Source organism: Psychroserpens sp. NJDZ02, from assembly GCF_004843725.1.
Classification (GTDB): domain Bacteria; phylum Bacteroidota; class Bacteroidia; order Flavobacteriales; family Flavobacteriaceae; genus Olleya.
In genome coordinates this window covers 1,045,247-1,102,917 of record NZ_CP039451.1, presented here as the reverse complement: position 1 = coordinate 1,102,917, position 57,671 = coordinate 1,045,247, and the positions used below count along the sequence as shown (strand labels likewise).

The 57,671-nt window shown below is 32.8% G+C and carries 57 protein-coding genes and 1 tRNA gene (2 of these 58 running past the window's edge); 21 read left to right on the top strand and 37 right to left on the bottom strand.

Going from position 1 to position 57,671, the window contains the following annotated elements:
• Both E9099_RS04950 and E9099_RS04945 read right to left on the bottom strand, forming a co-directional pair.
• Positions 1 to 7: the 5' end (the start) of a TolC family protein gene (locus E9099_RS04950; protein WP_136582596.1), read on the bottom strand. It extends 1,304 nt beyond the left edge of the window; only the first 7 of its 1,311 coding nucleotides appear in the window; the start codon lies at positions 5 to 7; the stop codon falls past the left edge of the window.
• A 3-nt stretch (positions 8 to 10) separates the two neighbouring features.
• The gene (locus tag E9099_RS04945; RefSeq protein ID WP_136582595.1) at positions 11 to 616 is read right to left on the bottom strand and encodes a TetR/AcrR family transcriptional regulator; all 606 of its coding nucleotides are present in this window, start codon (positions 614 to 616) and stop codon (positions 11 to 13) included.
• Between the two features lie 127 nt (positions 617 to 743).
• On the opposite strand from E9099_RS04945, the gene E9099_RS04940 reads away from it, so the two are divergent.
• The 4 genes from E9099_RS04940 to ric all read left to right on the top strand — a co-directional run bounded on the left by E9099_RS04940 (position 744) and on the right by ric (position 3,354).
• Positions 744 to 1,718 (top strand): polyprenyl synthetase family protein, encoded by a 975-nt coding sequence (locus tag E9099_RS04940; protein ID WP_136582594.1) that lies wholly within the window; start codon positions 744 to 746, stop codon positions 1,716 to 1,718.
• Between the two features lie 5 nt (positions 1,719 to 1,723).
• Positions 1,724 to 2,074: a hypothetical protein gene (locus E9099_RS04935; protein ID WP_136582593.1), complete on the top strand. Its 351-nt coding sequence runs from the start codon at positions 1,724 to 1,726 to the stop codon at positions 2,072 to 2,074.
• 62 nt (positions 2,075 to 2,136) lie between these two features.
• Positions 2,137 to 2,571 (top strand): RrF2 family transcriptional regulator, encoded by a 435-nt coding sequence (locus E9099_RS04930; RefSeq protein WP_136582592.1) that lies wholly within the window; start codon positions 2,137 to 2,139, stop codon positions 2,569 to 2,571.
• Positions 2,572 to 2,619: 48 nt separating this feature from the next.
• Positions 2,620 to 3,354: an iron-sulfur cluster repair di-iron protein gene (ric, locus tag E9099_RS04925; protein ID WP_136582591.1), complete on the top strand. Its 735-nt coding sequence runs from the start codon at positions 2,620 to 2,622 to the stop codon at positions 3,352 to 3,354.
• Between the two features lie 71 nt (positions 3,355 to 3,425).
• On the opposite strand, the gene E9099_RS04920 is transcribed toward ric, so the two are convergent.
• From E9099_RS04920 to E9099_RS04865, 12 genes are all read right to left on the bottom strand, one after another.
• Complete coding sequence (locus E9099_RS04920) at positions 3,426 to 5,423, bottom strand: TonB-dependent receptor (RefSeq protein ID WP_136582590.1); 1,998 nt, start codon at positions 5,421 to 5,423, stop codon at positions 3,426 to 3,428.
• A 68-nt stretch (positions 5,424 to 5,491) separates the two neighbouring features.
• Entirely contained in the window at positions 5,492 to 6,343 is an 852-nt protein-coding gene (locus tag E9099_RS04915) for a hypothetical protein (RefSeq protein WP_136582589.1), read from the bottom strand.
• Between the two features lie 111 nt (positions 6,344 to 6,454).
• A complete protein-coding gene (locus tag E9099_RS04910; protein ID WP_136582588.1) occupies positions 6,455 to 6,850 on the bottom strand; it encodes a hypothetical protein in 396 nt (131 codons plus the stop codon).
• Positions 6,851 to 6,932: 82 nt separating this feature from the next.
• Positions 6,933 to 7,715 (bottom strand): ABC transporter permease, encoded by a 783-nt coding sequence (locus tag E9099_RS04905; RefSeq protein WP_136582587.1) that lies wholly within the window; start codon positions 7,713 to 7,715, stop codon positions 6,933 to 6,935.
• Positions 7,708 to 8,415, bottom strand: a complete 708-nt coding sequence (locus E9099_RS04900) for an ABC transporter ATP-binding protein (protein ID WP_136582586.1) — start codon at positions 8,413 to 8,415, stop codon at positions 7,708 to 7,710. The genes E9099_RS04905 and E9099_RS04900 overlap by 8 nt, the downstream gene beginning before the upstream one ends.
• Positions 8,409 to 9,644: a nitrous oxide reductase family maturation protein NosD gene (locus E9099_RS04895; protein ID WP_240788954.1), complete on the bottom strand. Its 1,236-nt coding sequence runs from the start codon at positions 9,642 to 9,644 to the stop codon at positions 8,409 to 8,411. The genes E9099_RS04900 and E9099_RS04895 overlap by 7 nt, the downstream gene beginning before the upstream one ends.
• A 4-nt stretch (positions 9,645 to 9,648) precedes the next feature.
• A complete protein-coding gene (locus E9099_RS04890) occupies positions 9,649 to 10,086 on the bottom strand; it encodes a nitrous oxide reductase accessory protein NosL (RefSeq protein WP_136582585.1) in 438 nt (145 codons plus the stop codon).
• A gap of 29 nt (positions 10,087 to 10,115) precedes the next feature.
• The gene (locus tag E9099_RS04885; RefSeq protein WP_136582584.1) at positions 10,116 to 10,733 is read right to left on the bottom strand and encodes a hypothetical protein; all 618 of its coding nucleotides are present in this window, start codon (positions 10,731 to 10,733) and stop codon (positions 10,116 to 10,118) included.
• 152 nt (positions 10,734 to 10,885) lie between these two features.
• Positions 10,886 to 12,856 carry a Sec-dependent nitrous-oxide reductase gene (nosZ, locus tag E9099_RS04880; RefSeq protein ID WP_136582583.1) on the bottom strand — a complete coding sequence of 657 codons (1,971 nt, stop codon included), beginning with the start codon at positions 12,854 to 12,856 and terminating at the stop codon, positions 10,886 to 10,888.
• Positions 12,857 to 12,885: 29 nt separating this feature from the next.
• On the bottom strand, positions 12,886 to 13,458 hold the full coding sequence (locus E9099_RS04875; RefSeq protein WP_136582582.1) for a fasciclin domain-containing protein: 573 nt from the start codon (positions 13,456 to 13,458) through the stop codon (positions 12,886 to 12,888).
• Between the two features lie 6 nt (positions 13,459 to 13,464).
• The gene (locus E9099_RS04870; protein WP_136582581.1) at positions 13,465 to 13,968 is read right to left on the bottom strand and encodes a c-type cytochrome; all 504 of its coding nucleotides are present in this window, start codon (positions 13,966 to 13,968) and stop codon (positions 13,465 to 13,467) included.
• A 168-nt stretch (positions 13,969 to 14,136) separates the two neighbouring features.
• Complete coding sequence (locus E9099_RS04865; protein WP_136582580.1) at positions 14,137 to 14,676, bottom strand: alpha-ketoglutarate decarboxylase; 540 nt, start codon at positions 14,674 to 14,676, stop codon at positions 14,137 to 14,139.
• Between the two features lie 116 nt (positions 14,677 to 14,792).
• On the opposite strand from E9099_RS04865, the gene E9099_RS04860 reads away from it, so the two are divergent.
• Genes E9099_RS04860 through odhB form a run of 3 tightly spaced genes read left to right on the top strand, consistent with a single transcriptional unit; the run spans position 14,793 to position 19,179 of the window.
• Positions 14,793 to 17,558 carry a 2-oxoglutarate dehydrogenase E1 component gene (locus tag E9099_RS04860; protein WP_136582579.1) on the top strand — a complete coding sequence of 922 codons (2,766 nt, stop codon included), beginning with the start codon at positions 14,793 to 14,795 and terminating at the stop codon, positions 17,556 to 17,558.
• A gap of 8 nt (positions 17,559 to 17,566) precedes the next feature.
• A complete protein-coding gene (locus E9099_RS04855; protein ID WP_136582578.1) occupies positions 17,567 to 17,932 on the top strand; it encodes a hypothetical protein in 366 nt (121 codons plus the stop codon).
• A gap of 35 nt (positions 17,933 to 17,967) precedes the next feature.
• Positions 17,968 to 19,179 carry a 2-oxoglutarate dehydrogenase complex dihydrolipoyllysine-residue succinyltransferase gene (odhB, locus tag E9099_RS04850; protein WP_136582577.1) on the top strand — a complete coding sequence of 404 codons (1,212 nt, stop codon included), beginning with the start codon at positions 17,968 to 17,970 and terminating at the stop codon, positions 19,177 to 19,179.
• Between the two features lie 1,106 nt (positions 19,180 to 20,285).
• On the opposite strand, the gene E9099_RS04845 is transcribed toward odhB, so the two are convergent.
• From E9099_RS04845 to E9099_RS04825, 5 genes are all read right to left on the bottom strand, one after another.
• Entirely contained in the window at positions 20,286 to 20,933 is a 648-nt protein-coding gene (locus E9099_RS04845) for a response regulator (RefSeq protein WP_136582576.1), read from the bottom strand.
• Between the two features lie 60 nt (positions 20,934 to 20,993).
• Positions 20,994 to 21,446 (bottom strand): TIGR02281 family clan AA aspartic protease, encoded by a 453-nt coding sequence (locus tag E9099_RS04840; protein ID WP_136582575.1) that lies wholly within the window; start codon positions 21,444 to 21,446, stop codon positions 20,994 to 20,996.
• Positions 21,430 to 24,018, bottom strand: a complete 2,589-nt coding sequence (locus E9099_RS04835) for a CHAT domain-containing protein (RefSeq protein ID WP_136582574.1) — start codon at positions 24,016 to 24,018, stop codon at positions 21,430 to 21,432. Before E9099_RS04835 ends, E9099_RS04840 begins: the two co-directional genes overlap by 17 nt.
• 53 nt (positions 24,019 to 24,071) lie before the next feature.
• Positions 24,072 to 26,030 (bottom strand): PKD domain-containing protein, encoded by a 1,959-nt coding sequence (locus E9099_RS04830; RefSeq protein ID WP_136582573.1) that lies wholly within the window; start codon positions 26,028 to 26,030, stop codon positions 24,072 to 24,074.
• Positions 26,031 to 26,199: 169 nt separating this feature from the next.
• Positions 26,200 to 27,237 carry a hypothetical protein gene (locus E9099_RS04825; protein ID WP_136582572.1) on the bottom strand — a complete coding sequence of 346 codons (1,038 nt, stop codon included), beginning with the start codon at positions 27,235 to 27,237 and terminating at the stop codon, positions 26,200 to 26,202.
• Between the two features lie 190 nt (positions 27,238 to 27,427).
• Here E9099_RS04825 and E9099_RS04820 point away from each other — a divergent pair, with 190 nt between their 5' ends.
• From E9099_RS04820 to E9099_RS04775, 10 genes are all read left to right on the top strand, one after another.
• Entirely contained in the window at positions 27,428 to 28,009 is a 582-nt protein-coding gene (locus E9099_RS04820) for an RNA polymerase sigma factor (protein WP_136582571.1), read from the top strand.
• Between the two features lie 4 nt (positions 28,010 to 28,013).
• Entirely contained in the window at positions 28,014 to 28,769 is a 756-nt protein-coding gene (locus tag E9099_RS04815) for a tetratricopeptide repeat protein (protein ID WP_136582570.1), read from the top strand.
• Between the two features lie 80 nt (positions 28,770 to 28,849).
• Positions 28,850 to 29,617, top strand: a complete 768-nt coding sequence (locus E9099_RS04810; protein WP_136582569.1) for a TatD family hydrolase — start codon at positions 28,850 to 28,852, stop codon at positions 29,615 to 29,617.
• A gap of 25 nt (positions 29,618 to 29,642) precedes the next feature.
• Complete coding sequence (locus E9099_RS04805) at positions 29,643 to 30,674, top strand: asparaginase (protein ID WP_136582568.1); 1,032 nt, start codon at positions 29,643 to 29,645, stop codon at positions 30,672 to 30,674.
• A gap of 71 nt (positions 30,675 to 30,745) precedes the next feature.
• Positions 30,746 to 30,833 (top strand) — tRNA-Ser (locus tag E9099_RS04800).
• Between the two features lie 208 nt (positions 30,834 to 31,041).
• Positions 31,042 to 31,824 (top strand): MotA/TolQ/ExbB proton channel family protein, encoded by a 783-nt coding sequence (locus tag E9099_RS04795; protein WP_136582567.1) that lies wholly within the window; start codon positions 31,042 to 31,044, stop codon positions 31,822 to 31,824.
• 34 nt (positions 31,825 to 31,858) lie between these two features.
• Positions 31,859 to 32,299 (top strand): hypothetical protein, encoded by a 441-nt coding sequence (locus E9099_RS04790; protein WP_136582566.1) that lies wholly within the window; start codon positions 31,859 to 31,861, stop codon positions 32,297 to 32,299.
• Positions 32,300 to 32,301: 2 nt separating this feature from the next.
• Entirely contained in the window at positions 32,302 to 32,910 is a 609-nt protein-coding gene (locus E9099_RS04785) for an ExbD/TolR family protein (RefSeq protein WP_136582565.1), read from the top strand.
• A gap of 11 nt (positions 32,911 to 32,921) precedes the next feature.
• Positions 32,922 to 33,392, top strand: a complete 471-nt coding sequence (locus tag E9099_RS04780; RefSeq protein ID WP_136582564.1) for an ExbD/TolR family protein — start codon at positions 32,922 to 32,924, stop codon at positions 33,390 to 33,392.
• Between the two features lie 216 nt (positions 33,393 to 33,608).
• On the top strand, positions 33,609 to 34,250 hold the full coding sequence (locus E9099_RS04775) for a porin family protein (RefSeq protein WP_240788953.1): 642 nt from the start codon (positions 33,609 to 33,611) through the stop codon (positions 34,248 to 34,250).
• Here the strand turns inward: E9099_RS04775 and E9099_RS04770 are convergent.
• From E9099_RS04770 to E9099_RS04685, 18 genes are all read right to left on the bottom strand, one after another.
• Positions 34,245 to 34,850: a hypothetical protein gene (locus E9099_RS04770; protein ID WP_136582562.1), complete on the bottom strand. Its 606-nt coding sequence runs from the start codon at positions 34,848 to 34,850 to the stop codon at positions 34,245 to 34,247. The two genes, E9099_RS04775 and E9099_RS04770, sit on opposite strands and share 6 nt — an antisense overlap.
• A gap of 70 nt (positions 34,851 to 34,920) precedes the next feature.
• Positions 34,921 to 36,381 carry an RNA polymerase factor sigma-54 gene (gene rpoN, locus E9099_RS04765; protein ID WP_136582561.1) on the bottom strand — a complete coding sequence of 487 codons (1,461 nt, stop codon included), beginning with the start codon at positions 36,379 to 36,381 and terminating at the stop codon, positions 34,921 to 34,923.
• A gap of 138 nt (positions 36,382 to 36,519) precedes the next feature.
• Positions 36,520 to 37,950: an asparagine--tRNA ligase gene (gene asnS / locus E9099_RS04760; protein WP_136582560.1), complete on the bottom strand. Its 1,431-nt coding sequence runs from the start codon at positions 37,948 to 37,950 to the stop codon at positions 36,520 to 36,522.
• Between the two features lie 36 nt (positions 37,951 to 37,986).
• Entirely contained in the window at positions 37,987 to 40,398 is a 2,412-nt protein-coding gene (locus E9099_RS04755; protein ID WP_136582559.1) for an efflux RND transporter permease subunit, read from the bottom strand.
• A 63-nt stretch (positions 40,399 to 40,461) separates the two neighbouring features.
• The gene (locus E9099_RS04750; protein ID WP_240788952.1) at positions 40,462 to 41,754 is read right to left on the bottom strand and encodes a DUF5686 family protein; all 1,293 of its coding nucleotides are present in this window, start codon (positions 41,752 to 41,754) and stop codon (positions 40,462 to 40,464) included.
• On the bottom strand, positions 41,741 to 42,478 hold the full coding sequence (locus E9099_RS04745) for a TlpA family protein disulfide reductase (RefSeq protein WP_136582558.1): 738 nt from the start codon (positions 42,476 to 42,478) through the stop codon (positions 41,741 to 41,743). The genes E9099_RS04750 and E9099_RS04745 overlap by 14 nt, the downstream gene beginning before the upstream one ends.
• 88 nt (positions 42,479 to 42,566) lie before the next feature.
• A complete protein-coding gene (gene frr, locus E9099_RS04740) occupies positions 42,567 to 43,124 on the bottom strand; it encodes a ribosome recycling factor (RefSeq protein WP_136582557.1) in 558 nt (185 codons plus the stop codon).
• A gap of 69 nt (positions 43,125 to 43,193) precedes the next feature.
• The gene (gene pyrH / locus E9099_RS04735; RefSeq protein WP_136582556.1) at positions 43,194 to 43,901 is read right to left on the bottom strand and encodes a UMP kinase; all 708 of its coding nucleotides are present in this window, start codon (positions 43,899 to 43,901) and stop codon (positions 43,194 to 43,196) included.
• Between the two features lie 172 nt (positions 43,902 to 44,073).
• Positions 44,074 to 45,033, bottom strand: a complete 960-nt coding sequence (gene tsf, locus E9099_RS04730) for a translation elongation factor Ts (RefSeq protein WP_136582555.1) — start codon at positions 45,031 to 45,033, stop codon at positions 44,074 to 44,076.
• Positions 45,034 to 45,120: 87 nt separating this feature from the next.
• Complete coding sequence (rpsB, locus tag E9099_RS04725) at positions 45,121 to 45,912, bottom strand: 30S ribosomal protein S2 (protein WP_136582554.1); 792 nt, start codon at positions 45,910 to 45,912, stop codon at positions 45,121 to 45,123.
• Positions 45,913 to 46,133: 221 nt separating this feature from the next.
• Positions 46,134 to 46,520, bottom strand: a complete 387-nt coding sequence (gene rpsI, locus E9099_RS04720) for a 30S ribosomal protein S9 (protein ID WP_101016636.1) — start codon at positions 46,518 to 46,520, stop codon at positions 46,134 to 46,136.
• On the bottom strand, positions 46,520 to 46,975 hold the full coding sequence (gene rplM, locus E9099_RS04715; RefSeq protein WP_136582553.1) for a 50S ribosomal protein L13: 456 nt from the start codon (positions 46,973 to 46,975) through the stop codon (positions 46,520 to 46,522). Before rplM ends, rpsI begins: the two co-directional genes overlap by 1 nt.
• Before the next feature lie 201 nt (positions 46,976 to 47,176).
• Positions 47,177 to 48,556: a glycosyltransferase 87 family protein gene (locus E9099_RS04710; RefSeq protein ID WP_136582552.1), complete on the bottom strand. Its 1,380-nt coding sequence runs from the start codon at positions 48,554 to 48,556 to the stop codon at positions 47,177 to 47,179.
• A gap of 167 nt (positions 48,557 to 48,723) precedes the next feature.
• Positions 48,724 to 50,214 (bottom strand): cellulose synthase family protein, encoded by a 1,491-nt coding sequence (locus E9099_RS04705; RefSeq protein ID WP_136582551.1) that lies wholly within the window; start codon positions 50,212 to 50,214, stop codon positions 48,724 to 48,726.
• Entirely contained in the window at positions 50,211 to 50,903 is a 693-nt protein-coding gene (locus E9099_RS04700; RefSeq protein WP_136582550.1) for a glycosyltransferase family 2 protein, read from the bottom strand. Before E9099_RS04700 ends, E9099_RS04705 begins: the two co-directional genes overlap by 4 nt.
• On the bottom strand, positions 50,900 to 51,679 hold the full coding sequence (locus E9099_RS19360) for a toxin-antitoxin system YwqK family antitoxin (protein ID WP_205961021.1): 780 nt from the start codon (positions 51,677 to 51,679) through the stop codon (positions 50,900 to 50,902). The genes E9099_RS04700 and E9099_RS19360 overlap by 4 nt, the downstream gene beginning before the upstream one ends.
• Positions 51,680 to 53,269, bottom strand: a complete 1,590-nt coding sequence (locus E9099_RS04690) for a 4Fe-4S binding protein (RefSeq protein ID WP_136582549.1) — start codon at positions 53,267 to 53,269, stop codon at positions 51,680 to 51,682.
• Between the two features lie 5 nt (positions 53,270 to 53,274).
• On the bottom strand, positions 53,275 to 54,579 hold the full coding sequence (locus E9099_RS04685) for an NAD(P)/FAD-dependent oxidoreductase (protein ID WP_136582548.1): 1,305 nt from the start codon (positions 54,577 to 54,579) through the stop codon (positions 53,275 to 53,277).
• Positions 54,580 to 54,775: 196 nt separating this feature from the next.
• Here E9099_RS04685 and E9099_RS04680 point away from each other — a divergent pair, with 196 nt between their 5' ends.
• The 4 genes from E9099_RS04680 to E9099_RS04665 all read left to right on the top strand — a co-directional run.
• Positions 54,776 to 55,495, top strand: a complete 720-nt coding sequence (locus E9099_RS04680) for a DUF547 domain-containing protein (protein ID WP_317130646.1) — start codon at positions 54,776 to 54,778, stop codon at positions 55,493 to 55,495.
• 40 nt (positions 55,496 to 55,535) lie between these two features.
• The gene (locus E9099_RS04675) at positions 55,536 to 56,402 is read left to right on the top strand and encodes a transporter (protein WP_136582547.1); all 867 of its coding nucleotides are present in this window, start codon (positions 55,536 to 55,538) and stop codon (positions 56,400 to 56,402) included.
• Between the two features lie 71 nt (positions 56,403 to 56,473).
• Positions 56,474 to 57,475 carry a glycoside hydrolase family 113 gene (locus tag E9099_RS04670; RefSeq protein ID WP_136582546.1) on the top strand — a complete coding sequence of 334 codons (1,002 nt, stop codon included), beginning with the start codon at positions 56,474 to 56,476 and terminating at the stop codon, positions 57,473 to 57,475.
• Positions 57,472 to 57,671, top strand: the start of a protein-coding gene (locus E9099_RS04665; protein WP_136582545.1) for a POTRA domain-containing protein. Its footprint extends 1,054 nt past the window's final position; the window shows 200 of its 1,254 coding nt (coding positions 1-200); it begins with the start codon at positions 57,472 to 57,474; the stop codon falls past the right edge of the window. Before E9099_RS04670 ends, E9099_RS04665 begins: the two co-directional genes overlap by 4 nt.

The following is a 57,671-nucleotide window of genomic DNA, read 5'->3' as shown; positions in this document are numbered from 1 at the left end:
TTCTCATTATCTAGGATTGATTGTTAGTAATAAATTGGGTTAATGTTTTTAGTCCGTCCTCACTACAAATGGCTCTTAAGTGATATTCTAAATAACTTTCTGTTAAATATTCCATTGTAAATAGTGTAGACGGAAAAATACTTTCGTCTTTTATGCCAGACATACCATTAAAGTACATTCTAGCAATAAAGTCGACATCAATGTTCTGTCTAAACAGACCTGTGTCAACTCCTTTTTGCATACTGTGTTTTACAGATATATGCATTTTTTCAAATTGTTTGGTTTGAAGGTTTTGATGGATTTGTGGATAGTATTTTTTTAGTTGAAACTGTGGTGATGCCTTTTCGTTTTTTAGATAAGTCATCACAAACATTTTTATGTCGTATAATTCTTCAATAGGATTGTGGGAGGCATTACAGATATGATCAATGCCGTCACAAATGTTATCAAACATATTTAGTGTAGCCGCTTCAACTAATTTTGTTTTATTATCAAAATTTTGATAAATAGTTTTTTTAGAGATCCCTAGCTCATTAGCAATATCATCCATGGTAACACTTTTAAAACCAAGTGTTAAAAATAGCTCTGCAGATTTATTTATAATTTTTTTTCTCATAATTTGCCACAAATATACAACAGGAAACTTTAAAAACAATTAAAGTTTCCAAAGTATTAATTATTTTTTAACACTGGAGTTTTACTAGAGTTTAGTTTGTTAGTACTATTTGCTTTATTTTTGCAGGATGCAAAATATTTTATCATATCAGTCTGCTTTTACAGATTATTTAAAAGGTTACTCGTCACCAAAAGAACCAGAGAATTTATATAGGCCTATCCATTATATATTAGGGTTAGGAGGTAAACGTTTACGTCCCGTATTAACGTTAATGACTGCAGATATTTTTGGTGTTGATTATAACAAAGCTTTAGATGCTGCTTTAAGTATAGAGGTGTTTCATAATTTTTCTTTGGTACATGATGATATTATGGATGCTGCACCTTTAAGAAGAGGACAGCAAACGGTACATGAAAAATGGGATCTTAACACTGGTATTTTGTCGGGAGACGCGATGTTGATTATGGCGTATCAGTTATTTGAAAACTATAACCCAAATACATTTCAGTCGTTAGCAAAGTTATTTAGTAAAACAGCATTAGAGGTTTGCGAAGGGCAACAATACGATGTCGATTTTGAAACTAGAGATGATGTTACTATCCCTGAGTATTTAAAAATGATTGAATACAAAACAGCTGTTTTGGTGGGAGCAGCCATGAAAATGGGAGCGATTGTAGCAGAAACTTCTGAAGAAAATCAAAATAGTATTTATCAGTTTGGTCGTTTATTAGGGATTGCTTTTCAGTTACAAGACGATTATTTAGATGCTTTTGGAGATCCAGAAACATTTGGTAAGCAGGTTGGGGGTGATATCATTGAAAATAAAAAAACCTATTTGTATTTAAAGGCGTTAGACTTTTTAGGTGCTAAAGATAAAATACAGTTAGAACAATTATTCTCTGTTCAATTAGATGATAATTCAGAAAAAATTGAGACTGTAAAGCAATTCTTTTTGTCGTCTGGTTCTGCTAATGCCACTCAGGAAGCTATTAAGGAGTATACTCAAAAAGCTTTTATGGTATTAGGAACGCTTAATATTACTGAAGAGAAAAAACATTTACTAAAAACTTTCGGAACTAATTTAATGACAAGAAGTGTTTAGTTAATATGGAAACGCCATCAAATTTTAATCAATTGATAGAAGAAGCAAATGGGCTTCAGCTTTATCAGAGTTTAGTCAAGCAGTTAAATAAAGATTTTTTGTATGCAAATATTGATTTAGACTTTGCTGAGGATATCTTGCCAGAAAGTTTAAAGTTATTATTGCACGAAACGGTGTATAAACTTATTCAGGAAAAATTTGCCGAATACCTAAACCTGTTATACATCATAGATGTATCGGAAGAGGTAATAAAGCAGTTAGATGGCAGTGATACGTTACAATTGGCAGAACAGGTTTCTTTTTTAATCTTAAAAAGAGAATGGCAAAAGGTTTGGTTTAGGAATGAGTATTCTTAATAGGATAGTTTAGTCCTATTTAAAAATAATTATTATCTTTGTGTAACTAATTAAAAATTATAATGTTTTCAAAAGCTTGCGAATACGGAATTAGAGCCTCGATTTTTATTGCTAAAAACTCGTTTGAAGGCAAACGCGTTAGCCCTAAGGAGATTGCAGTAGAAATTGATTCGCCTCAAGCTTTTACAGCTAAAATTTTACAAGCATTAGTTAGAAATAACATTGTTAACTCTGTAAAAGGAGCGCACGGTGGTTTTGAAATTGATAAAAAAGATATTCCTTTAATTAAGTTATCTCAAGTGGTTGAGGCTATAGACGGAGATGCTGTTTATAGTGGTTGTGGTTTGGGCTTAAGTACGTGTGACGAAAATCATCCTTGTCCGGTACATGATAAATTTAAGGTGATAAGAGATGGACTTAAAGTGATGTTAGAAACTACTAATTTAGAAGAATTGGCACTGGGTATAAAATCTGGAGTTTCGTTTTTGAAGACATAAAAAAAATTTAAATATAAATAGGATAAATTTATCCGAAATAAAATTAATATGGAAATACTACAAGATAATAGTCAAAAAGAGATTGGGCAATTTGTAGCCGAAGATTTTAGAACAGCAGCACTTTTTAATAAATATAAAATTGATTTTTGTTGTAGAGGAAATAGGACGGTAGAGGAGGTCTGTTCTAAAAATAATATTGATAGTAATTTATTGTTAAATGAATTGGATGCTATTATGCGAAGCAGTACCGGTCAAAATATAGATTATCAATCTTGGCCAATAGACCTGTTAGTGGATTATATCGAAAAGAAACATCACCGTTATGTTGAAGAAAAAACACCTGTACTACGTCAGTTTTTAGATAAATTATGCAAAGTACATGGAGCCAACCATCCAGAATTATTTAAAATAAACGACTTGTTTACTGCGTCTGCTGGCGAATTGGCATCACACATGAAAAAAGAAGAATTAATCTTGTTTCCGTTTATAAAAAAAATGGTTAAAACTAAATTAGAGCATGGTGTTTTGGATGCACCTGCTTTTGGAGCTATTGATAGCCCTATTGCTATGATGATGCATGAGCATGATAATGAAGGTGTCCGATTTAGAGAAATAGCTAAATTAACAGCAGATTATACGCCACCTGCAGATGCTTGTAATACCTATAAAGTAACGTATGCTATGTTAGATGAATTTGAAAAAGATTTACATCTACATATTCATTTAGAAAATAATATCTTATTTCCAAAAGCTAAAGCATTGGAAGCTCAGCTTGAGAACTAGTAGTCTACTGTAACACGGAAAAAGCCCATAACACGTAATGTTATGGGTTTTTTTAATGGTATTTGTTAAAATTAGAAGACTACAGATACATTCATGTAAAAATTGCGCCCTTGTCTTTGTATGTTATTCCAATCTGCGTAGGTAGAATATGTCGTGTCTAAAATGTTTTCTACACCATATTTTAGTATAAACTTGTTGGTGTCAAGGAAAAATACATGTCCTAAGTTTATGTTTAAAACAGAGTAAGACGGGGTTTCGTCTTCACCATAAAAATTACTATAATTGCTTTGATTTCCGTTACCTTCTAATTGTAAAGCTGCATTAAAAGTTTTAATGTTGTAGTTTAATTCAGCTAAATAAGAAAACGGTTTTATTAATGGTAAATTCTTGTTATTATTACCTTTTCCATAATTATAACCAACACTTGCATTTGCTGAGATGGTATTGCTGAATTTGTACGATGTATTGACATACACATCAAAAATAGAAGCGTTTGGTAACGTATTATAAACACGTACGCCATTGGCTCCAATAGTCATTGGATTTAATGTTGTGTCTATATCTCCAATGATATAATCCATTAAATAGAAGTAAGACGATTCTAATCCAATAGTGAAATTATTAAAAATATAATCAGCTTTAAAATTAGCTTCAATAGCTTTTTCGTTTTTTAAGGTTGGGTTTCCTATGTTATCATAATTATCAAAACTATTATATAAGAAAAAGCCATAGCCTTCGCTAACAGAAGGCGCTCTTTCTCCATAGCCTAAGCCAAATGAATAGTTTGATTTTTCTTTTTTTAAATTATAATTTGAAGAAAAGCTAGTTAGAAATCTACTTTTGATAGCGTCTATTTCTGGGTAAAAAATCTGTAGACTTTCTAATCCGACCGCTTTTGCTATTTTGTTGCGGTGATATCCTAACCTTAGTGATGCCGAAATTGTTTCTTGATCATTTAACGCATAGTTATCCTTTGCATAAATACCTGTGTATAATGTTCTAATATCGGGCCAAGTATACATAAACATGGCAGGTTGATTAGAGTCGTTTGGATACATGGTCATTTCGGCTAAAACCCGATTGTTAAACCCGTTAAAATTAAATGCTAATTGGTGTTTATTAACCTGTGCGGTTGCTTTGCTATAAAAACCATAGGTATCACTCCAGCCTGGCATATCCATTCTAATTGGGACATCGGGACGTTTTGAATCGTCCATTATGTGTGTAATAGTATTAAAATATAACTTAGTTTCTAAGGTTTTTATAAAGGTAGAGTCATTGCTGTAATTATGGGTTACAGATGTAATTAAAGCTTCAGCCAAAGACACATCCATTGGTAATGCAGGATAACCAACATCTGTTGCTTTATCGTAAATTATGTGAGCATCAAAAGACTGGTTTTCGGATAGTTTGTAGCCTGTTTGAAGTGAGATATTAAATTTTTCGAATTGAGAGTATAATATTTCCTCACTATTTCCAGCATTATAATTATCCGATTTACGGTAAATCCCGTCGGCATTAATATAAAAGTTGCTTCCAGAATATTCTAGATCTAATCCTCCAGTTTTATAGTTCCCGTTAGTTTCATAACCTACATCAGCACTAGTTTTTAGTCCAGATTCAAAGTATTTAGATTTTGGAATTTGTAAATCAATGTTTCCTCCAACACAATGTCCATTTTCTGTGCCTTCTTGTCCTGATCCAACACTAATTTTTTCTAAATTGGAGACGTCCACGTAAGATGTAATGGGGTCCATTTTATCTGTACAAGCACCAAATATTTGCATACCATCAATGGTAACACTTAAGCGATCACTTGTCATATTATTAATAGAAGGCTCCCAAGCATAATTACCACGTTTAATCATGGTTATTTTGTTTGATTTTTCTAGAAACGCATCAATACTGGATAATGTTTTTTCTTGACGGTAGTTACTTAGTTTTCGTCTCCCTAAAACAATAACCTCTTCTAATTTTGTAGTATCTTTTTTTGTAAAAATGGTGTCTTCTTGAGCAAATGTAAATCCGCTAAAAAATAAGCTGATACTAAATATTATAAACTTTTTCATTAGTATTTTATTTAAACAGACACATTACAAACTAATGTGTCTGCTGTAATTTTTGAAGTGGGTCTGAGTTAAAACTCTAGCTCTAGGTATAATGAGCTTTGTGTGTTGTCTTCGGTAACATCTTCACCTTTTAAAACCTCACCATTGGTGTTTAGTAGTTTTAAATTAAGTACCCAATAGCCAGTCATTGTTAATGCTAAATTAGCATTGTACATTTGTTCTGCACTGTTATAAGTTAAATCCGTGTTGTTAGGCGATGTGTGATTACCCATACCTGGCATTCTTGGATCTAGTGTTATTGTAAAGTCTTCTACCACTGGAAATGTCATCATGTTTTCCATTTTGAAAAGCCCAACTTTTAGATTATTAATCGCAATTTTAGGGTCGTTTGGCTCTACTAAAGCAACAATGTATTTGCTATCATCACTTCCCATAAAACTTGCAGAATTTTGATTGTCATTTTGCAGTACTGTAATCGCATCTGTAACAGTATAATCTATTCCGTTAATGGTGTAGTTTACTGTTAGAGACCATCCAGAGCCATCAAGATTAGTCATTTGGTAGATTATAAAACCATCGTAAACCGTATCTTTTCCTAACGTTTTGGTTATTGTAGATTTAGGTGAAGAATGTTCCATGGTTGGCATCTGCATCATTGGTATCCAAGATAAATTAGCATCTTCAAGATAGCTATTTGTAGCATTGTCAATAACTCTTAGGCTTATAGCGTTATAACCGGTTTTAAATTGACCAGTCGTATTAAATAACTCAATGGTATGAGTTGCATTAGTTAGATCCTGAATTTTTGTTAGTCCTGTAACTTCGTTTGTGATTCCTGAGTCATCGTCGTCATTGTCTGAAGAACAAGAGACGTTTAATAATGCGATAAAAAGGATTGGAAATATATATTTAAGTTTCATTTTTTTTTTTTTTTTTTTTTTCTTTTTAAAATTATGCTAAAAACTTCCTGCTAGCGTCATAAAATGAGTTAGAATGAGAGTAAAATCAAAGTGATTTTTAATCGAAAAAAATTAACTAAAATTTGGTGGAGGTGTGTCTATGTCTAGATACATTTTTGAGACTTTTAAATCAGAGAAATGAATACTCTGTTTTAATACGATTGGTTCTATTGGCTCTGTTTCCAAAGTAAAAATACTTGCAGGACAATACACATCTAGACTGATGCGCTTAGTCTCTTGTATTGGTGTGTCTGGGTTAGACTCAGGATTATTTTCTGTAAGCTCTTTACGTAATTGGCATTTTCCATTACACCCTTTTTGATCTTCTTTTTGGACGCAAAGTGTTTTTGCAATTTGGTCTTGATTTATCACAAAATCAGCAACAATAACCATAGTATTTATATTATTGGCTAATAATATAAATACTAAAACAAACGTGGTTGTTTTTGCTGTTATAGCTGAAATCATAGTACAAATTTAAAAATTGTTATGTGATTTAAACATGATTATTGTCATAGAACCATTTAAGTTTATGATGAGTATTTGAGGCTTAGAAATCTTTCTTTTTAGATTTATATATAATTCTAGAAACGGGTAATACAACCCAAACAGAAAGCATTACAAAGGATACTATTAATCCCACATTAGTCCCGAAAAATTGTTTAAAAACAGCTCCAGTATAGCCTAGTAAAGCAGAGATGTCTAGTTTTAAAAGTATCAAGGTTCTAGATAAATCTATTGGGTTTAGCATGGTGCCTATCAGTGATAATTTGTCTAGCGGATAATCTTCAAACATAATAAGTGTCATTAAAAATAAACCGTCATAAATGATAGCTAAAAACAACCATAATAGTATAGCATAACCAAACCCTTTTATTTTGTTCTCATTAGATAACGCAATATTAAAAGCTAACGCAGTAAAAATTAGGGTTAAAAATGTACCGGTAATTATTAATAATGAAAAATCCCAGATAGCACTACTTTGAAACAGTCCGTAAAACACAAACGGAATCCCTAAGCCTAAAATTAAACTCATAGATAAAGAGATTGCTACACCTAAGTATTGTCCTAGAAATATGGAGGAACGTTTTAAGGGTTGCGCTAATAATAGTTCTGTAAATTCTTTATTATTATAATAATACATAACACCAAAAATGGTCCCAATTAGTGGTACTAAAACAATAATAACATTCATTAATGTAATTACTGCTTTAGATAAATCGTTATTTAAAAACAACAATACAATACCTAGCAGTAAATAAAATGCAAAGTAGACGTAACTCCAACGACTACGCATTAAGTCGTAAAAACTGTATTTTAATATTTTAAGCATGATTATCGGTTAATATAGACGCAATTGCATGCTCAAAATCGGGCTGCTGTGTCTTGGTTTTTAATTCTGAAATTGAGCCTTTAAAGTATATTTTACCTTCTAGGATAAATACAATCTCATCTGATATTTCTTCAACAAAACTCATAATGTGTGAGGTGATAAGTATTGTTTTTCCTTTGGCTTTTTCGGATTTAATTAAATCTTTTAAGCGTATTAAGGATATTGGGTCTAAACCTGTAGTGGGTTCGTCTAAAATAATTAATGGACTATTAAACATAAATGTCAACACTAGGTTTACTTTTTGCTTTGTTCCACCAGATAAATTACCTAGTTTTTTGTCTAAAAAAGGTTCTAGTTTAAATAGGTCTATCAGACGTTGGTCTTCTGTAGTTGGTTTGCGTAAATCCTTAATCATTTTGATTAATTCTTTTACTTTTAAATTACTGGGGAAGTTTGCTATTTGTGGTAGATAGTCAATTTTATGCCTGTATTCTGGATTTTTTTTAATGTTTTCTCCAAGGACTGTAATGTCACCTTTGTTAGGGATTACCATGCCCAAAATGGCTTTAATTAATGTTGTTTTTCCTGAACCATTTGGTCCAAGTACAGCAAAAATTCCGCCTTCACTAATGCTTAAGTCTACGCCACTTAACACTTGGTTTTTTCCGAATTTTTTATGTAAATTTTGAATAGTTACCATGTTATTTTTTTTATTAGTGGGTTATTGTCTAGTAAATTGTCTGGCGTAAATACTGGCGACACTTTTTCTGAAAAATCAATAATATCTATAAACATACTACGCAGTAAAATGATTGTTTCTGGTGTACGGTTGACGATGTAAGAAAATAGTTTTACAGGTCTGTAAGGCACATCTCCAATACCATTTTTGTCTAAGTCGTAACCGGTGTAATTACTCCAATAATTTTTATCAAAAATATTATCGTTAACATTACTGTTGTAAGCAATGTCAAAGGAGTTGTATAAAAAATTGTTTTCCGTAAAGGTGTTTGTGTAGCAAGCTCCTTTTACTTTGATAGCCCATCCGTTATTTGAAAAATTATTGTGCTTGTAAACAATACGGTTGGAACCTTCTATGTTAATTCCGATGGTATTGTCTTCAAAAGTATTGCCTATAATTTCAGCATCATTTATTTCTTTTAAAAGCATTCCGTAAGAAGCTGTTCCCCAGTTTTCTTTAAAAAGATTATTGTACATTTTTATGCGCTTTGAAAACATAACAGCGACACCTGCACCATTATTTTCAAAGGTGTTGTCTTGGTAGATGTCATCGTTAGAAAACATAAAGTGTAAACCGTAACGTACATTTAGGGTGCTCGTGTTGTTTTTGATAAGGCAATCGTCAGAAAATTCTAAATAAATACCATCTCTAACATGCTCGACATAATTATGTTCAATTTGGATGTTTTTACTATACCATAATTGGATCCCGTTTCCGGAATTGTATTCTTCTACTGCATCACCAATAATTTTGTTATGGTATACTTTGCCATCTCTTGATTTTTCAATGTAAATACCAAAAAATAATTTTTCAAGAACTAAATTCTGAATCACGAAATTTTTGCTATTTCTTACTCTAATAGCAGCATAATCTTCCGTGTAACTTGTACCTACATTTATTATAAATAATCCATCAACTGTAACATTGTCTGCTTTTATAGTGATGATCTCACCTTTAGATTCTCCATCAATTACAGGGTAGTTTTTACCAATAATAGTCAGAGGTTTGTCTATAACAATAGCATGCTCTTTGTACGTCCCTTTTTTTATAATAATAGTATCAAAGTCTTTTGCTTGACTTATAGCTTTTTTTACATTGCTAATAGGACATGTTTTACATACTTCAATAGTTTGTGCAATAGCAGTGTTAACCATAAATATGGCCATCAAAATAAGGCTTGAATATTTCATGCGCCTAGTTTTTTAAATGCGCTAATACTTGTGTCCAAGAATATAACTCACCACCTTTTTCGGCTTTTATTTTTTCGGCTTCAGCCTTGTTTTTAAAAGCAGTCAGAAATGCGCCCATTGGGCTTGGAATACTTTTGCTAATTAAAAAAGTGGCTTGTGTCGCATCTGTAAAAGCTTCTGGTTCTGAGAAATGATTAGTTAAGTATAATTCAATTTCTGAAGTATCAAATTCATCAAAATAATTAACCATACACTCGGTTGCGTCAAATTTGTATGTTTTACCTTTTTTGGTAACAAACTCTGCAGCGTGTACTTTATCTACGATGGTCATTTTACAAAAGTGACAACCATCGCTGCCATATGCTATGGCTTTTGGAGAGACATTACAACTTGTAAAAATAAGAAGTAATAAGACTGGTAAATAGTGTTTTAGTGTTTTCATTGTTTTAGTGTTTTGAAAATATAAAATTACTATGTTGTTTTTTTGACACTTATTTTTCGGCCTAACCAAAAAGCAACAAGTGTTAAGGACATACCTACAAACATTAGATAGCCTCCTGTATGTGGTAAAGAAGTGACATCAAAGTTTAATAGTTTTTTAAAACCAATTAGTGGTGGTTTATATGACATTGGTGAGCCATCAGGATTGGTAACTTTTATAATAGCGTGTGGATCTAGATTACCACCGTAATCTACCAACCAATTATTAAAGTCATACATACCTAATATGCCTAGGACAGACATTAAAATAAACCAACCTAAAAAATACTTGTAGCTTACTTTGTCTAAAAATCCTAAAATACCAATTATAATACCTAGAAGTGCCATCCCGAATATAACCTTTGGAAACATAGAAAACTCCCACATTTCGTCTGCTTTTGGTATGGTCTTCATACCGATATAGTGATTTAATCCGTCAATGTTTTGTAAATCAAATTCTGATACGCCTTTAATACCATCAATATATATATTCATCCCTAATGGGTCTGGATATTGAGGTGCTCCAAGCATAATGTTCCATAACGGAAATTTAAAAAGCCCTAATAACAGTAATGAACCTATAATCATTATAATGCTAGCCTTTTTCATGATGTATTGTATTTAATGTAATAATCAGTGATGTTTCTGTATTAACAGAATAAAGTGTTTTTAAAAAGAAAGGCGAGAGCGAAAAATCAACTCTCGCCTTAATTAGAGAAATAAACACTAAAACAAAATTTCTCTAATTTTATTTATATTAGTTATTCGATATCTTCACCAAGTGACCACTTAATTGGTGTGTCTGAATTAGCTGCAGATACCCTTATGTAACCTTGCATTTCCTGGTGTAATGCAGAGCAGAAATCTGTACAGTAAAATGGCCATACACCAACTTGTTTAGGTTCCCAAACAGATGTTTTTGTTTGTCCTGGCATTACTAGTAACTCTGAATTGTTTTGTCCTATTACCGCAAATCCGTGTGGGACATCAAAATCTTGTTCTAAGTTAGTTACGTGGAAGTATACTTTATCTCCAACTTTTATTCCTTCAATATTGTCAGGTGAGAAGTGACTTCTAATAGTTGTTAAGTATATGTGTACCTCTTTACCTTCTCTAACAACCTTAGTGTCTGCATCAGATTTTGCAGCATATGGATGCTTATTATCTGCTAGTTTATAGATTTTTTGAGATTGCTCCTTTATAATACTTGCTTCCATTGCAGCAGCGTAATGTGGCTCTCCATGCGTTGGGAAATCTAATAATAGCTCCATTTTGTCTCCAGAGATATCATACAACTGTGCTGAGTGTTCCATCTCTGGACCCGTTGGTAGGTATCTGTCTTTAGTAATCTTATTCATGGCAAACATGTATTTACCTTGTGGTTTTCCAGAGTTTCCTCCAGGGATTGTTAAGTGACCAACAGAGTAATAAGTAGGTTTTCTGTCGATAACTTCCCATGTTCCTATTTTCCATTTTACAACTTCAGAAGAAATAAAGAATGTCGTATAAGCATATCCTTTTCCGTCAAACTCTGTGTGTAATGGTCCTAATCCTGGTTGTTCCACAACGCCTGCTAACACATCTTCAAAGTTTAATATTGGAATTCCGTAAGCTTCACCAGCAAATTTTTCTTTCTCAATAGCGTCTAACATTTTTGTAAAAGAATGCACTGTTAAGTTTGCAGATAATTTACCATTACCAACAATATACTCTCCAGAAGGATCTACATCACAACCGTGAGGTGATTTTGGTGTTGGAATAAAGTAAACAGCTCCAGGAACATCAATTGGATTTACAACACGGACCTCTTTTTTCATAGTAGATGTCGCTGTGTGTGTTTCTTCGTCATATACGTTATGTGCATAATTAGCAGGCATCATTGTTCCACCGCCATTATTTACATAGTCTTCAATCTTTTTCCAGTTTATGGCTGCAATAAAATCTTTATCATTTTGTGATGCATTAACCTCTAAAAGTGTGCTTGCTTCTTCAGTATTATACGTTGTAAAGAAGAACCAACCATGAGATTTGCCACGTCCAGGATGCGATAAATCGTAGTTGAAACCTGGCATTAGGATTTGGAATTTAATATCCATGTTACCTGTTTCTGGTGCTACGCTAATAAAAGATAAGGCCCCTTGAAAGTTTCCTTTGTAGTCCTTAATAGGCATATCACGTTGTGGAATTGGTACAGAAAAACGTGTTCCTGCAACAACATACTCTGTGTTTTCTGTTACAAAAGAAGAACTGTGGTTACCTGCACTATTGGGTACTTCAATAATTTCTTCGGTTTCAAATGTGGTAAGACTAAGTCTTGCAATACGAGGCGTGTTGTTTTCATTTATAAATAACCAACGACCATCTAATTCTCCTTTTGATTGAGAGATATCTGGATGGTGCGCATCTCCCCAAGGGATAAATCCGTGAGAGGTGTTTAACATTGGTTTTGTTTCTTCAGAATACCCATAACCAGAGGTTGGAAATTGAGAAAAGACAGGGATTTCTTTAAACATTCTACCAGAAGGTAAACCGTACACTGTTACGTTACCACTGTATCCACCTGATAAGAAGGCGTAATGCGAGTCGTACTCTCCAGGAGCAACATAGACGCGTTCGGCTACGTTACTAGCTAATGCACCAGATTTACCACCTGAGTTATTACCTTTGTTACAACTTGTAAATCCTATTAGGATAACTAGTATTGCAATACTTGACGTTATTATATTTTTCATTGTTTAAGCTGTTTTAGTTAGTGTTTTTATTATTCTGTTGGCGGTAATAAAACTTTATCTATGATGTGTACTATTCCGTTTCCGGCTTTTACACTACCTAGTATTTTAGCGCCTCCAATCATTGGTTCTCCGTCGACTACTTCTACTTTTACATAGTCATTATTAGCTTGACCTAATTTTTTAAACTTTTTCAAAAAATCTTTAGAGTAGTTTCCTGGAGTAACGTGGTATTTTAAAATATTTGCTAAAGCAGCTTTGTTTTCTGGCTTTAATAAGTTTTCTATAGTACCTTCAGGTAATGCTGCAAATGCTGCGTTAGTTGGAGCAAAAACCATTAATGGTCCTGCATTAACTAAAGCGTTTTCTAATTGTGCAGCTTTAACAGCAGCAACTAAAGTGGTGTGATCTTTAGAGTCCATTGCTATGCTTAAAACCGTTGTGCTTCCATCGTCTTCAATAAAAGCTTGCCCTGTTCGTTCTTTTACTTCACTATTTGTAGTTGAAACTGTTGATGTTTCGGAGTTACCTTTTGTTTCGCTTTTGCAAGCATATAAGGTTAGCGTGATAGCAAAAACAAAGAGCAATTGTTTTATTAGTTTCATAATAGATTATTTAAGTGTTCTGAAATATTCTAAGACCGCTCTTGCTTCTTTTTCAGTAAGGCCTTGATTTGCCATAGGAGAACCATTAAATTCCATTAATAACTCTTTAGCTAACGGATCTTCTTTTACCATTTGCTCTGGATTTAAAATCATATTCATAATCCATTCTGGAGTACGACGACTTAATATTCCTGTTGGTGGTGGTCCTATAAATTTTTTGTTTGTTCTGTGACAAGCAGTACACATTTTTTTATAAACGTCAGCGCCAAGAGTAACCATCGATTGATCTATTTCTGCCGCTAGGGTTACCGATTTTATAGGGCCGAGTCCTTTGTTTTTTAGGTCTATTTGTTTAGAAGGTGGTGTTTTTTCTGCTTTTGGTGCAGTCGTCTTTTCTGTAGTTTCCTTTTTCTTATAAGAAAATTCTTCTTTTTTCTTTTCTTCTTTACCACCACAACTAATTAGCATGGTTATAAATAATACGGTCATTAATTTTAGTGTTGTTTTCATAATATCTTAGTTTTATTCGACAAAAATACTGTCATAATAAAACTTATAATATGATATAAGTCATATTTAGGATAAAAATGTCTTAATTAAAAAAAGAGCGTATCGTTCCATAAAAAAAAACCTTTCTACAAGATTGTGAAAAGGTTTGGTTTTTAGGTTTTGTTTTCTTTAAAAGAATACTCTTACAAAAGGGACCCAGGCATTAGCGTATATACTTTTAGTGTCGTCATAAAGTACATCGTAGCGTATCCCGATGGTTATATTGTTTGTAGTGTACCCTGCGCCGATAAATAAAGAAGGTACCCAATAGGTGTCATCAATAAAAGCTGGGTTGTCAAAATTTCTATTCACATGATTTTGCTCAAACTCACCAGAAATCTGTATGTCTTTTATGGGCGTGTAGATTCCAATTATACTGGCTCCTAAAATTGTCGATTTGTAAAAGTTTTTGCTCTTATTATAAGTTGCATTCAGGCCAACTCCTAAGGCAAATGAGTTGTCAAATTGGTAAATAGCAGTTGGTGCTAATGTTGCACTAAAAAAGTTGCTTCCAGTACTTAATCCTAATCCACCACCAAATCGAACATTTTTCCAAAATTCACTTTTTTGCTGTGGTAAATTATCTTGCGCATTACCAAAAGTTATAAAAAAACAAGCAATTATTGATAATATGATAATTTTAGAGCTGTTAATTGATTTGATTTTCATAATAATTAATTTAGGTGTTTTAGAATGTTATAAATATAATAAAACCATCGCTATATATAGTAAAAGTTGTATTTTTGATAAAATTTTGTTGAAGCGAACACGTCTTAAAGAAAATAATGGATAAATACTCCTTTTTAAACGCAGCACATACAGCATACTTTGCTGACTTATACGATCAATACTTAGAAAACCCAGACTCTGTAGAGCCTAGTTGGAGAGCCTTTTTTCAAGGTTACGACTTTGGTTCGGAAAATTACGGATTAGATGGAGAAATAGCAGAGGGTGTTTCCACCCAAATGCCTGAGCATGTTCAAAAAGAATTTCAAGTAGTTAAATTAATAGATGGTTATCGTAACAGAGGGCATTTATTTACTAAAACAAACCCAGTAAGGGATCGTCGTAAGTACGAGCCTACTTTGGCATTGGAAAATTTTGGCTTGACACAAGCTGATTTAGATACCAATTTTAATGCTGGTGATATTTTAGGTATAGGTGCACAAACACTTAGAGAAATTGTTAAACATTTAGATAGTATTTATTGTGATGCTATTGGTGTGGAATACATGTATATCAGAAAACCTGACGAAATTCAGTGGATTCAGAGCAAGTTAAACATAAACGACAATCAGCCTAATTTTTCTGGAGCGCAAAAAAAGCACATCCTAAAAAAATTAAACGAGGCCGTATCGTTTGAAAGTTTTCTACATACTAAGTATGTAGGACAAAAACGGTTCTCTCTGGAAGGAGGAGAATCTTTAATTCCAGGATTAGATGCCGTAATTGAAAAAGCAGCAGAACTTGGTGTTCAAGAATTTGTAATGGGAATGGCGCACAGAGGGCGTTTAAGTACCTTAACAAATATTTTCGGAAAGTCTGCAAAAGATATTTTTAGCGAGTTTGACGGAAAGGATTACGAGCAAGAAGTCTTTGATGGAGATGTTAAGTATCACCTAGGTTGGACTAGTATTCGTCAAACGGATAGTGGTCAGAAAATAAACTTAAGTATTGCCCCAAATCCATCGCATTTAGAGACGGTTGGAGCAGTAGTTGAAGGTATTGTTAGAGCAAAACAGGATAATTTTTACAGTGATAATTTTAGTAAAGTATTACCAATCGTGGTTCATGGAGATGCAGCAATTGCAGGTCAAGGATTAGTGTATGAGGTCGTACAAATGGCACAATTAGATGGTTATAAAACTAACGGAACAATTCATGTTGTTGTTAACAATCAAGTTGGGTTTACTACAAACTATTTAGATGCTAGATCTAGTACGTATTGTACGGATATTGCTAAAGTAACATTATCACCAGTATTACACGTTAATGCAGACGATGCGGAAGCGGTAGTACATGCAATGTTATTTGCTTTAGATTTTAGAATGAATTTTAAGCGTGACGTATTTATTGACTTGTTAGGATATAGAAAATACGGTCATAATGAAGGTGATGAGCCAAGATTTACACAACCAAAATTATATAAAGCAATTTCTAAACACGCCAATCCAAGAGATATCTATGCTGCAAAATTAATTGAGCAAGGTATTATTGATAAAGGTCATGTTAAGACATTAGAAAACGATTACAAATCTAGTTTAGAAGAAAAATTAGAAGATTCTCGTAAAGAAGATAAAACAGTTATCACTCCTTTTATGGAGGATCAATGGAAAGATTTTACTCAGGTAGATGAAACCACAATGATGAAATCGATTGATACAACCACATCTAAGGACAAATTAGAAGCAATTACGAAAGTAATCTCAAACTTACCAAAAGATAAAAAGTTTATTAGAAAAATAGAACGTCTAATTAACGATCGTCAAAATATGTTTGATGAAAATAGGTTGGATTGGGCTATGGCTGAGCATTTAGCTTATGGAACACTTTTAGACGAAGGCTATAATGTGCGTATGTCTGGGCAAGATGTAGAGCGTGGTACATTTTCACACAGACACGCAGTGGTTAAAGTTGAAGATAGTGAAGAAGAAATATTATTATTAAATCAAATTAGTGACAAACAGGGTCAATTTCATATCTATAACTCGTTACTTTCAGAGTACGGCGTAGTAGGCTTTGATTATGGTTACGCCATGGCTAGTCCAAATACTTTAACTATTTGGGAAGCACAATTTGGAGATTTTAGTAATGGTGCTCAAATTATGCTAGATCAGTACATCTCTGCAGGAGAAGATAAGTGGAAAACTCAAAATGGATTAGTCATGTTATTACCACATGGTTATGAAGGACAAGGAGCAGAACACTCTTCAGCACGTATGGAACGTTATTTACAGTTGTGCGCAAAAGACAATATGTTTGTTGCCGATTGTACAACTCCGGCTAACTTCTTTCACTTGTTAAGACGTCAAATGAAGGTTAACTTCCGTAAACCATTAATCGTGTTTACGCCAAAAAGTTTATTACGTCACCCAAAATGTGTTAGTACAGTAGATGAGTTTGCAAACGGAAGCTTCCAAACATTAATCGATGACGCTTCTGTAAAAGTAGATAAAGTGAAAACACTTGTCTTTTTAACAGGTAAATTTTATTACGATTTAGACGAAGAACGTGATACCTTAAATAGAGATGATGTTGCTTTAATTAGAATAGAGCAATTATTTCCTTTACCAACAGAAGCTATCAAGGCTGTGTTAAGTAAATATACAAATGCAGAGGATGTCGTTTGGGCGCAAGAGGAACCAAGAAACATGGGGGCTTACTCACATATGTTGATGAATTTAGACGAAGTAAGACATTTTAGATTAGCGTCAAGAAGACCTTATGGTGCGCCAGCAGCAGGTAGTTCTGTACGATCTAAAAAACGTCATAGAGAAGTTATCGACTTTGTCTTTGATAAGACTAAAAATAACCAGCGTCAAGCTAAATAAGTATAAATATGAAAAAAATACTATTAATTTTATCACTTTTGATTAGTTCAATTGGGATTGCTCAGGACAGCGATAATTATAAACAAGCCGCTTCTAGCTTTCAAAACCATTATAATAATGGTGATGTCGTTGGCTTATTTAATATGTTTGATGATGATTTTAAAAAAGTTTCAACTTTAGAGAAAACAAAGACCTTTTTCAAAAACGAGGTTAACATGAGTGCTTTGGGTAAAATAAAAGCAATGGAATATATTAATACTTTTAAAGAAGGTAATAATTACATTGTTAATTTTGAAAACGGAGTTTATAATCTTTATATAAAAGTAGGGACAGATAATAAACTTGAATTTTTTAAAATGAATTCAGTAAACTAATAAACAATAACACAACAATATAAAATTACATTACGATGATTTTAGAAATGAAAGTGCCTTCTCCAGGCGAATCTATCACGGAAGTTGAAATAGCAGAATGGTTAGTTCAAGATGGTGATTATGTAGAAAAAGACCAACCAATAGCTGAGGTTGATAGTGATAAAGCAACTTTAGAATTACCAGCAGAAGCTAGTGGTACTATTACGCTTAAAGCAGAAGAAGGTGATGCAGTAGCAGTTGGACAAGTTGTATGTTTAATAGACACTAGTGCAAAAGCTCCCGATGGAGACACGTCTGCAAAAGAAGAAGAAAAAGTAGAAGAAGCTCCAAAACCTGAAACAAAAGTAGAAGCACCAAAAGCAGATACTTATGCCTCAGGAACAGCAAGTCCTGCAGCTAAAAAAATATTAGCAGAAAAAGGAATGGATACTAGTACTATTTCTGGAACAGGAAAAGATGGTCGCGTTACTAAAGATGATGCCGTAAATGCAGTACCATCTATGGGAACACCAACAGGTGGTGATCGCAGTTCTTCTAATTCTAAAATGTCAATGTTACGTCGTAAAGTAGCAGAGCGTTTAGTAGAGGCTAAAAATACCACAGCTATGTTGACTACTTTTAACGAAGTAAATATGTCTCCTGTTTTTGCACTACGTAAAGAATATAAGGAGACTTTTAAGTCTAAACATGGTGTAGGTTTAGGGTTTATGTCATTTTTCTCGTTAGCAGTTGTGCGTGCGTTACAAATGTATCCTGCTGTTAATTCTATGATAGATGGTAAGGAAATGAAAACATTTAACTTTGTCGATATCAGTATCGCAGTTTCTGGACCAAAGGGATTAATGGTACCAGTAATTAGAAATGCTGAAAACTTAACTTTTAGAGGTGTCGAGTCAGAAGTAAAAAGATTAGCACTTAGAGCTAGAGATGGTCAAATCACTGTAGATGAAATGACAGGAGGTACCTTTACAATTACAAATGGAGGTGTCTTTGGTAGTATGTTATCTACTCCAATTATAAATCCACCTCAAAGTGGTATTTTAGGAATGCATAATATTATTGAACGACCAATAGCAGTAGATGGAAAAGTAGAAATTCATCCAATGATGTATGTTGCATTATCTTATGATCACAGAATAATTGATGGAAAAGAAAGTGTAGGCTTTTTAGTCGCAATTAAAGAGGCATTAGAGAATCCAATAGAGTTACTTATGGGTAATGATATTAAAAAAGCTTTAGAGCTTTAATAAGCGTTTATATTATATTAAAAGGGAGCAACATAGTTGCTCCCTTTTTTTGTGTCTATGTGTCAAAAAATATGATAATATTAAAAGCAATGACAAGTAAAGTTAATATAGCAAGACACGCAATAATTATCTTGTTTTGTTCTCTTGTTCTTTTTTCTAAATCCATGATTGTAATTTTAAATAAAACTCTGCACCATTATAGTGCAGAGTCTTCTTAAATAATTCTCCCTAAGAACTAATTAATAGCATGGTAAAGGTATATGATATATACGACCTGTGAAATACGTAGAACTACGTATTTTTATTTGGGACTAATCCAAAAAAAAGCTCCAAAACAGGTTAACGTTTTAGAGCTTTATTAATTCTCCCTAAGAACTAATTAATAGCAGGGTAAAGGTATATGATATAAACGACCTGTGAAATACGTAGAACTACGTATTTTTATTTGGGACTAATCCAAAAAAAAAAAGCTCCAAAACAGGTTAACGTTTTAGAGCCTTATTAATTCTCCCTAAGAACTAATTAATAGCATGGTAAAGGTAAAAGATATAAATGACCTGTGAAATACGTAGAACTACGTATTTTTATTTGGGGCTAATCCAAAAAAAAAGCTCCAAAACAGGTTAACGTTTTAGAGCCTTATTAATTCTCCCTAAGAACTAATTAATAGCATGGTAAAGGTAAAAGATATAAATGACCTGTGAAATACGTAGAACTACGTATTTTTATTTGGGACTAATCCAAAAAAAAAGCTCCAAAACAGGTTAACGTTTTAGAGCTTTATTAATTCCCCCTAAGAACTAATTAATAGCATGGTAAAGGTAAAAGATAAAAATGACCTGTGAAATACGTAGAACTACGTATTTTTATTTGGGACTAATCCAAAAAAAAAGCTCCAAAACAGGTTAACGTTTTAGAGCCTTATTAATTCTCCCTAAGAACTAATTAATAGCATGGTAAAGGTAAAAGATAAAAATGACCTATGAAATACGTAGAACTACGTATTTTTATTTGAGTACAAATCAAATAAAACCCTTTAAAATAGAATGTTATTTTAAAGGGTTTACTAGTAATTACAGTGTTTACGGTTGTTTTGTTCTGTGAATTTATAGCGATATGTCAGCTATGACTTCTTTATTCATATTTGCCCAAAGCGTCAATTCGTTATGCGATTTTTTTAAGTCTAATTTTTTAACAATATTACTTCTGTGTTTTTCTACTGTTCTAGGAGAACTCATTAATAGTTCAGCAATCTGGGTTGAATTTAATTTTTCAGATAAAAATTTAACAACCTTAACCTCTGTTGGTGTTAGCATTTCTAATAAATTAGAACTAGAATAAGAAACTTTAGCATTAAGGTATGACGCTATTTCTTCGCTAAAATAGGCTTCTCCCTTCATGACGTGTGAAATACAAGTTTCAATTTCTTCTACCGCAAATTCTTTTAAAAGATAGCCATAAACATTGTATGCTTTTGCTTTGTCAAATAAATGCTCTTCATTATCAAATGTAATCAGGACAATTTTGGTGTTTAATTCATTTTTAAAACAAGCACCAGCAACTTCTAATCCTGTCATTTTTGGCATTCTAATATCCAATAGAGCAATATCTGGCTTAAGTTTAACAATTAGATTATAGGCGGTTTGACCGTCTTCTGCACTACCAATTATATTAAAACCTTTAGAGGTGATAAAATCAGAAAGGCCTCTAAGCATTAAAGGGTGATCATCTGCTATGACAATTGAAGTACTCATAAAATAGTTAGTCTTTTGTGGTAAGTTTACTTGAAGTTAAAATTAAATAAAAATTAGACATTAGTCTAATTTTTTTAAGTACAAATATTTTTTATCGTAATCAATAATACCTTTTACTTTTTTTAAAATATCAGCGCCAATAATACCATCTACAGGCTGTGCATTATGATTGATTAATGCAGTGTTAACATGGCTTAAGTCAAATAAGACTAATGCTGATTTGCTGATTTTTAATCGCCCTATTTTTAAGGTGTTATTTTTTGACACTTGAGTTTTCATGTTCGTGGCACCGGCACCAGCAGCTAATACTTTAGAATCTTTTACTTTTTTTAATATAAATTTTTCAGAACCTTCAAAACCAACGCAACTATTAGAGGCGCCTGTATCTAAAATAAACAAGCCTTTTATGCCATTTATTGATGCTTTAATCTCAAAATGGTTGGTTTTAGTTAATTTTAGTTTAACCCTTATATAGTTCTTGGTAAATAAAAAGTCTTTAAGCGTGTTTTCCATGATTATGTCTGCGTATTATAAACCATAAAAGTAAGGCAATACTTAAGCCAATAATAGTAAAAAGGAAATATTTTAAATAGTCAGAAGGGCTTTCTGGAGTTAAATCTCCGTAATAGGAGAAAGCGCTCCAGTAATATGGTGATTTTTTGATGTTAGATATTTCAGGATTATTTAAGTAGTCCAGCTTAGATAGATGATTAGCAACAAAAGCAGAATGCGTTTTACTATAATTTTTATAAAATGAAGACATCAATTGAGAGGTCGATAAATCATTAATTTTCCATAAAGAAAATAATAAATTTTCGACACCAGCATATTGGAAACCTCTAGCAAGATTCATGCTGCCTTCTCCTTTTTGGATTTTTCCAATCCCCGTTTCACAAGCACTTAAAACGACTAATTTATTATTCAGATTTAGGCTGTACAATTCATTTAAAAACAGTTTTTTGTCTATAAAATCTATATTTGCTGGCACAGAAAAGGTGCCGCTGCTGGCATGCGTCGATAAATGTAATATGCCATATTTTTTAGCTTGAAATAACGCCTCGCTTTTTTTTGCATTATCATACATCAAAAATTTAGCATCTACTTCTTTTGCAATGCTTTCTGCTTCGTTTAGAGAGTGAATTAATTTTGAATTACTATTGTCAAAGACTGGGAAAACACCTAAAACGGACGCGTCATATTTAAAAGGAGAGGCACTTAAATATAAAGAAGCACTAGTATTGTAAGCTAAAATATGATTTTTGGCTACAAAAGGCATGTTTGAATATTTTTTTGTAGAAGTACTTGTCGATAAAAGACTTTCAAAAGGAATAAAATTTATAAAGCCATCAGGGATAACGACTATATTTTTATATGCAGAAGTGTGATTAAATTGTAGTAATTGATACAGTCTAGAAGCATCCTTTGTAAATGCCTGAATGTTGTTGTTTATTCCAGAAGACGTATTGAAGTAGTCAATGTAGTTACTGATTGCGTTGTCAAAAGCAGTGTTTTTTTTAATCTTAATAAAATGGACAGCTTTCTCTGAAATTGTAAATTGAAATACTGCAGTATCACCATAAAAATATTCTACTAAAATAGCATTATCCTTTTTTAGTTTTTCCTGTAGCTTTAAAATTGATATATCCGTAATGTTAATGTTAGGGTACGCTTTGTTAATTTTAATTTTTATTTGTTTTAAAGCAGAACTCACAGTTGTTAAATCTTGGCTTAGTGTATTGATGTGATTGGCATTTTTCTGGTATTGTGCTTTTATTAAACTATTGGTTAAGCGTTCTTGTTTGTGTAATAGCGATTGCTCATTAAGTAATAAACTATCATTAGGATGTAATAGTAATAACGATTTTTTGTTAATGGTTTCTTTTAAAATAGAACCTTTGTTTTTTTCAGCGTAGGTAAAAGCTTGAATAATTTTAGAGGAGTCTTGAGTGGTTTGATAAGCTTCAAAAAGTAAATTTATACAAGATTCACTTCGTTGTCTATTAGTAGTTAGGTGTAATAGTTTGGCTTCTTGAGAGGTCAATTGTTCTGTTAATAGATTGGAGACATAAAAACTTAGATCGTAGCAGGCTAAAGCATTGTTGTCATTAAGTTGCAAGTCTGCTAATAAATCGAAAATTGCGATAAATGTATTTTCAGGATATAGGTCTTCTTTTTTAGGGAGTTCTTGATTTTTGAAATTTGGAAGTAATAGTTTTAGCGCTCCTTTTAGTTCTATTAAACTAGCTTTAGAGTTATTTAATTTATATTGAAGTTGTGCCTTTTTAACATGAAGTTTAGCAAGGCCTCTCGCATCAATTGTGTTTTCAGTATAAGCTTTAGTCGTTATTTTTCTTAAAGATTTTAAAGCGGTTTCAAAATCTTGAGCATTAACTGCTAGATTATATTCGGTTTCTAAAGTATTAGTGTGATAAGAATCTATTGTGTTTTTAGTAGGAATATCTTTATTGCTAATTATTTGTTTTAAAGCTATTTGATTGTTTACGTTTATCTGAATCAGCTTTTGTTTTTGAACATTTGTAAGACCTTTAATGTCTAAACCTTTTTTTATTATAGTTTGTGACGAATCAAATTTTCCAACGGTATGATATAATTGGGCTAAATTAATGGCACCACTAATTCTGTGTGTGTTATTTTTTTGTTTTTCGGCTAGAAAAATATATTGTTTAATTGTGTTTTCTGCATTCGTGTAATCACCGATTTTGTTATATAACACGCCTAATGGTTTTAAACAGTATTCCGTGATATCATATCTAAAAAACGTATTTATTTTTTCTGTATTATAAAGGTTTAAAGCTTTTTCATAAACACTAATAGCGTTTGTTTGCTGATTAATGTTGTCTAGGTAACTGGCTTTACTGACTAAGAAAAACAAATAGGCAAAGAACTCCTCCTTAGTTTTAAGGTTAGATTTGAAGTTAGCTTCGTTTATTAAGAAAGTGGCATAGGTGTTAGACGTCCTATTAGCGTTAAATGTTTCGGTTGTAACATAGATGTTCTCTTCTAGATCTTGAGAAAGCGCGCTTCCGAAGACAAGAAAAAATAATATGACATAGGTGTATTTCATTTAAAATTATAGGAGTAATACGTAAGGATAGATTCTCTAAATCCCCTTAGTGCTTAGAATTTCCATATGGCATACAATTGCATATAGTTGTAGTTTTCTTTAAAGTTAAATACGTAACGTGCGCCAACACTAGGTCCAATTCTTGCAAAACCGACTGTGGCTTCCACTAAAAATCCTGTTCTGAAGTTTGTAAAACCAGAAGATTCTGATGAGTTTGTTGTGGTTGTATCCAAGTTAGGTACTGGAAACGTGCCAGCTTCATCTTCAAAATAAGCAGTAGTTGCTGTTGCCTTACTTTTTTCGCTAATCGAAAACATACCTTGTAATCCTGCGCCTAAACCAATGTAGTTATTAATGTTGTATCTAGCTAAAACGGGAAGTTCCCAATCTACATTGTTGTAAGTTTTTGAAGTAGTTTTACGCTCGTAATACGGGAAACCGACTGGCGTATTTTCAATTAATGTATTGGTAAAATTGGATTGGCCGTCATAACTATGAAAACTGTTTAAAAACTCGACTTGCCAATACCATTTGTAAGATTTGTAAGGCGATATTGTAGCACCAACAAAGTAACTTTTTGAATTGTCTAAATCTGAAAATGAATTATAACCTGCTTTTGCGCCAATAGAAATACCAGGTAAAAATCGGGTAGTAGAGTAGTTGGTTATTATCGGATCATTTTTGTCAAATATGATAGCAGTACGTGATTTTGTTTTTTTCTTATGAAAATCCTTTCCAAACTTAATTTTGTATTGCACAAATCCTTTAGTGGAATCATATTCTTTTACATTTTTTTGCTCGCTTCCTGGAAGGTATATGTTTTTGAATGTAAAAATGGCTTGCTTTTTCGTGTAAGTAGTGTCTAGACAACTATAGGTGACTTCATATTTAGGACATATTTTTACTTTTGGATACATGTCTAAAACTTCAATAGTGGTTTTGTCAAACATATCGGGTATATCAGTTTCTAGTTTAATTGTATTTGCAGGGCCTTCTCCGTTATTTTGAAATCTAATTTTAAATTTTGGTTTTTTGAAACGAACCAATCTGTAGTTTAAAAATGTAGCATTGGAAGACATTTTGTTTGGATCATGAGAGGTGACAATTTCCATTTCCATGTCTTTTACATTATGGTTGTCATAATTATCATCTGGGACATAGACACCTCTAACAGAAATTATTGCACTAGTATCCTTTAACATTTCTGGTGTTGTTGTTAAGGTGTAAAACACATTGCGCTCTTCGTTAGGTTGCATTGCACTAAAGCTTAATTTGCTAGAGTTTTTGTAATTAGCTTTAGCATCCTCAAGTGTTAGTGGTAGGTTTTGTCTTTCTGTAGAATCTTGTGGGCTAAGATAAGTACGTAAACTTTTAGTTTCAGCGGAAGCGTAAAAAGCATTGTTCTCAGATTTAGAGACATAAACTAAGTTGTCATTTTCTAGTGCGGTTTCTCCGTGATGTGTTCTTGTATCTGTTAGTATAAAGTTGTCGTTGTTGTAAGCCGTTTCGTTGTAAAATAAATATAGTTTACCATTTGTTGTATAGTTTTTAGTGTTTTTGTATTTAAAAATCACCACGATTTCTTCTTCGGGAATAGGCTCTCGATTACGTTGTAAGTCAATACCTTCTTCCATGGAAGCTTGCTCGTTAAGAGCGTTGTCTACATTATCTATGCGGATTTTTTTGGGTCTTGTTGTCGGCGGTTTTCCAGTTTCGTAGTTATTAGTCGCCCAAAGTCTAACCTGGTAATCACCTGCTTTTTTATAAGCTTTTGTTGGGTTATTTTCTTTACTATAAGTACCATCTCCAAACTCCCAATAATTGGTGTAAAATGCTTTTGGTGCACCTGCGATTTGGTTTAATTCTGGGGTGTTGGGTGTAAATTGTACTTGGTTGCCAATTGTTTTATAGGTGATTGTCGCAATACGTGTTGTGGTGTCTGTTTGTGTATCTTGCCCAAAAGAAAGGGGTGTAATACTTATGGTAAAAAATATAGCGATTATAGTTTTCATTACGGTTTGGTTTAGAGATTAAATTTAGTGATAATATTATTGATATTAGCTTTCCAACCGATAAGAGGGTAGTTTTGGTAAATGAATGACATATTTTGTCCCATAATTTAAAATGGAAAAAAGCCAGAAAGGTTAATTTCTAGCTTTTTAAATTTAATTGTTTTTTTTGTTATGGTAAACCATTTATAAGAAGTGTTAATTCTGCTTCTGTTGCTACTATCGTTTCGCTATACTCAAAGGTGTAAATTTGATTTTCAGTTATTGTGACACTTTTAATAGCGTATCTCCAGTTGTCATTATGCGCTGTAGCAAATATCATTTGACATTCTAGTCCAATTGGTAGTTGTCCGTAATGTTCCGTAAATAAACCTGTAGCGGGGTCATACTCATCCAAATTGGCTAATCCAGTATTTTCGCCGTCATAAGATAAATATACATTTGAATTTAAGTTGTCATAGCCTTCTGGGACACTTACTTGTATTGTTGTTTTTGGTCTTGGATCCGAATAGAAGCGGTCTACATTGTTCCATCCAAAGGAGGCAAAAAATACATTATATAATGTGCCATCAATAAAGACTCCATTTTGACCTGCGGGATCGATGTTTTCTTCCCATGTCAGATTCTCATTTTCATCTATTATTCCTTCCCAAAGTGTCATATCTAAATCATCTCCACCTGTTAAACTTGTTGGTATGGTTACGTGTAGTGAACAATTAGTGTCTAAAAGGACTCCATTTTGTGTCGCTTCAATAAAAAATTCACCTCCTGAAATTAATAGACTCTTATCACCATTTGGTAACAAGCCCATAGTTGGTTTGTTGGTTGTTAACATACTGCCTTTATCAAAAAGTTCTACATATTCTAAATCCACTTGACCGGTTACAGCATTTCCATTTAATGTTAAGCAATTTCCGTTTATGTTTATTTGTGATCCGTTTGTGGTGGTAAACATGACATTGCCATCTTCGGCATTAAAATTAAAATTTTGCGTATGGTTTGCTAATGCCAGTTCTTTGATGTTTTTATATTCTTGGGCAGTAGCAACTTCAATTTCAGAATTGGAAGTTATGTCTTCATTGTCATCTTTTGGATCGCAACTGGTCATTAATAAAGCGGTCATAAAAAGCGATCCTAAAATTGTTTTTATAGATTTATTTAAACCGTATTTATGGTTTAAAGGGGTGGTTAAAGCTGAATAATTTTTCATGATTTATGTTTTAATTGGTTTATATTTTTAGATAAACAGAGCGTTATTTTTGTTACGCTGTTTTATTTTGTTTATTGCTGTTTTTTGTGTTGTCTAATTTTGACTGTAACACCCTTATATCAAAACCATTTAAAATTTGTTACCCTTATTTTATTTAGTTTTTTTACATTCGTTGGAAACAAAAGGGTTTATGAGTGCAAAAAAAATACACGAAGACCAGAAGTATGTTGATGGATTAGTAGCCAACAACTCCTTTATTATACAAGCTATATATGATAAGTTTGCACCTAAAGTGATTAATTATATAAAGCAAAATAGTGGTGATGTGGATAGTGCACAAGACATTATACAAGAAACCATTATAACTATTTATAATCAAGGGAGTCAAAAAAAGTTACAGTTAACATGTCCTTTTGATGCTTACTTTTTTTTACTATGTAAACGTAAGTGGTTAAACTATTTGAAAAAAAATAATAAAAAGGAGGTAACAATTAATGAAGAGGTGTTATCTAAGGATGACGACGCACAAGAATTGTCTTTTGAAACTTCTGTATTTGAAGGTAAACAAGCTTTGTTTAATGAGATGTTTCAAAAACTTGGCGATGCCTGTAAAGATTTGCTAAAGGCTACATTTAAAATTAAATCGATGGACGAAGTAGCCAAAAGCCTTAATGTAAGTTACGCTTACGCTAGAAAGAAAAAATCACTGTGTATTGGGCAATTAACCAAGTTAGTTCAAGAGTCGCCAACATTTAATCAACTTAATCATTAGTGTTATGCAAGAACAAGATTACATCCTTTTTGAAAACTATTTATCAGACAATTTAAGCAAAGAGGAACATATTGCTTTTGAGGCTAGACTAAATTCTGATCTTTCATTCCGCAAAACATTTGTAGTCTACAAAGAGTTTTCTGAAAATTTGGAATATGAAATTGGAAATGAAAGTAAAACAGCAGATTTTAAGGCTAATTTAGATAATATCTCATTTCAATATTTTAACAAAGAAGATGTAAAGTCGGAAGTTACATCGTCTAAGAAGACATTTAGTTTCTATAAATATGCAGTAGCAGCAAGTATAGCTTTGTTAATGGGGTTTTTTGTGTATAACCAATTTTCTGAGGGTGCCAATTATTCGGATTTTAATACACATGAGACTGTAGATTTTACAGTAAGAGGAGCAGAAGGTAATGTTGGTTTGCTAATTAAGACAACTAAAGCATTCAACGATAAAGAATATGAAAAAGCTAATGTATATTTAGAAGAATTATTGGTAAGCGATCCGGAAAATATCGAGTATAATTTTTACTATGCGATTACTAATATAGAGTTAAATAATTTCGCTAAAGCGGAAACCATATTAATTTCAATATCAAAAGGAAGTTCTGCTTATAGTAACAGAGCTAAATGGTATTTGGCATTAAGTAAGTTAAAACAAGATGAAAATGAAGCGTGTATCTCGGTTTTAAAAACGATACCAGAAGATGCTGATGATTATAGTCAAGCCTTACAATTATTAAATAAACTTAAATAATAAATAAGTCCTTATATAAAGGATGTAAAATACTTATCTAAAAGTCATCATAACCATGATGGCTTTTTTATTTTTGCAACATGGTAATTACAGATACACACACACATTTATATAGTGAAGCTTTTGATGAGGATAGAGCCGAAGTGATGCAACGGACATTGGACGCGGGGGTTTCTAGATTGTTTATTCCTGCAATAGATAGTACTTATACTGCAAGTATGTTACAATTGGAAAAGGATTATCCTGACCATGTTTTTTTAATGATGGGTTTGCATCCTACGCATGTTAAGGAAAATTACAAAGAAGAATTAGAGCATGTCGTAGATATGCTGACTACTCATAAGTTTTATGCAGTAGGGGAGATTGGTATTGATTTATATTGGGATAAAAGCACGTTGGCAATACAGCAGGACGCCTTTAGACAACAAATTAAATTAGCAAAAGAATATAAATTACCCATAGTAATACACTGTCGGGAAGCTTTTGATGAGATTTTTGAAATTTTAGAAGAAGAGAAAGCTGACGATTTATACGGAATTTTTCATTGTTTTTCTGGTACTTTGGAACAAGCGCATCAGGCCATTTCGTATAATATGAAACTAGGTATTGGTGGCGTGGCTACTTTTAAAAATGGAAAGATTGATCAGTTTTTAAATGAAATAGATTTAAAACACATCGTTTTAGAAACAGATTCCCCTTATTTAGCACCAAAACCTTATAGAGGTAAACGAAATGAAAGTAGCTATATATTAAAGGTTGTAGAAAAATTGTCTGAGATTTACGACCTGCCAGAGCAGGAAATTGCGGATATTACTACAGAGAATTCAAAAAAGGTGTTTGGGATTTAACTCAAAGCAAAGTACTATATATAATATGACTAAAATGATCCCGAATATACTCCTTATATATACAGGAGGAACTATAGGTATGATAAAGGATCCGGAAACAGGGACTTTACGTGCTTTTGACTTTGAAAACTTGTTAGATCGTATTCCAGAGTTAAAATTGTTAGAATGTACTATCGAAACGTATTCTTTTGAAGTGCCCATAGATTCTAGTAATATGAATCCAGAGTATTGGGTGCAGATAGCGGAAGTTATCGAGACTAATTACGAGGTGTTTGATGGTTTTGTTGTACTTCATGGTAGTGATACTATGAGTTATACTGCATCTGCTTTAAGTTTTATGTTAGAGCATTTAGCCAAACCTGTGATTTTTACAGGATCACAATTGCCTATTGGAGATTTGCGCACAGATGCCAAAGAAAATTTAATTACTTCAATACAAATAGCATCTTTGCAACATTATAATAAACCAGTTATAAAGGAAGTTGGTTTGTATTTTGAATATAATTTGTACCGGGCTAATCGTACTACAAAGATAAATGCAGAACATTTTGAGGCTTTTGCAAGTTTAAATTACCCAGATTTAGCAGAAAGTGGTGTGCATTTAAAGGTGAATCATGAGATTTTATTTAAGCCTAACCCTAGAAAAAAACTGACAGTTCATAAAAACTTGAATGCAAACATTGCTTTAGTTAAGTTATTTCCAGGTATTACAAAACAAGTTTTGGAAGCTGTTTTTAATACAGAAGGATTAAAAGGTATTGTTTTAGAAACTTATGGTGCCGGAAATTGTAGTACCGAAGATTGGTTTTTAGAATTACTAAAAAAGACGGTGCAAAAAGGGATTCCTATTGTTAATGTAACGCAATGTTCTGGTGGAAGTGTCTTAATGGGACAGTATGAAACTAGCGAAAAGCTTAAAAGAATAGGCTTGATTTCCGGAAAAGACATCACAACGGAGGCTGCTTTGTGTAAATTGATGTATTTATTAGGAGAAAATATTTCGGCTAACTTATTCAAAACCATATATGAAACGGCTTTAAGAGGAGAAATGTCTTAAAATTAACCCTTAAAATTTTAAGTTTAAGATATTTTTTTGTTATTTGCCCCATTGTAATTAGTGTTATTTACAGAGAGGTGGCCGAGTGGCTTAAGGCGCACGCTTGGAAAGCGTGTATGCGTTAATAGCGTATCGAGGGTTCGAATCCCTTTCTCTCTGCAAGAGGTTTGAAATGGATAGATGTTTATTTAATTAGTGTTATAAACTATAATTAACGAACATCTTAAGTTTTAGATTTTTTGTTAGCTTTTAAGAGTAAAAAGGCAAAACTTTATGGTTTTACTTCAGCTCTTTTAGTTATTTTTATTTTTAATTACAATTTTTTTATATCTTTAACACTTTAACTAATAAAATTAAGAACAACAAAATGAAAAGATTTTTTTCTATCCTAGCCATAGCGTGTATCATGGCATTCGGAACTGCAAATGCAACTACTAACGCAGCAATGACGACTGCAACTACTGTAGTACTTACACAAGAAGATTCAAATGCTGATGCTGCAACTGCAGAGGGCGAAGACTTAACGTTTCACCAAGAACTTAAAAAACGTTTTATTGAAGGTGGACCAGGTTTTATGGGTATTGTATTATTATGTTTAATTCTAGGTTTAGCAATTGCTATTGAGAGAATTATCTTTTTAAACTTATCTACAACTAACTCTAAAAAGTTAACTCAAGATGTTGAAGATGCTCTTCAATCTGGTGGTTTAGAAGCTGCTAAAGAAGTTTGTCGTAACACAAAAGGACCAGTTGCCTCTATCTTTTACCAAGGTTTAGACAGAGCGGAAGGTGATTTAGATGATGCTGAAAAAGCTGTTGTAGCTTACGGTGGAGTACAAATGGGACAATTAGAGAAAAACGTATCTTGGATTTCTTTATTTATCGCATTAGCACCAATGTTAGGGTTCATGGGAACTGTAATTGGTATGATCCAAGCTTTTGATAAAATTGAAGCAGCAGGAGATATGCAACCATCTTTAGTAGCAGGGGGTATTAAAGTAGCCTTATTAACTACTGTATTTGGACTTATTGTAGCAATTATATTACAAATTTTTTATAATTATATTATCGCTAAGATTGATAGTATTGTTAACGATATGGAAGATTCTTCTATTAACTTAATGGATATCTTATCTAAGTACAAGAAATAATTTACTCAATTACTAACTTTAAAAATTAAAGAATATGCACAAGATTTTAAAAATAGTTGCTTTAGTATTGAGTTTAGCTGGGATTGGTATTTTAGTAGGTATTATTTCTAAAGGAGATGAAGGTATAGAGATGGCGGCAGCAAGCGGAGATACTGCTTTAGTTGATTATATGTCATATGTAGCTTACGCTATATTGGCTTTAGTTTTAATATTTGTAGTCTTTTTTGTTATCAAAAATATCTTTACAGGAGGGAAATCTCTTAAAAACACGTTAATAGGTGTGGGTGCTTTCGTAGCTATATTAGTTATAGCTTATGTAGTATCTGGAGGAGATGGCGTTTATAAATATAACGGATTAGTAGCTTCAGAAGGCGAATCTAAAATGGTAGGTGCTGGATTAATAGCATTTTATATTTTAGGAGCAGTAGCTATTGGAACGATGTTATTCTCAGGTATTAAAAAATTAATTAAATAATTATGGCAAAAAGATCAGCACCAGAAGTTAATGCAGGCTCTATGGCTGACATTGCCTTCTTATTATTAATATTCTTCTTAGTTACAACAACTATTGAAGTAGATTCTGGTATTAGTTCAAAACTACCACCAGATGTTCCACCACCCGAAGTTAAAATAAAACAGAAAAACATTTTTACTGTTGAGTTAAATAAGGATAACCAAATGTTGGTTGAGGAGGAAATAATGAAAATTAAAGACCTTAAAGCTGCAGCTATCAAGTTTATTGATAATGGTGCGGCTGAAGGAACTGGGGGGACTAAATGTGATTATTGTAATGGAGCTAAAGATCCGGAGTCTTCAGATCATCCTTCTAAAGCAATTGTTTCAATAACACATTCAAGAGCTACAGATTATAATACTTTTATAGTGGTTTACGATCAGTTGGTAAGTGCTTATTCAGAATTAAGAGAGCGTCTAGCCCAAAAGCTATACAATCGTTCTTTTAAAGAAATGGAATTAACTTATGATGATTCAAAATCTCCTCAATTTAAAAGTGAAAAGTTAAAAGCTAAAATAGATGATATAAAGGGTAAGTATCCTAGAATTATCTCTAAGGCAGAACCAAAATAATTTATTAAACTATGTCAAAATTTAAAAAAGAAGGCAGCAAAGAATTGCCAGCTATTTCTACAGCATCATTACCTGATATTGTATTCATGCTATTATTCTTTTTTATGGTAGCAACCGTAATGAGAGACAGCAGTTTGAAAATTAAAAATAATTTACCTTCTGCAGCCGAAACTGAAAAGCTAGGTCAGAAAAATTTAATCATGTTTATATACGCTGGAAAACCTAGTGATCAATATAAAAATATGGGTGAAGATCCTAAGATTCAGTTAAACGATAAGTTTGCTGATTTGAAGGAAATTGCAGCTTTTGTCGCGGCAGAACGTGCTTCTAAGCGTGAAGCTGAAATACCACAATTAATTGCAGCTCTTAAAGTTGATAAAGAAACTAACATGGGTCTTATATCAGATATTGAGCAACAATTACGTAAAGTAGGACAATTGAAAATTAACTATACTACTAAAAAGGGTAGTGGACTTAAATAAAGATTACTCTTAATTTTATTACAAAAGGTGTTTTGATTTATCAAAACACCTTTTGTTTTTTATACCTTTATTTTTTTGCGCAACAAATTAATTAAATTGGGAGTGTTATGGACCAGTTCTTTTTTAGTGAAACATCTGATCAATAATAAATACTACTTTTAACGGATGAAATATATACTAGTTTTTTTTTCAGTTTTATTTTGTACACCAATGCTTATGGCTCAGGACAACTCGGCTAAACAGATGGTGGTAGATTCTCTATATAGAGAGGATCAGTTCTATTTGGGTATAACGTATAATTTACTAAGTAATAAGCCAAGTGGTGTCTCTCAAAATGCGTTTTCAAGCGGGTTGCATTTTGGAGTTATCCGAGATATGCCAATTAATGACAATAGAAATAAAGCAATTGGTGTAGGTTTAGGTTTATCGTTTAATGCCTATAATGATAACCTGTTAATTAGTGAAGGTGCTAGCGAAACTACATTTTCAGTGTTGAATGAGGATACCGATTATTCTAAGAATAAATTTTATACCTACGTTGTAGAAATGCCAATCCAATATAGATGGAGAACATCAACACCGAGTGAATATAGCTTTTGGCGCATTTATACGGGACTTAAGGTTGGTTATGTATTTGCTAACGGAACCAAATACATAGGGGATCCTGAGAGTTTTAAAGTAAGAAATACAGGTGCTTTTACTAAGATACAATATGGCTTGACCTTTAGTGCAGGTTATAATACGTGGAATTTCTATCTGTACTATGGTTTAAATGATATGTTTGATACTGCTCAAATAAATGGAGAATCCCTAAACATAAGCGCAATTAAAGTTGGTTTAATGTTTTATATTTTATAACCAATATTGTAATACAATGAGTTGTGGTATTATGCCAATTAGTAATCCTGCCAATAGCTCTTTAACGCTATGTGCTTCTAAATATAATCTTGAGGTGGCGACAGCACCAGTAATTATAGCAAATAGGGCTAAGCTTCCATTAATATTTATGCTAAAATGAATGGCAAATGCTATAAAAAACATAAAAACACCCCCGGTTGCTATTAAGTGAATACTGGCTTTGAATTTTAGTATAGCTAATATTAAACAGGTTACACTAGATAGTAGTATGCCTATAAAAAAGAAGTATAATTCTGGTATTTGATTCTCAGGGAAAACGCGATATAGTATTAGTATTATTATGGCGCAATTTACCAATAAAGGTAAAATACGTTCTTTAGTTGTCTTTAAATGTATAGATTCTGTTTTACCTAAGGTTTTTAATAAAAAGTACACCATAATAGGAAGTACAACAGATAGTATAAATAGCGATATTAATTTTGCGTATACAAGGTCTTCAGGAATAAATCGGGGTGATTTCTTAAAGTAAAAGTGAATTGCCAATAAAGGCATGATAATAGGATGAAAGACAACCGATATAGTTTTAATTAGCCATTTCATTTTAAATAGATATTGGTAAAGTTTGATAAGAAAACGTAGATATTGATGGGAATGTTTTAAAGCTAATCAATTATATTTTTTTACGCAATCTAGCAACAGGTATATCTAATTGTTCTCTATATTTAGCGACGGTACGACGGGCAATAGGGTATCCTTTTTCTTTTAGTATTTTGGCTAAAGCAGCATCTGTTAAAGGTTTCTTTTTACTTTCTTCTTCAATTACTGTTTCTAGAATTTTTTTGATTTCGCGTGTAGAGACTTCTTCACCTTGATCATTAGTCATAGATTCTGAGAAGAATTCTTTGATTAATTTAGTACCGTAAGGCGTATCTACATATTTACTATTAGCAACTCTAGAAACTGTAGAAACATCCATTTCAATTTCGTCAGCAATATCTTTAAGAATCATTGGTCTTAAATTACGCTCATCGCCGGTTAAGAAGAATTCTTTCTGGTAATTCATAATAGAGCTCATTGTGACAAATAAAGTTTGCTGACGCTGTTTAATAGCGTCTATAAACCATTTTGCGGCATCTAGTTTTTGCTTGATAAACATCACAGCATCTTTTTGAGATTTAGACTTGTCTTTACTCTCTTTATAGCCTTTAAGCATATTATTATACTCTCTAGAAACGTGTAGTTCTGGAGCATTACGACCATTAAGAGTTAATTCTAATTGGCCATCCACTATTTTTATGGCAAAATCAGGAACAACGTGTTCCACGATTCTATTGTTTCCAGCGTATGAACCTCCTGGTTTTGGGTTAAGACGTTCCACTTCATGAATCGCATCTTTAAGCTGTTCTTCAGTTATATCAAATTTTTGCATTAATTTTTTATAATGCTTTTTAGTAAACTGATCAAATGCTTTATCGATAATATCCATTGCCAATTGGATATCTGGTGACTTTTCTTTTCTATGTAATTGGATACTTAAACACTCTTGTAAGTTTCTAGCACCAACACCTGCTGGATCTAATTGATGCACAATTTTAAGGACTCTAGAGACCTTTTCTTCATCAGTATAGACACTCTGGGTAAAGGCAAGGTCATCTACAATATCAGTTAGTTCTCTACGTATGTAGCCACTCTCGTCAACGCTACCGACTAAAAATTCAGCAATATCACGTTCGTCATCAGACAAACGATAGGTGTTTAATTGATTGACTAAATGTTGCGTAAAAGAAGTACCGGCAGCATAAGGCATGGTTTTGTCCTCATCATCTGCACTATAGTTATTCGTGTTTGTTCTATATTCCGGGATTTCGTCATCACTTAAGTAATCATCGACGTTAATATCTCCCGCATCAATGATGTCGTTATCGTCAAAATCGTCTTTAGTGTTATCTAAGTCATTGTCGAAGTCATCAACAATTTCTTCTTTCCCTGTGTCTAATGCAGGATTTTCTTCTAACTCTTGCTTTAAACGTTGTTCAAATGCTTGTGTCGGCAACTGTATCAATTTCATTAATTGAATTTGTTGTGGCGACAACTTCTGCGATAATTTAAACTGTAAATATTGTTTAAGCATGATTTATTTTAGAATTAGGATAAAAATAAAAAAAACAATCTACATTTTAGTAGATTGTTTTAATATATAAATTTGAATGTTAATAAACTCTATTTATTCTAAAATCATTTATTAAGAGTTTAAAAGTTATTCTATGTTTTAAAATTCTGCGTTTTGCGGTGTTCTTGGGTAAGGTATTACATCTCTAATATTTCCCATTCCTGTTGCAAACATAACTAAGCGTTCAAAACCAAGACCAAAACCAGAGTGAACAGCTGTACCATATTTACGTAAGTCCAAGTACCACCATAATTCTTCCTCAGAAATATCTAAGACTGCCATTTTTTCTTTTAAAACATCAAGACGTTCTTCACGTTGTGATCCTCCAACAATTTCTCCAATACCAGGAAATAAGATATCCATTGCTCTAACGGTTTTACCGTCTTCGTTTAAACGCATGTAAAATGCTTTTATATTTGCCGGATAATCAAATAATATTACTGGGCACTTAAAATGTTTTTCTACTAAAAAGCGCTCGTGTTCTGATTGTAAATCGGCACCCCATTCTTCAATGATATAATTGAATTTCTTTTTCTTGTTAGGCTTAGAATTTCTAAGTATATCTATAGCTTCAGTATAACTTACGCGTTTGAAATTGTTTTCAGTAACGAACTTTAATTTTTCAATTAATGACAATTCACTACGTTCTGCTTGCGGCTTTGTTTTTTCATCATCCAAAAGACGTTTGTCTAAAAACTCTAAGTCGTCCGCATTATGTTCTAAAATGTAACTAATCACAGATTTCATAAAGTCTTCTGCTAAGTCCATATTTCCAGCAAGATCCATGAAAGCAACTTCTGGCTCAATCATCCAGAATTCTGACAAATGACGTGTGGTATTAGAGTTTTCTGCTCTAAAAGTTGGTCCAAAAGTATAGACTTTACCTAAAGACATCGCATAAGTTTCTGCTTCTAATTGACCAGAAACAGTAAGGTTAGTGTCTTTTCCGAAAAAGTTTTTGGTTTGGTCTATATTACCATCTTCTGTTAAAGGAGGGTTTTTTTGATCTAATGTGCTTACACGAAACATTTCTCCTGCTCCTTCTGCATCACTCCCTGTAATAATTGGGGTGTGCATATAGTAGAAACCGTTATCATTAAAGTACTTATGTACAGCAAAAGATAATGCAGAACGTAAACGCATAACAGCACTAAACGTACTTGTTCTTGTGCGTAGATGCGCATTTTCTCTTAAAAATTCAAAACTGTGTTTTTTGGGTTGAATTGGATAAGTTTCTGGATCAGAATCTCCTAAAATTTCAATTTTAGTAACGGTAACTTCTACTGTTTGACCTTTACCTTGACTTTCTACTAATTCTCCTGTGATTGACACGGCAGCACCAGTTGTGATGCGTTTTAGTAAGTTCTCGTCTGTGTTTTCAAAATCGACTACACATTGGATGTTATGTAATGTTGAACCATCATTTAAAGCAATAAATCTATTAGCTCTAAAGGTACGTACCCAACCTTTTATTTGTATTTCTTGTAATTTTGTCTCTTTAAGTAAAGTAGCGACTGTATGTGATTTCATTTTTAAAAAATTTAATTAAAAATAGAGTGTTCTTTTTTATTTTTCTTCGGAAACAGATGTCTTTTCATCATCGTCTTCCCTTGGTATAATATTAATTGTTGGTTCTTTTAAGACTTGCTTATTAGCAATACTTCGTTCTAATGATAATAATAACGATGGTAATAGTAGTAAGTTAGATAACATAGCAAATAATAATGTTACTGATACTAAAGCACCAAGTGCTACGGTACCTCCAAAACTAGAAATTATAAATACTGAGAAACCAAAGAAGAGTACTATTGAGGTATAAAACATACTAACTCCTGTTTCGCGTAACGCTCCATAAACAGATTTTTTTATCTTCCAATTATTGGCTTGTAGCTCTTGTCTGTATTTTGCTAAAAAATGAATCGTATCATCTACAGATATACCAAATGCTATACTAAAGACTAATATTGTTGAGGGTTTTATTGGTACACCAATATATCCCATTAATCCTGCTGTTACTACTAGTGGTAATAAATTGGGGATTAATGATACAACAATCATCCTAAACGATCTAAACATGTAAGCCATGAATAGAGAGATTAATATAACGGCTAGAGATAGTGATATGGCTAAGTTTTTGACTAGATATTTAGTTCCTTTTTGAAAAACCAATGCTTTACCAGTCATGGTTACATTGTACTGCTTTTCAGGAAATACGTTGTCTATTTTGTCTTGCAGATTTTCTTGGATACGTTCCATTTTGTCCGTACCAATGTCTTTCATGAATGTTGTAATTCTAGCATACTGGCCAGTGCTATCCACAAAGTTTTTTAGTAAATCCGTGTCGGATGATGAGTTTTTAGCATAGGATAAAATGAAATTATTTTCCATGCTTGTTGGTAGTTGGTAATATTTTGGATTTCCATTATAGTACGCTTGCTTGGAATATTTGACTAATCCAACAACTGAAATTGCTTTTGAAAATTCAGGAGTCTCATTTATAAACTCTTCAATTTTTTCCATTCGTTTTAAAGTCGCCAACTTCATAACACCTTGCTTACGTTTAGTGTCAATCATAATTTCTAATGGCATAATACCATCAAACTCTTCTTCAAAAAAGCGGATATCTTTAAAAAATTGTGCCTTTTTGGGCATGTCTTCAATTAGACTTCCAGAAATTTTTATTTGGAAAATACCAATCAAACAAACGACTAGTAAAACCAGAGAGGTTATATAAATCGCAATTCGCTTTTCTTTTACCATTCGTACCATCCAATCGACAAAACCACCAATCCAACGTTTGTTTAGGTGCTCTAAGTGGCGCTCTTTAGGGTAGGGTAAGAAGCTGTAGAGTATTGGTATTATTAGCAAGCATAGTATGAAAATAGCTATTATACTTAATGAGGCAACAACACCAAACTCTTTAAGTAAGGTACTCTCGGTTAAGATAAAAGTACCAAAACCTGAAGCAGTGGTAACATTTGTCATTAATGTGGCATTACCTACTTTTGTAATTACACGCTGTAAACTTTTTACTTTATTACCATGAGATTTAACCTCATGTTGATATTTATTTATCAGAAATATACAATTAGGTATTCCAATTACAATTATTAATGGTGGTATTAAAGCTGTTAGTACAGTGATTTCATATCCAAGCATACCAAGTATACCTAAGGTCCACATAACACCAATACATACGACTATTAGAGAGATGAAAGTTGCTCTAAAAGATCTAAAAAATAAGAAGAATATAAATGAGGTTACTAGTAGTGCTGCAATTACAAAAAGATTAATCTCGTCAACTATATTTTTTGCATTAAGGGTTCTTATATAAGGCATCCCCGATATTCTAACATCTAGACCTTCTTTTTTCTCAAAAGCATCTATTTTTTTTATTAGATTATCTATTACAAAGTCCTTCCTAGCAGGGGTGTTTACAATATCCTTCTTTAAATAAATGGCTGAACGAACTGTTTTTGTTTCTTTATTAAATAAGAAGTTGTCGTAAAAGGGATACTGATTGAATAATTGGTCTTGAAGTTTTTCAATTTCCGCGATAGACGACACAGAATCTTTTATAAAAGGTTCAAGCGTAAACTTTTCGTGAACTTGATCTTTGACTAATTTTTGTAGGTCTTTAATTGAAATTACAGTTTCAACTTCTGGAGCATTTCTAAAACTGTCAGAAAGTGCGTTCCACGCATTTAATTTTTCGACTGTAAAAAGGGTTGTGTCTTTAACACCAAGAACAACTAAATTACCTTCTTCTCCAAATACTTTTAAAAAGTCATTGTAAGTAATGTTTACGTCGTGGTCGTCCGGTAGCAGGTTAGCTTCGGTATACGTAAAACGCATATACTTCCATTGCGTACTAAATAGTACGGTAATTATAACGATACCTATAAGAATAGCTATCTTATTGCGCAAAATTAGTCTTGCTACAATGTCCCAGAAATTTGCAGAAAATAGTTTAAACATAATACTTTAAAAAACGGAACAAAGGTATATAAAACCATTGTATTTACTTAAATAAATTTGGTTTTATAATGTAATATTAAAAGTGAATTTTAGAGCGATATTATCTTCTTCTCTAGGTAAATGATATGCACCATATCTATAAGTAGCACTTAAACCAAAACCTAAAAGTAATTTATTAATCTCAAATCCACTTTCTGTATAACCATGTTTTAAAGTTCCAAAGTCTACATTTTGGTGTCTATCAATGTTATTCATATTACCAATGGCATAACGAGATACAAGTACTAATTGCGGGTTAAAATGTTTTGCAATTGCAAAAGGCTTTACGTAATGTTTTAAAACGAGGGTAGAAAATCTATCGGAGAAAAACTCGTTGAAGTACATGGTTTCAAAACTATTGATTCCGGCTACAGAAAAGCGCTGTAAGATCGTTTCTTTAGTAATGTTGTTTGGATAGGCGTGATATAAATGGGTTAAAGGTGCATTTCCATGAGTTATACCCGCGGATAAAGTTCCGATAGTATAAGAATGCTTATTATGTTTTATTTTATGAATAGTTCTAAAATCTAATTTGGAAAAATTAAAATCAGCATTTAAAAGATCTTTAAAACTTTTAGTGTATTGCAAGGTGAATTTTGGGTAGCCATCAATAGCGGTTTTTACGCCTGCTTCAGATGTTTCAAAAGTTTTAAAGGGATCCCATTGTAGCGATACTTTAGCCGTAGTTGTTTCAAATGCACTATAATTCTTTCCATCTAAAAGAAAGTTGTAGTCGTAAGTCGGTCTTATATTACTAATGGCAATTTCTGATTTTGAATATAAATTGGGTGTTATTTCGTGTTCAATTGAAATGGCAGATGTGATATGTTTGTGGAATAAACTAATATTAAGTAATCGGGGTTCAAAAAAAGAAAACGAACGGCTATCAGTTAAGAAGGCTGAACTTCCTGTTTCTTTTAAATCATCAATGTAGGATAAGTTAATCCAAGTTTTAGTGTCTTTATTTACTCTAAATCCGCCACCTATTTTGTATTTGAAGCTATCATCCCTGAAGCCATAGACTAAATAGGAGTCAATTCTATATTTTTCAGAAAACTCATCATTGGTAATACCGCCTAAGCCAGTTCTGAAACCTTCATATTGATTATACTTAATTAAATAGCGTAAGTCAAAGTTCCATAGCTTAGTTGGGAAAAAACCATTACCAATTTGTTTTAAAAGGTCTCCTGATTTTGTTGAATCGTTTGCCTTTAATGTGGTATCTGGATCAGAGTTTTGCGCATGCAAAGTCCCAAAGCAAAAAAGAATTACAATGAGCAGGTAGTAATTAAATTTAATATGTTTAGAGTTGTGCATTTATTACTGTTGTAAGTACAGATTTAATATTTGTTCTGTAACCGATCTCTTTAGCAACAATTTCTCCTTTTTTATTAATTACGATCGACGTAGGGTAACTTTGTACGCCATAAGTGGTGATAACATCATTTGCATTTGCAGCAATGGTAAAGTTGAATACTGTGTTGTCTAAAAACTGTTCTACTATTTCTTTTTTATTAAACGTGAGTGCTAAAAATTTTACTTTTTTATCTTTAAAAATGTCGGTTAACTCATTTAATTCTGGCATTTCCATAACACAAGGTGCGCATTTTGTAAACCAAAAGTTTAGCACTACGACTTGACCTTTAAGATCTGATAATTTAAAAGTGTTCCCTTGTAAATCTGTAATGAAAAAATCTAAAGCTTTTTCTCCTTTTATAAATTCAGATTCGGGGTTTATTGCAACTGTATTGTTTTTTAATGCATTGCGTTTAAAGACTATTGATTTGAGTCTTTGTTTATCATCGACATAAAACAACGGTGTATAATCCGAGTTTGTCATTAGTTGAACTTGAGAGATAGGAAGTCGTTTTCCTTTGTCGTTAAAAAGTAAAACATCAGGAGTAATTACCAACTCCATAGTTTTAACGTCTTCATCGGTCAATACATGCTGGTTGTTTGGAATAAACTTATAGTCCTGAGCATGTAGTAGACCCAAGCAAAAAAAAGCAAAAACAAAACCAATAGATTTTAAAAATTTCATAATTGAGATTTTAACTTAAATACTAGAACGTGAAATTGTGGTATAAGTTGTAAAATGTAAAAAAGCGACTTAAAAGTCGCTTTAAGAATTATACAGTCATTATCTCAGTTTCTTTAGAAGCTAAGGTTTCTTCAATTTTTTTAACATATTTGTCTGTTAATACTTGAACGTCTGCTTCTGCATTTTTTTGAAGATCTTCAGAGGCATCCTCCGTTTTTTTAATGTCGTTATTTGCTTCTTTACGTGCATTTCTAATACCAATTTTAGCATCTTCGGCTTCAACTTTGGCTTGTTTTGCAAGTTCACGTCTACGCTCTTCTGTTAATGGTGGTACACTAATTATTAGAATGTCTCCATTATTCATAGGGTTAAAACCAAGATTAGCAATCATAATTGCTTTTTCTATAGCTTGTAACATATTTTTTTCCCACGGTTGTACGGTAATTGTACGACCATCTGGAGTGTTGACGTTTGCGACTTGACTAAGTGGTGTCTGTGATCCATAATAGTCCACCATTACGCTCCCTAACATTGCAGGGCTAGCTTTTCCGGCTCTAATATTTACAAATTGTTTTTCAAGATGCTTAATGGCTTTTTCCATTGCTTCTTTGGTCGTGTCTATTATAAATGTAATGTCTTCGTTCATGGTAATGTAATTTAATATTGAATGACTTTCAAAAAGCGAGCCAATTTTAAACGTAATATAATAATCTATTTATAAACTTACTTGTGTTCCTATTTTTTCTCCTGTAACAACCTTCATTAAGTTCCCTTTTGTATTCATGTCAAATACAATAATAGGTAAGTCATTTTCTTGACTCAGTGTAAATGCTGTTGTGTCCATAACCTTTAATCCTTTACGTAAAACATCGTCAAAAGTAATGTGATCAAATTTTATAGCTTCGCTGTCTTTTTCTGGATCAACATTGTAGATACCATCTACGCGTGTTCCTTTTAAAATAACGTCTGCTTCAATTTCAATAGCTCTTAAAACTGCTGCGGAGTCGGTTGTAAAGTAAGGGTTTCCTGTTCCTCCACCAAAAATAACAACACGACCTTTACGTAGATGGCTCATCGCTTTTCTGCGTATAAATGGCTCTGCTACCTCGTTGATTTTTATAGCTGTTTGCAGTCTTGTTTTTATATCGGCATCTTCTAATGCTTGTTGTAAGGCTAAACCGTTAATAACAGTGGCTAACATTCCCATATGGTCACCTTGTACGCGATCCATACCATTCATGGCTCCAGCAACTCCTCTAAAAATATTTCCTCCACCAATAACTATAGCTACTTCTACACCTTTTTCTGTAACTGCTTTAATTTCTTGAGCGTATTCAGATAGACGTTCTGGATCTATACCATATTGACGATTTCCCATTAAGGCTTCACCTGATAATTTTAGGAGTATTCTTTTATATTTCATAGTCTAATCTAACGATTGAAGGATTCCTATACAGATAGGAAAAATAGTTTAGCAAATCTAAGTGTTTTTAAGCATAAAAAAAACCACTAACTCTTAAAATAGAGTAGTGGTTTTGATTATGTATAAATATTTTTAAATTTTTCGCTTACGCGGAAATATAAAATAGTCTTTTCTATCCTAAAGAGACACGTTTGAAAGCCGTTACTTCAACGTTGTTAGACGCTATGTAATCAGAAACTCTAGACTTGTCATCTTTAATAAAGTTTTGGTCTAATAAACATTGTTCTTGATCCAAAGTCGTGTTGTCAGAGATGAAACGGTCCATTTTACCAGGTAAAATTTTGTCCCATATTTGTTCTGGCTTACCTTCAGCTTTTAATTCTGCTTTAGCAGCTTCTTCAGCTTGAGCCATAACTTCAGGAGTTAATTGAGACATAGAGATGTATTGAGGTACATTTTTTAAAGTTTTACCTAAACGACCTAATTCAATATTATCTTTTTCAATAACTGCAATTCTAGCTTCAGTTTCTGAGGCAACGAATGCAGGATCAAAATCTTTGTAAGATAAAGAAGAAGCTCCCATAGAAGCAACTTGCATTGCAACATCTTTACCAACAGTTTCGTTAACAGCTGTTAAACCAACTAATGCACCAATTTTATTAATGTGAACGTAAGAACCAACATAAGGAGCTTCTAATTTTTCAAAAGCGTTGATTTCTAATTTTTCACCTACAACACCAGTTTGTTCTACTAGTTTTTCTGCAACGGTCATACCACCAAAGTCTGCAGTTAAGAAATCTTCTTTGTTGTCAAAGTTAAGTGCGATATCTGCGAATTGACCAGCTAATGCTAAAAAGGATTCATTTTTACCAACAAAATCAGTTTCACATCCTAATACGATAGCTACACCAACAGTGTTGTCATCGTTAATTCTGATTGCAGCAGCACCTTCAGAAGAATCTCTGTCCGCTCTTTTTTCTGCTACTTTTTGACCTTTTTTACGTAAAACGTCAATTGCTTTGTCAAAATCACCACCTGCTTCAACTAATGCTTTTTTGCAGTCCATCATTCCTGCTCCAGTAGCTTTTCTTAGTTCGTTTACTTGTGCTGCTGAAATTTTTACTTCGCTCATAATAAGTATAATTTAAAAAAAGTCGTTTAATTATTTTTCAACAAAGAAAAGAATCAAACGACTTATTTGTGTTTTGAAAATGTTATTTTATTCTTCTTCGTCTTTAGCTACTACTGCTTTTTTAGGTGCTGCTGTTTTTTCTACTTTAGCTACATCTTTACTAGCTTTAGCTGCTTCCTTGTCTGCTTTTTCTGCTTTACGTTCGTTTAATCCTGCAGTTACAGCATTAGTTACGTGCGTTAAGATTTTGTCAATTGATTTTGAAGCATCATCATTTGCTGGTATTACGTAATCTACTTGACGTGGATCAGAGTTAGTATCTACCATTGCAAAAATTGGAATGTTTAATTTTTGAGCTTCTTTAATCGCGATATGCTCACGTTTAATATCAACAACAAATATAGCACCAGGTAAACGTGTCATGTCAACGATAGACCCTAAGTTTTTCTCTAACTTAGCTCTTAAACGATCAACTTGTAAACGTTCTTTCTTAGACAACGTTAAAAACGTACCGTCTTTCTTCATTCTATCAATAGTAGCCATCTTTTTGATTGCTTTACGGATAGTGATAAAGTTAGTTAACATTCCACCAGGCCATCTTTCAGTAATGAAAGGCATGTTAATGCTACCTGCTTTTTCTGCTACGATATCTTTTGCTTGCTTTTTTGTTGCAACAAATAAAATTTTACGACCTGAAGCTGCAATTTTTGCTAATGCATCTCCAGCTTCTTCCATTTTAGCTGCTGTTTTATATAGATTGATTATATGGATACCGTTACGCTCCATATAAACATAAGGGGCCATATTTGGATCCCACTTACGTGTAAGGTGACCAAAGTGTACACCTGCTTCAAGTAATTCTTTTACTTCTACTGCCATTTTGTAATAGTTTACGTTCTGTTGAATTAGCAATAATTAAGTGGTCATTTATAAAAAATCGCCTTAATTATTTAGATGCTAGACTAAATCCTGTGTTTTTATTGTTAAAGACACTAGGACAACAATAACTGTGTTTATACTGACTTTACATCAGTACCTTTTAATTTAATTTGAATATGAACAAAAATCTGTAAAACAAATTTTGAACATGATTCTGGATATTAACGTTTAGAGAATTGGAATTTCTTACGCGCTTTTTTCTGTCCGAATTTTTTACGCTCAACCATTCTTGGGTCTCTTGTCATTAATCCTTCAGGTTTCAATACTAATCTGTTTTCAGGATCGATTTCGCACATTGCACGAGAGATCGCTAAACGGATAGCTTCTGCTTGACCTGTAATACCACCACCAAATACATTTACTTTAATATCAAATACACCTTCATTCTCTGTTAAAGCTAATGGTTGGTTTACTTTGTATTGTAACGTTGCAGTATCGAAGTAGTCTTTAATGTCTTTTTTATTGATCGTAATTTCACCTTTCCCTTCAGATAGGTATATACGAGCAACTGCGGTCTTACGACGACCAATTTTGTGAATTACTTCCATTACTTGAATTCGTTTAAGTTAATTACTGTTGGTTTTTGAGCTTCATGAGCATGAGCTGTACCAACAACAACATTTAAATTACGGAATAATGCTGCACCTAATTTGTTTTTAGGTAACATTCCTTTTACTGATTTTTCTACTAACCTTGCTGGATCTTTTCCGAACAGTTCTGTAGCAGTTAAACTTCTTTGACCACCTGGGTAACCTGTGTGACGAATGTACGTTTTGTCATTCCACTTGTTTCCTGATAAGTTGATTTTTTCTGCATTGATAACAATTACGTTATCCCCACAATCAACATGCGGTGTGAAGCTAGGCTTGTGCTTTCCTCTAATTAGTTTTGCAACTTTAGAAGACAAACGCCCTAATGTTTGACCTTCTGCATCTACTAAAACCCACTGCTTATCTACAGTAGCTTTGTTTGCCGAAATCGTTTTGTAGCTTATTGTGTCCACGTTATTAATTATTTTTTATTAAACATTCCTCTCTCAAAAAGAGTTTGCAAATTTACGATTATATATTTGATTACCAAATAGTGATACAACTTTTATTTAATAAGTCTGTTGATATCTTTTAACCAATGAAGAAAGCATGGTTTATTATCACGTAAATTAGGGTAACTTATTAAAGTTGTGTAAGTTAATTAAATTTTAACTTTAAATAGATTTTTTAAGTGTCTTTTGTGGTCTGTTATTTATAAAAATATCTAGAAACAATATAAAATAGACCACCAAATACTCTAAACCAATAAGCCATAAGTTTTCTGTGTTGTCAGCATTAGCATAGGCTAGATAGCTTATAATGACAATAAAGCTCCAAACGATGGGAAGTTTGTAATTGGTAAATAGACCTAAGATTAGAAGCGAAGCAACATACCATGGATGGACTGTGGTACTTAAAAGTAAATAGAATGTCATAGCCAATAACATACTAGTAAGAAGTGTTAAAAAGTCTTGATTTTTTCTAGTTAACGCTAAAATCCAAATAGAAATAAAAATTAATAAAGGGAGTGTTTTTCCAATAATCGCTATTTGATTATAGCCTGTTATGGCATATCCAATGGCTCTTGCTATATAATAAACGCTTGCATTAAACTCGAAATTACCAAACCATAAGCCCACTGTTTTAGAATAGTTGCTTATAAATTGCATTGAAAAGAACGGTGCAAACAGAAGTAGAGTAGTGCTACCTATTATAATATAAAAGCTAAATAGTTTTTTAAAATCAATTTTAGTCGGATCATTTTTTAGTCTAAACCATTTGACAAACAGTGGTAAAAAGAGAAGCGGTACTAATTTAGTAGAAATTGATAACGCAAAGACAACTGCCGCCCATTGCCATTTATTTTTATGAAGTAAGTATAAGCTAAGTATTAGAAAGAAAATCATAACACTCTCAAAATGTAGATTTCCTGTTAATTCTATTATAATGAAGGGGTTTAAAATAAACCAGAATATTTTGTGCTTAGATAAGCCTAGTTTTTCTAGTAATTTGGCTCCAAAATAGAGCGTGCCAATGTCAGCTGCAATTATTAATAGTCTTAGACCAATTACTGAGCCAAGGATGTTTGCCGAAGAAAACACATTAGCAAGTGTAAATAATAGTTGGTTTATTGGTGGGTAGTTGGAGTAATGACTAGCGTTTAAAACTTGCATGCCTGATACTAAGTCTTTTGCTTGACTAACGGGTGCTTGTCCTAGATTTATGAAACTTTCTGGAGTGTGTAAGTAAGGATTGTAACCTTGCAGTATCATGCGGCCATCCCAAATAAATCGGTAAAAATCCTGTGATAGGTTCGGGATTGCAAATAAAAAAATGAGTCTACTTAGTATGGCTACAATTACTAAAAGTTTAAAATTGTTTTTGTTAGTCGTGACAATTTTTACAAATAACCCAAATAGTACAATATATAAAGATATTAAAGTACTGTAGTCTGTTCTTACCAAATTATAAGCAAATACACCATACAAACAAAAACTAGCCAAGAGTAGCAGTACCGTTAATTTGTTAGTTTTTAAAATGAATGTATTAAGCATGATGCGTCCTGCGTTAGCGGTTGAAATGGCATCCTTTTTTGCGACCTAAGGTCTATTACTGTCCTTTATTGAAGGATTAAGTTGAAAAATAGGCCCAAACTAGTTTGAGACTACTTTGCAAAAAAGATATAATGAAAGACGCGACCCTTGTGGTAACGCCCAGATATTTAAGCTTTAGAGGTTAATGATTTGAAAAATACAAATCCAAAACCTATCGTTAACATTAAATGAAAAGGGAATAAACCAAAGTCTCCTCCTTGGTCCCCAACAACAAAAGCACTATACATTCCAAAAGCAAAATATAGCATTAATGCGCCTTCAAAAATGACATTAATAGATATGTTTTTACGCAAATATTTGTTGCCTTTCCAGCTGTCTTTAAGTGTGCTGATATTAAATTTAGGCGTACGTACAAATTCACTACGCTTCCCAATATGTCCTTCTATTACTGCTATGGAGTTGTGTAATGAAAAGCCCATTGCGATAGAGAAAAAGGTAAAGAATAAAGCGATATATTTTAAAAAGTCTTTAAAGGTATTACCATGACTTTGTTTGTACATGACCCAATAACACACGAAAAATATGATAGTACTAACCACAAAGAAACTCATGACATAAAAGTAAGGTCTTAAATGTGCATATTCGTTTTTGATGTATAACATCGGGATGCTTAAAATACCAACAATTAGTACGTTTAAAAACATGGTGCTATTTAGTAAATGTAATAGTCCATGCATTTTAGTTTTAGCAGAAATGTTTTTACTTGTAACAACACGCCCAAACATTTTTTGAAAGTTTTCAGCACCACCTTTGTTCCATCTAAACTGTTGTGATCTTGCAGCACTAATAACCACGGGTAATTCAGCAGGAGTTTCTACATCTTCCAAATACTTGAATTTCCAGTTTTTAAGTTGTGCTCTGTAACTTAAGTCTAAATCTTCTGTTAAAGTATCACCTTCCCAATTTCCTGCGTCAAGAATACAATCTTTACGCCAAACACCAGCAGTACCATTAAAGTTAATAAAGTGTCCTTTACTACTACGTCCCACTTGTTCTAATGTAAAATGAGCATCTAAAGCAAAGGCTTGTATTTTTGTTAGTGTAGAATAATCTCTGTTAATATGTCCCCAACGGGTTTGTACAACACCAATTTCTGAGTCTTTAAAATAGGGAATTGTTTTCTTTAACCAGTTAGGTTCTGGTAAGAAATCGGCATCAAAAATAGCGATGTATTCTCCTTTTGCAATTTCTAAACCTTCTTTTAAAGCACCTGCTTTAAAACCTTGTCTATTGGTTCTAGTTATTTGTGTAATATCTAGGCCTTGTGCTTTTAGTTTATCGACGTGTATTTTTGTGGTTGCCACGGTCTCATCAGTAGAGTCGTCTAAAACTTGTATTTCTAATTTGTCTTTTGGATAGTCAATTAAGGCTATGTTGTCTAATAGACGGTCCATAACATACAGCTCGTTATAAACGGGCAGCTGTATGGTTACAAACGGGATTTCTTCCGGATTGGTAAAGTCAAATTTAGGGCCGGTTTCTTCCTTCTTTTTTGATGCTAAGTAATTAAACAGTAGGTTTAATTGTGCCAAAGCATACATGAAAATAAGAACTAGCGCAATGCTATAGATAATAATGGTAATGGTTTCGAGAATCACTTTTTAAAACTGTATTTGAAAATCCACGTTAATATTTTAACGCCAGCAAATATACTACCTTTTATCGTTCCTGAAACTTTTGAGACACCAATTCTATTTCTGTAGTTAACAGGGACTTCTAAATAGGTTAGTTTTTGCTTTAATACTTTTAGTTGCATTTCAACCGTCCAGCCATAGGTTTTGTCTTCCATATTCAGTCCTAGTAGCTTATCATACTTAATGGCTCTGAATGGACCGAGATCTGTGAATTTAGCATTAAAAAAAAGAGACATTAATGTGGTTGCTAACCAATTTCCAAACACTTGTTGAGGCATCATACTGCCTTCTTCTCTTAAGTTTTTTACACGTGCGCCAACAACAAAGTCTTTATTTTGGTCTAAAATTGGCGCTACAATTTTTGTTAAATCCTCGGGGAAATCGCTGTAATCGCCATCTAAAAACACGACAATATCTGGTTTTGTCTCTTGTTTAGCGATGTAATCCATCCCTTTTAAGCAAGCATAGCCATAGCCTTTATTATTTTCTTGTAAAACAGTGGCTCCAGCATTTTTAGCATTTGCTTCTGTTAGGTCTGTCGAGTTGTTGCTAACTACAATAACCTCGTCAACTATAGACGGAATAGCGTTAAGGACATGTGCTATAGAATCTTGCTCGTTATAGGCAGGAATGATGACTTTTATTTTGGTCATTTAAGATCGCTTAATTTATTTTCTTTTTTGAAGGACTTAAAATCGGTCCATTCTTTTATTTTTTCACCCGCTTGATATTTGATAGCAGAAGTTAACGCTTCGTCTTTATACATTAGACAATAGCCATTTTTTTGGTTGTCTTTGAGTTGGCATTTATGGTTTATTTTTTCGTTTTTATCATAAAATAACCACCATTTAATTTTTTGGTCAGTTTGATAATGACCTTCTTTTTCTTTGATTCCGTTGTGACGGAAAAATTTCCAATAGCCTTCTTTTAGATTTTGGTTAAAGTTTCCAAATTTAGATATTACTGCGTTGTTATGGTAGAATTTCCAGAATTTATTTTTTAGACCATTACTATAACTTCCTTGGCTTTCTGTTTTTGTATTGCTATGATATGTTTTCCAATATCCGTTTTTACTACCGTTTAGATAGCGTCCTTGGCTTTTTAAATTTGTGTTTTTATGGTATGTTTTCCAATAGCCATTTTCTTTACCGTTTAAATATTGGCCTTGTTTTTCTAATGTGTTACTATCAAAATAATATCTCCAATAGTTAGTTTTTAAATCGGACTCAAAATTTCCTTTTGCTTTTACGACGTGGTTATCGTAATAAAAGATCCAAAAACCAGTCTTTTGATTATCCATAGACCAGCCCTCTGCTGCGATATTTCCGTTTTCAAAATAGGTCTTTACGTATGTTTTTTCCGCGTAAGCGATACAAGTAATACTTAAAAACAAGAATAGGACAATTGATTTTATATTAAATTTCTCCAATTATTTTTTATTAACAAAATCCATTAAATCAACATCGTTACCTAATAAAATTTCTGTTGGATTGATACGTCCATCCATAGTATCGTTTTCTAATTTTAAAACACCTCTTGGGCAAACGGCACTACAAACACCACAACCAACACAGCTAGAACGTACAATATTTTCTCCTTTTTGCGCATAAGCTCTTACATCAATACCCATTTCGCAACTATTAGAACAGTTACCACATGAGATACATTGACCACCATTGGTTGTAATTCTGAATTTTGAAAATAAACGTTGTTGGAAACCTAAAATAGCGGCCATAGGACATCCAAAACGACACCATGATCTACTACCCAAAATAGGATAAAACCCAGTTCCAATAACACCAGAAAATATGGAGCCTATGTATATTCCATATATAGATCGTAAAGTTCCGCCTTTAATAAAAAATAGGTTCTCGGTAGTTGCCGTAAAATGCATAAATAATAATAAAGCGATAACTACTCCGTAACCAATTGCTCCTGCTTTGGCATCTTTACCTAATTCTTTACCTCTAAAGTACATAACCCCAGCAAAAATAATAGTTAAAAACACTATGACAGCAGTAATAAATACATCTCTAGTCAACCAGAAATTATTACTGTCTTTACCTAAATAGCTGTAGACCATAGCAGTGGTCATAACTACTGAGAATACTAATACGGTATGTATTAACCAACGCTCTAATTTCCAAGCGGATAATTTTTTTGATGATAATTGTCTGAACGAGTCTCCTGCAGTTTCGGCTAATCCACCACAACCACAAACCCATGAGCAATACCATCGTTTTCCATATTTATACGTTAATATCGGAGTGATTAAAAACGTAGATACAATTCCAAATACAATTAGTGCTAAACCTAAATTACCATTAGATAAAAATCCTTTTACGGACCATTCGTCAAAAATATAATAGTTTAAAGGCCATACACTTTTTAGATCGTAATAAGGTAAGTCATTATTCATGACGTACATAAATTCTGGTATTAAGAAGGCAAACCCTAATTGGAAGAACATCACAGACATGGTGCGTATTTGTTGGTAACGGTTATGTCTGTATTTTAAAATAAACTTGTAACCAAAAGCTAATATCGCAATGGTATATAATGAGCCATAAACAAACCATTGACTGGCGTTACGTCCACTTAAAAGATTGCTTAAAGGGTCAAATAAGCCAACCAAACCTGTGTTTGGAGCGCCATCTTTTGCTAAACCTAAATATTGTGGATAAAAGTATAGTACAATATAAAAGCTGGTCAATATAACTCCTAATGCCCAGCCCCAAAAGCCACGAGATGAGATTGATTTAAACCATGTTCCGTCGTTTTTAATTCCCTCTAGTTTGGTTAGGTAAGCCTCTCTAGAATAGATAACTACTCCTGCGCCAATCATTACTAAAGAAAGGGTTAAGAATAACCCTGTATTAGGAAGGTGCACATTAAATAAAGCTAATGCTAATATTAAAAGTCCAACAAGACCAATACCTAAAGCCACTTTTTGTTTTGTTGATATATGAAAGGCATCAGGAGATGCTAATGACATACTATGGTTTATTTTATTGCTCATATTAATTATACCGTTTGTAATTGATTATTGTAAGTGGCTAAAATTTCTTTTTCAAAGTGTTTGTAAAACTCGGGGTCAAAATTGGCTTCTTTCAGATTGTTGATTACAAAATCAACATCTCGATTTTCAGTCAGCCATTTGTCAAAAGTTTCATGTCGCATTCTTATCCCAAAAGTGTTAATGCCTAAAAAAGCATTGGTGTCTTTGTGATAAGCAACGGTAATGCACTTGGTGTCATCGTCATGTTTCCAATGAAAATGTTTCTCGTAGTCAGGTTGTCCGCGTTCTCCAAATACCCAACCGTAGGTTTGGTATTCGATATCTAAAAATTTTGCACTATTAAACCAATGTCCTGGTTTGTACTCTAAAGGATTATCGCAAATAGTTTGCGCTAAAGTTTCTCCCATCATACGACCAGTGTACCAAACGGCTTCAATTGGTCGCCTGTTTCCTATGCCTTCGTGTTGCTCTGCACAATCACCAATAGCGTAAACGTCTTTAATATTTGTTTCTAGATAGCGATTAACTAAAACGCCTCTTTTAGTATCTATTTTGGAGTCTTTTAAAAACGAAATATTTGGAGAAACACCTGCAGTTAAACCAACAAAATTGCATTCTAGTTCTTCTCCCGTTTCTTCGATGATGACAGATTTGACTTTTCCGTTCTCGTCTGAATTGATTGCTTTCAAGTTAGTGTTTAAACGTAAATCTATATGGTGATTTTTAATATGTCTATTTATCATTCGGCTTTCACCTTTAGGTAATACGCCATTCCAAAAACTATCTTCTCTCACTAAAAAAGTAACAGGGATTTCTCTAGAATTAAGCATTTCTGCTAATTCAATTCCAATTAAACCACCACCAACGATTACGGCACGTTTACAAACTTTATTGTTAGGTGCTACCACTTCCATGTTATCCAGGTCCTGTTTGCTATATAAACCTTGTGCACCTATAAGATCCTGTCCTGGCCAGCCAAATTTATTAGGTTTACTACCTGTTGCTATGACAAGTTTGTCATATTGCATTTGGTCACCTTCTGCAAAAAATAGAGTTTTATTATCCGTATCAATAGTATCAACGTAACCTTTTTTTAGCTCAATTCTGTTTTTCTCCCAAAACCAATTTTCGTAGGGTTGTGTGTGTTCAAACTTCATATGGCCCATATACACATACATTAATGCAGTACGGGAGAAAAAGTAATCTGTTTCGGCAGAAATAATTGTTATTTTTTTGTCCGATAATTTTCTGACGTGTCTTGCTAGAGTAACTCCAGAAATTCCGTTTCCTATAATGACGATGTGTTCCATAAATTTAGTTTGTTAGATAGTAGGTCGGTTTTAAAGTTAATAACTTAATCGCTTTTATAATTTAGAATGGGTTTAAATTAAGAAACGCTGTAAGGTTTGTTTCTCAAATTAGACACTATTTTTTTTATTTATTTTTGAAAGTTTATTGTCAGTATTAAGACTTAAAGGATGTTAGAATGATCTAAAACAAAATTCAATGATGAAAAAGACCCTCTTAATATTACTTGTTGTTTGCGGAGTCGTTTCCGTACAAGCGCAATCTCTAAATGATTTTTTTACACAAACCGACGCGTTTTTAAAAACACACGTGGCTAAAGGTAAAGTAGATTATGAGGGCATAAAGAGTGACACAGAAACTTTAAACACAATCTTAACACTTGCCAAAGGCGTATCGGTAGATAAGTCAGATGCTAAAAATTATCAAGCGTTTTGGATTAATGCGTATAATTTATCTGTAATTAAAGGTATAGTAGATAATTACCCTATAGCATCACCTTTAGATAAAGCTGGTTTTTTTGATAAAACAACATATAGCTTAGCAGGTAAACAAGTCACTTTAAATACTATTGAAAATGAGTTGTTGAGAGCTAATTTTAAAGACGCACGATTTCATTTTGTGCTTGTTTGTGGAGCAATTGGTTGCCCACCTTTAATAGCTGATGTGTATTTGCCAAAATCACTAGAAGCGCAATTAGAAAAACAAACAACGTTAGCTTTAAATGGTAATTATTTTATAAAAGTAAATACTAAAAAGAAAACAGTTGAAGGGTCTGAAATCCTAAAATGGTATACTGAAGATTTTGTACAAAATGGGTTAACCGAAATTCAATTTATTAATACTTACAGAACCAATAAAATACCAGAGGATTACAAATTAAAATACTTTACATACAACTGGAAATTAAATAAACAATAATAAAATAGCGCTTACGCGGAAATAAATAAACACACAAAACATGAGAAAACTAACCATAGTATTACTTGCTTTATCAACAACTTTTATAAGCTTTGCGCAAGAAGATCAAACCGAAACAGCTAGTAATATTCAGACCTATACCCCTTCTAAATTATTGAGTAAAGGGCAATGGGATATTAAATTTTTTAATAATTTATATACGCAAAACGAAAGTACTTTCTCTTCAGGTACAGAGCCAAGAGAAACGTATTTTACCTCTACAGTAGATGTGTTTACCGGACTTAGTGATAATAATAGATTTAATGTTGGATTATTATTAGAATTTAGATCCAATGTTATTGGTGATAGAGATGCTCTAGATGTGTTTAAATTTGATGGAGAAACAAATAGCGCACGTTCTGGATTTACGTCTTTTGCGCCAGCAATTAAGTTTAACCCTTTTAAAAGTGTTAGTAATTTTACAATTCAAACGGCTTTTCACATTCCTTTAGTAGATAACGAAAGCGAGAATGGTGTGTTTTTAGATCAAAAAGGGTTTACATTTCAAAACCGTTTTTTTTATGATTATAATTTTAGCTCTAAATGGCAATTATTTACTGAGTTGAATACCGAGTATCATTTTGGTAAAAAAGAAGAAAGCTTTGCTAACAATAGTTTAAGTCTAACACCAGGTGTGTTTTTAAGTTATTTTCCAAGTTCTAAATTTACTGTTCTAGGGTTGGTGCAGCACTCACAACGTATTGATACTGGTAATGATTTTGAACAAGATTTTACAGCAGTAGGTGGAGGTGCAAAATATCAATTGACTGATGTTTTAAATATCGAGACACTGTACACAACCTTTGTAAGAGGTAATAATACGGGTTTAGGACAATCTTTTAATATTGGATTAAGAGCCTTGTTTTAGTAGTTTCAGAAATATATAAACAAAATAAATCCTGCTGAAGAGTGGGATTTATTTATATTTAGTCAAAAAATATGCGCGGTATACAAATCTTACTACTAATAGTGCTTTTGCAATCTTGTACGGCTCAAGATAATAAAATAAATGGGGTGAGTTTTGTGGCACACAGAGATAGTATTACCCAAAAAAATATTGATCCTTTAGTAAATATTAATGCTAATTATGCTTCAATAATGCCTTTTGGAGTGATTAAAGATTTGGCACATCCAGAAATTAGTTATGGCTCCGAACGTCAGTGGTTTGGAGAAACTAAAATTGGAGGTAAACAGTATGTTAAAGCTTTAAAAAAGGATAACATAAAAATTATGCTCAAACCTCAAATTTGGGTTTGGAGAGGCGAGTTTACCGGTTTTATTACCATGAAAACCGAAGCGGATTGGAAAATACTTGAAAATACCTACTCTAAATATATTTTAGAATTTGCACAAGTTGCTCAGGATTCTAATGCTGAGATTTTTTGTATTGGAACTGAATTGGAGAAATTTGTAGAACAAAGACCACAGTATTGGAGTGATTTAATTACAAAGGTTAGAGCTATTTATAAAGGGAAACTGACCTACGCAGCTAATTGGAATGAATATCTAAAAACACCTTTCTGGGAACAATTAGATTATATTGGAATTGATGCGTATTTTCCAGTTAGTGATAGTAAAACGCCAACTATTGAGGAATGCCTGGCAGGCTGGGTCAAGCATAAAAAAAGCATAAAAGCCTTCTCTGAAAAATATGATAAACCGATACTGTTTACAGAGTTTGGATACAGAAGTATTGACTACGCAGGAAAAGCACCTTGGACTGTGGATCGGATAGAGAGCAAGGTTAATCTAGACGCGCAAAGTAATACAACTAAAGCCTTGTTTCAGACATTTTGGAAAGAGGAATGGTTTGCAGGTGGTTTTGTTTGGAAATGGTTTATTAATCATGATAAGGTTGGTGGTATAGAAAATAATCGTTTTACACCACAAAATAAACCAGCGGAACAAGTTATTAAAGCACAATACAATATAGAAGGATGAGAAGTTTACTATTATTTTTAGCAGTATTATCAACATTAGTAGTACAATCGCAAAACATTTCAGATGTTAAAATTCAAGGAAATAAAAAGCTGAAGTCCAGTTTTGTCAAAAAAGTTGCAAAAGCAAAAGCGGGCTCTGTTTTGGACTCTTTACAATTGGAGGAAGATATTAAATTGCTAAAACGTTTACCATCGGT

Bases quoted from the DNA above. Each gene is read 5' to 3' on its own strand.
- E9099_RS04945 (WP_136582595.1), bottom strand. From the start codon at position 616: ATGAGAAAAAAAATTATAAATAAATCTGCAGAGCTATTTTTAACACTT.
- E9099_RS04940 (WP_136582594.1), top strand. From the start codon at position 744: ATGCAAAATATTTTATCATATCAGTCTGCTTTTACAGATTATTTAAAA.
- E9099_RS04935 (WP_136582593.1), top strand. From the start codon at position 1,724: ATGGAAACGCCATCAAATTTTAATCAATTGATAGAAGAAGCAAATGGG.
- E9099_RS04930 (WP_136582592.1), top strand. From the start codon at position 2,137: ATGTTTTCAAAAGCTTGCGAATACGGAATTAGAGCCTCGATTTTTATT.
- ric (WP_136582591.1), top strand. From the start codon at position 2,620: ATGGAAATACTACAAGATAATAGTCAAAAAGAGATTGGGCAATTTGTA.
- E9099_RS04920 (WP_136582590.1), bottom strand. From the start codon at position 5,423: ATGAAAAAGTTTATAATATTTAGTATCAGCTTATTTTTTAGCGGATTT.
- E9099_RS04915 (WP_136582589.1), bottom strand. From the start codon at position 6,343: ATGAAACTTAAATATATATTTCCAATCCTTTTTATCGCATTATTAAAC.
- E9099_RS04910 (WP_136582588.1), bottom strand. From the start codon at position 6,850: ATGATTTCAGCTATAACAGCAAAAACAACCACGTTTGTTTTAGTATTT.
- E9099_RS04905 (WP_136582587.1), bottom strand. From the start codon at position 7,715: ATGCTTAAAATATTAAAATACAGTTTTTACGACTTAATGCGTAGTCGT.
- E9099_RS04900 (WP_136582586.1), bottom strand. From the start codon at position 8,415: ATGGTAACTATTCAAAATTTACATAAAAAATTCGGAAAAAACCAAGTG.
- E9099_RS04895 (WP_240788954.1), bottom strand. From the start codon at position 9,644: ATGAAATATTCAAGCCTTATTTTGATGGCCATATTTATGGTTAACACT.
- E9099_RS04890 (WP_136582585.1), bottom strand. From the start codon at position 10,086: ATGAAAACACTAAAACACTATTTACCAGTCTTATTACTTCTTATTTTT.
- E9099_RS04885 (WP_136582584.1), bottom strand. From the start codon at position 10,733: ATGAAAAAGGCTAGCATTATAATGATTATAGGTTCATTACTGTTATTA.
- nosZ (WP_136582583.1), bottom strand. From the start codon at position 12,856: ATGAAAAATATAATAACGTCAAGTATTGCAATACTAGTTATCCTAATA.
- E9099_RS04875 (WP_136582582.1), bottom strand. From the start codon at position 13,458: ATGAAACTAATAAAACAATTGCTCTTTGTTTTTGCTATCACGCTAACC.
- E9099_RS04870 (WP_136582581.1), bottom strand. From the start codon at position 13,968: ATGAAAACAACACTAAAATTAATGACCGTATTATTTATAACCATGCTA.
- E9099_RS04865 (WP_136582580.1), bottom strand. From the start codon at position 14,676: ATGAAAATCAAATCAATTAACAGCTCTAAAATTATCATATTATCAATA.
- E9099_RS04860 (WP_136582579.1), top strand. From the start codon at position 14,793: ATGGATAAATACTCCTTTTTAAACGCAGCACATACAGCATACTTTGCT.
- E9099_RS04855 (WP_136582578.1), top strand. From the start codon at position 17,567: ATGAAAAAAATACTATTAATTTTATCACTTTTGATTAGTTCAATTGGG.
- odhB (WP_136582577.1), top strand. From the start codon at position 17,968: ATGATTTTAGAAATGAAAGTGCCTTCTCCAGGCGAATCTATCACGGAA.
- E9099_RS04845 (WP_136582576.1), bottom strand. From the start codon at position 20,933: ATGAGTACTTCAATTGTCATAGCAGATGATCACCCTTTAATGCTTAGA.
- E9099_RS04840 (WP_136582575.1), bottom strand. From the start codon at position 21,446: ATGGAAAACACGCTTAAAGACTTTTTATTTACCAAGAACTATATAAGG.
- E9099_RS04835 (WP_136582574.1), bottom strand. From the start codon at position 24,018: ATGAAATACACCTATGTCATATTATTTTTTCTTGTCTTCGGAAGCGCG.
- E9099_RS04830 (WP_136582573.1), bottom strand. From the start codon at position 26,030: ATGAAAACTATAATCGCTATATTTTTTACCATAAGTATTACACCCCTT.
- E9099_RS04825 (WP_136582572.1), bottom strand. From the start codon at position 27,237: ATGAAAAATTATTCAGCTTTAACCACCCCTTTAAACCATAAATACGGT.
- E9099_RS04820 (WP_136582571.1), top strand. From the start codon at position 27,428: ATGAGTGCAAAAAAAATACACGAAGACCAGAAGTATGTTGATGGATTA.
- E9099_RS04815 (WP_136582570.1), top strand. From the start codon at position 28,014: ATGCAAGAACAAGATTACATCCTTTTTGAAAACTATTTATCAGACAAT.
- E9099_RS04810 (WP_136582569.1), top strand. From the start codon at position 28,850: ATGGTAATTACAGATACACACACACATTTATATAGTGAAGCTTTTGAT.
- E9099_RS04805 (WP_136582568.1), top strand. From the start codon at position 29,643: ATGACTAAAATGATCCCGAATATACTCCTTATATATACAGGAGGAACT.
- E9099_RS04795 (WP_136582567.1), top strand. From the start codon at position 31,042: ATGAAAAGATTTTTTTCTATCCTAGCCATAGCGTGTATCATGGCATTC.
- E9099_RS04790 (WP_136582566.1), top strand. From the start codon at position 31,859: ATGCACAAGATTTTAAAAATAGTTGCTTTAGTATTGAGTTTAGCTGGG.
- E9099_RS04785 (WP_136582565.1), top strand. From the start codon at position 32,302: ATGGCAAAAAGATCAGCACCAGAAGTTAATGCAGGCTCTATGGCTGAC.
- E9099_RS04780 (WP_136582564.1), top strand. From the start codon at position 32,922: ATGTCAAAATTTAAAAAAGAAGGCAGCAAAGAATTGCCAGCTATTTCT.
- E9099_RS04775 (WP_240788953.1), top strand. From the start codon at position 33,609: ATGGCTCAGGACAACTCGGCTAAACAGATGGTGGTAGATTCTCTATAT.
- E9099_RS04770 (WP_136582562.1), bottom strand. From the start codon at position 34,850: ATGAAATGGCTAATTAAAACTATATCGGTTGTCTTTCATCCTATTATC.
- rpoN (WP_136582561.1), bottom strand. From the start codon at position 36,381: ATGCTTAAACAATATTTACAGTTTAAATTATCGCAGAAGTTGTCGCCA.
- asnS (WP_136582560.1), bottom strand. From the start codon at position 37,950: ATGAAATCACATACAGTCGCTACTTTACTTAAAGAGACAAAATTACAA.
- E9099_RS04755 (WP_136582559.1), bottom strand. From the start codon at position 40,398: ATGTTTAAACTATTTTCTGCAAATTTCTGGGACATTGTAGCAAGACTA.
- E9099_RS04750 (WP_240788952.1), bottom strand. From the start codon at position 41,754: ATGCACAACTCTAAACATATTAAATTTAATTACTACCTGCTCATTGTA.
- E9099_RS04745 (WP_136582558.1), bottom strand. From the start codon at position 42,478: ATGAAATTTTTAAAATCTATTGGTTTTGTTTTTGCTTTTTTTTGCTTG.
- frr (WP_136582557.1), bottom strand. From the start codon at position 43,124: ATGAACGAAGACATTACATTTATAATAGACACGACCAAAGAAGCAATG.
- pyrH (WP_136582556.1), bottom strand. From the start codon at position 43,901: ATGAAATATAAAAGAATACTCCTAAAATTATCAGGTGAAGCCTTAATG.
- tsf (WP_136582555.1), bottom strand. From the start codon at position 45,033: ATGAGCGAAGTAAAAATTTCAGCAGCACAAGTAAACGAACTAAGAAAA.
- rpsB (WP_136582554.1), bottom strand. From the start codon at position 45,912: ATGGCAGTAGAAGTAAAAGAATTACTTGAAGCAGGTGTACACTTTGGT.
- rpsI (WP_101016636.1), bottom strand. From the start codon at position 46,520: ATGGAAGTAATTCACAAAATTGGTCGTCGTAAGACCGCAGTTGCTCGT.
- E9099_RS04710 (WP_136582552.1), bottom strand. From the start codon at position 48,556: ATGCTTAATACATTCATTTTAAAAACTAACAAATTAACGGTACTGCTA.
- E9099_RS04700 (WP_136582550.1), bottom strand. From the start codon at position 50,903: ATGACCAAAATAAAAGTCATCATTCCTGCCTATAACGAGCAAGATTCT.
- E9099_RS04690 (WP_136582549.1), bottom strand. From the start codon at position 53,269: ATGAGCAATAAAATAAACCATAGTATGTCATTAGCATCTCCTGATGCC.
- E9099_RS04685 (WP_136582548.1), bottom strand. From the start codon at position 54,579: ATGGAACACATCGTCATTATAGGAAACGGAATTTCTGGAGTTACTCTA.
- E9099_RS04680 (WP_317130646.1), top strand. From the start codon at position 54,776: ATGATGAAAAAGACCCTCTTAATATTACTTGTTGTTTGCGGAGTCGTT.
- E9099_RS04675 (WP_136582547.1), top strand. From the start codon at position 55,536: ATGAGAAAACTAACCATAGTATTACTTGCTTTATCAACAACTTTTATA.
- E9099_RS04670 (WP_136582546.1), top strand. From the start codon at position 56,474: ATGCGCGGTATACAAATCTTACTACTAATAGTGCTTTTGCAATCTTGT.